Origin of the sequence: Virgisporangium aliadipatigenens (genome assembly GCF_016863615.1) — a bacterium.
Taxonomy (GTDB): domain Bacteria; phylum Actinomycetota; class Actinomycetes; order Mycobacteriales; family Micromonosporaceae; genus Virgisporangium; species Virgisporangium aliadipatigenens.
Map to the genome: position 1 here is coordinate 1 of NZ_BOPF01000060.1, position 42,440 is coordinate 42,440.

44 protein-coding genes, 1 tRNA gene and 1 pseudogene are annotated in these 42,440 nt (G+C 71.2%); 20 read left to right on the forward strand and 26 right to left on the reverse strand.

The genetic code is table 11. From position 1 onward, the window contains the following. The first annotated feature begins 44 nt into the window (after positions 1 to 44). The 4 genes from Val02_RS44195 (at position 45) to Val02_RS44210 (ending at position 1,439) form a co-directional block, all read left to right on the forward strand. The gene (locus tag Val02_RS44195; protein WP_203905369.1) at positions 45 to 770 is read left to right on the forward strand and encodes a nucleotidyltransferase domain-containing protein; all 726 of its coding nucleotides are present in this window, start codon (positions 45 to 47) and stop codon (positions 768 to 770) included. Positions 771 to 811: 41 nt separating this feature from the next. Further along, the gene (locus tag Val02_RS44200) at positions 812 to 1,003 is read left to right on the forward strand and encodes a hypothetical protein (protein ID WP_203905370.1); all 192 of its coding nucleotides are present in this window, start codon (positions 812 to 814) and stop codon (positions 1,001 to 1,003) included. After that, complete coding sequence (locus Val02_RS44205; RefSeq protein ID WP_203905371.1) at positions 1,000 to 1,299, forward strand: type II toxin-antitoxin system PemK/MazF family toxin; 300 nt, start codon at positions 1,000 to 1,002, stop codon at positions 1,297 to 1,299. The genes Val02_RS44200 and Val02_RS44205 overlap by 4 nt, the downstream gene beginning before the upstream one ends. A 51-nt stretch (positions 1,300 to 1,350) precedes the next feature. Then, positions 1,351 to 1,439: transfer RNA gene (locus tag Val02_RS44210), tRNA-Ser, on the forward strand. Between the two features lie 54 nt (positions 1,440 to 1,493). Here the strand turns inward: Val02_RS44210 and Val02_RS44215 are convergent. Continuing rightward, positions 1,494 to 2,408 carry a catechol 2,3-dioxygenase gene (locus tag Val02_RS44215; protein WP_203905372.1) on the reverse strand — a complete coding sequence of 305 codons (915 nt, stop codon included), beginning with the start codon at positions 2,406 to 2,408 and terminating at the stop codon, positions 1,494 to 1,496. Positions 2,409 to 2,410: 2 nt separating this feature from the next. Then, positions 2,411 to 2,749 (reverse strand): 2Fe-2S iron-sulfur cluster-binding protein, encoded by a 339-nt coding sequence (locus Val02_RS44220; protein WP_203905373.1) that lies wholly within the window; start codon positions 2,747 to 2,749, stop codon positions 2,411 to 2,413. Positions 2,750 to 2,866: 117 nt separating this feature from the next. Here Val02_RS44220 and Val02_RS44225 point away from each other — a divergent pair, with 117 nt between their 5' ends. Beyond that, entirely contained in the window at positions 2,867 to 3,718 is an 852-nt protein-coding gene (locus tag Val02_RS44225) for an alpha/beta fold hydrolase (RefSeq protein ID WP_203905374.1), read from the forward strand. A 66-nt stretch (positions 3,719 to 3,784) separates the two neighbouring features. Then, positions 3,785 to 4,507 carry a FadR/GntR family transcriptional regulator gene (locus tag Val02_RS44230; protein ID WP_203905375.1) on the forward strand — a complete coding sequence of 241 codons (723 nt, stop codon included), beginning with the start codon at positions 3,785 to 3,787 and terminating at the stop codon, positions 4,505 to 4,507. A 23-nt stretch (positions 4,508 to 4,530) separates the two neighbouring features. Here Val02_RS44230 and Val02_RS44235 read toward each other — a convergent pair whose 3' ends face one another. Continuing rightward, entirely contained in the window at positions 4,531 to 4,803 is a 273-nt protein-coding gene (locus tag Val02_RS44235) for a hypothetical protein (RefSeq protein WP_203905376.1), read from the reverse strand. A 242-nt stretch (positions 4,804 to 5,045) separates the two neighbouring features. On the opposite strand from Val02_RS44235, the gene Val02_RS44240 reads away from it, so the two are divergent. Continuing rightward, positions 5,046 to 5,225, forward strand: a complete 180-nt coding sequence (locus tag Val02_RS44240) for a hypothetical protein (RefSeq protein ID WP_203905377.1) — start codon at positions 5,046 to 5,048, stop codon at positions 5,223 to 5,225. Then, positions 5,222 to 5,413 (forward strand): hypothetical protein, encoded by a 192-nt coding sequence (locus tag Val02_RS44245; protein WP_203905378.1) that lies wholly within the window; start codon positions 5,222 to 5,224, stop codon positions 5,411 to 5,413. Before Val02_RS44240 ends, Val02_RS44245 begins: the two co-directional genes overlap by 4 nt. 40 nt (positions 5,414 to 5,453) lie before the next feature. Here the strand turns inward: Val02_RS44245 and Val02_RS44250 are convergent, their stop codons facing one another. The 6 genes from Val02_RS44250 to Val02_RS44275 form a co-directional block, all read right to left on the reverse strand. Next, a complete protein-coding gene (locus tag Val02_RS44250) occupies positions 5,454 to 6,095 on the reverse strand; it encodes a class I SAM-dependent methyltransferase (protein WP_203905379.1) in 642 nt (213 codons plus the stop codon). 2 nt (positions 6,096 to 6,097) lie between these two features. Continuing rightward, positions 6,098 to 6,745 carry a hypothetical protein gene (locus Val02_RS44255; RefSeq protein ID WP_203905380.1) on the reverse strand — a complete coding sequence of 216 codons (648 nt, stop codon included), beginning with the start codon at positions 6,743 to 6,745 and terminating at the stop codon, positions 6,098 to 6,100. A gap of 106 nt (positions 6,746 to 6,851) precedes the next feature. Next, positions 6,852 to 7,073 carry a DUF397 domain-containing protein gene (locus tag Val02_RS44260; protein WP_308440056.1) on the reverse strand — a complete coding sequence of 74 codons (222 nt, stop codon included), beginning with the start codon at positions 7,071 to 7,073 and terminating at the stop codon, positions 6,852 to 6,854. After that, positions 7,070 to 7,999 carry a helix-turn-helix domain-containing protein gene (locus Val02_RS44265; RefSeq protein ID WP_275415679.1) on the reverse strand — a complete coding sequence of 310 codons (930 nt, stop codon included), beginning with the start codon at positions 7,997 to 7,999 and terminating at the stop codon, positions 7,070 to 7,072. Before Val02_RS44265 ends, Val02_RS44260 begins: the two co-directional genes overlap by 4 nt. Positions 8,000 to 8,090: 91 nt before the next feature. After that, complete coding sequence (locus Val02_RS44270) at positions 8,091 to 8,363, reverse strand: DUF6232 family protein (protein ID WP_203905382.1); 273 nt, start codon at positions 8,361 to 8,363, stop codon at positions 8,091 to 8,093. 142 nt (positions 8,364 to 8,505) lie between these two features. Continuing rightward, positions 8,506 to 10,305, reverse strand: coding sequence for a DUF6311 domain-containing protein (locus tag Val02_RS44275; protein ID WP_203905383.1), 1,800 nt, complete (start codon positions 10,303 to 10,305; stop codon positions 8,506 to 8,508). Positions 10,306 to 10,450: 145 nt separating this feature from the next. On the opposite strand from Val02_RS44275, the gene Val02_RS44280 reads away from it, so the two are divergent. After that, on the forward strand, positions 10,451 to 11,164 hold the full coding sequence (locus Val02_RS44280; RefSeq protein WP_203905384.1) for a class I SAM-dependent methyltransferase: 714 nt from the start codon (positions 10,451 to 10,453) through the stop codon (positions 11,162 to 11,164). A gap of 3 nt (positions 11,165 to 11,167) precedes the next feature. Beyond that, complete coding sequence (locus Val02_RS44285) at positions 11,168 to 12,118, forward strand: NAD(P)H-quinone oxidoreductase (RefSeq protein ID WP_203905385.1); 951 nt, start codon at positions 11,168 to 11,170, stop codon at positions 12,116 to 12,118. A 43-nt stretch (positions 12,119 to 12,161) separates the two neighbouring features. Here the strand turns inward: Val02_RS44285 and Val02_RS44290 are convergent, their stop codons facing one another. The 3 genes from Val02_RS44290 to Val02_RS44300 all read right to left on the reverse strand — a co-directional run bounded on the left by Val02_RS44290 (position 12,162) and on the right by Val02_RS44300 (position 14,578). Next, entirely contained in the window at positions 12,162 to 12,869 is a 708-nt protein-coding gene (locus Val02_RS44290) for a glycosyltransferase family 2 protein (RefSeq protein ID WP_203905386.1), read from the reverse strand. A 250-nt stretch (positions 12,870 to 13,119) separates the two neighbouring features. After that, on the reverse strand, positions 13,120 to 13,329 hold the full coding sequence (locus Val02_RS44295) for a BldC family transcriptional regulator (RefSeq protein ID WP_007073996.1): 210 nt from the start codon (positions 13,327 to 13,329) through the stop codon (positions 13,120 to 13,122). Between the two features lie 409 nt (positions 13,330 to 13,738). Then, complete coding sequence (locus Val02_RS44300) at positions 13,739 to 14,578, reverse strand: DUF8083 family protein (protein ID WP_203905387.1); 840 nt, start codon at positions 14,576 to 14,578, stop codon at positions 13,739 to 13,741. Positions 14,579 to 14,754: 176 nt separating this feature from the next. On the opposite strand from Val02_RS44300, the gene Val02_RS44305 reads away from it, so the two are divergent. Together Val02_RS44305 and Val02_RS44310 are read left to right on the forward strand one after the other, a co-directional pair. Further along, complete coding sequence (locus tag Val02_RS44305; protein WP_203905388.1) at positions 14,755 to 15,825, forward strand: Leu/Phe/Val dehydrogenase; 1,071 nt, start codon at positions 14,755 to 14,757, stop codon at positions 15,823 to 15,825. A 211-nt stretch (positions 15,826 to 16,036) separates the two neighbouring features. After that, entirely contained in the window at positions 16,037 to 16,291 is a 255-nt protein-coding gene (locus tag Val02_RS44310) for a DUF3073 domain-containing protein (RefSeq protein WP_203905389.1), read from the forward strand. A gap of 201 nt (positions 16,292 to 16,492) precedes the next feature. Here Val02_RS44310 and amcA read toward each other — a convergent pair whose 3' ends face one another. The 5 genes from amcA to Val02_RS44335 all read right to left on the reverse strand — a co-directional run bounded on the left by amcA (position 16,493) and on the right by Val02_RS44335 (position 20,983). Next, a complete protein-coding gene (gene amcA / locus Val02_RS44315; protein ID WP_203905390.1) occupies positions 16,493 to 16,687 on the reverse strand; it encodes a multiple cyclophane-containing RiPP AmcA in 195 nt (64 codons plus the stop codon). After that, positions 16,671 to 17,762 carry a cyclophane-forming radical SAM peptide maturase AmcB gene (gene amcB, locus Val02_RS44320; RefSeq protein WP_203905409.1) on the reverse strand — a complete coding sequence of 364 codons (1,092 nt, stop codon included), beginning with the start codon at positions 17,760 to 17,762 and terminating at the stop codon, positions 16,671 to 16,673. The genes amcA and amcB overlap by 17 nt, the downstream gene beginning before the upstream one ends. A 30-nt stretch (positions 17,763 to 17,792) precedes the next feature. Beyond that, on the reverse strand, positions 17,793 to 18,938 hold the full coding sequence (gene purM / locus Val02_RS44325; RefSeq protein WP_203905391.1) for a phosphoribosylformylglycinamidine cyclo-ligase: 1,146 nt from the start codon (positions 18,936 to 18,938) through the stop codon (positions 17,793 to 17,795). Between the two features lie 10 nt (positions 18,939 to 18,948). Next, on the reverse strand, positions 18,949 to 20,472 hold the full coding sequence (gene purF / locus Val02_RS44330) for an amidophosphoribosyltransferase (RefSeq protein ID WP_203905392.1): 1,524 nt from the start codon (positions 20,470 to 20,472) through the stop codon (positions 18,949 to 18,951). 118 nt (positions 20,473 to 20,590) lie between these two features. Next, positions 20,591 to 20,983 (reverse strand): sterol carrier family protein, encoded by a 393-nt coding sequence (locus tag Val02_RS44335; protein WP_239153796.1) that lies wholly within the window; start codon positions 20,981 to 20,983, stop codon positions 20,591 to 20,593. 197 nt (positions 20,984 to 21,180) lie between these two features. On the opposite strand from Val02_RS44335, the gene Val02_RS44340 reads away from it, so the two are divergent. Then, entirely contained in the window at positions 21,181 to 22,776 is a 1,596-nt protein-coding gene (locus Val02_RS44340; RefSeq protein WP_203905393.1) for a carboxypeptidase regulatory-like domain-containing protein, read from the forward strand. Positions 22,777 to 22,827: 51 nt separating this feature from the next. Here the strand turns inward: Val02_RS44340 and Val02_RS44345 are convergent, their stop codons facing one another. The 6 genes and pseudogenes from Val02_RS44345 to Val02_RS44370 form a co-directional block, all read right to left on the reverse strand. Next, positions 22,828 to 23,517, reverse strand: a complete 690-nt coding sequence (locus Val02_RS44345) for a hypothetical protein (RefSeq protein ID WP_203905394.1) — start codon at positions 23,515 to 23,517, stop codon at positions 22,828 to 22,830. A 900-nt stretch (positions 23,518 to 24,417) separates the two neighbouring features. Then, positions 24,418 to 26,716, reverse strand: a pseudogene (gene purL / locus Val02_RS44350) (phosphoribosylformylglycinamidine synthase subunit PurL); the annotation flags it as partial. Next, entirely contained in the window at positions 26,713 to 27,429 is a 717-nt protein-coding gene (purQ, locus tag Val02_RS44355) for a phosphoribosylformylglycinamidine synthase subunit PurQ (RefSeq protein WP_239153797.1), read from the reverse strand. The gene purQ and the pseudogene purL, both read right to left, overlap by 4 nt. A 74-nt stretch (positions 27,430 to 27,503) precedes the next feature. Beyond that, positions 27,504 to 27,746, reverse strand: a complete 243-nt coding sequence (gene purS, locus Val02_RS44360; protein WP_203905396.1) for a phosphoribosylformylglycinamidine synthase subunit PurS — start codon at positions 27,744 to 27,746, stop codon at positions 27,504 to 27,506. A gap of 281 nt (positions 27,747 to 28,027) precedes the next feature. After that, on the reverse strand, positions 28,028 to 29,446 hold the full coding sequence (gene purB / locus Val02_RS44365) for an adenylosuccinate lyase (protein WP_203905397.1): 1,419 nt from the start codon (positions 29,444 to 29,446) through the stop codon (positions 28,028 to 28,030). 7 nt (positions 29,447 to 29,453) lie between these two features. Next, entirely contained in the window at positions 29,454 to 30,674 is a 1,221-nt protein-coding gene (locus Val02_RS44370) for an acetyl-CoA C-acetyltransferase (RefSeq protein WP_203905398.1), read from the reverse strand. Between the two features lie 21 nt (positions 30,675 to 30,695). Here Val02_RS44370 and Val02_RS44375 point away from each other — a divergent pair, with 21 nt between their 5' ends. Together Val02_RS44375 and Val02_RS44380 are read left to right on the forward strand one after the other, a co-directional pair. Next, positions 30,696 to 31,988 carry a 3-oxoacyl-ACP reductase gene (locus tag Val02_RS44375; protein ID WP_203905399.1) on the forward strand — a complete coding sequence of 431 codons (1,293 nt, stop codon included), beginning with the start codon at positions 30,696 to 30,698 and terminating at the stop codon, positions 31,986 to 31,988. A 1-nt stretch (position 31,989) separates the two neighbouring features. After that, positions 31,990 to 32,880, forward strand: a complete 891-nt coding sequence (locus tag Val02_RS44380) for a MaoC family dehydratase (RefSeq protein ID WP_203905400.1) — start codon at positions 31,990 to 31,992, stop codon at positions 32,878 to 32,880. 3 nt (positions 32,881 to 32,883) lie between these two features. On the opposite strand, the gene Val02_RS44385 is transcribed toward Val02_RS44380, so the two are convergent. Continuing rightward, positions 32,884 to 34,146: an FAD-binding oxidoreductase gene (locus Val02_RS44385; protein WP_203905401.1), complete on the reverse strand. Its 1,263-nt coding sequence runs from the start codon at positions 34,144 to 34,146 to the stop codon at positions 32,884 to 32,886. Between the two features lie 112 nt (positions 34,147 to 34,258). Between Val02_RS44385 and Val02_RS44390 the strand changes: the two genes are divergently transcribed. Both Val02_RS44390 and Val02_RS44395 read left to right on the forward strand, forming a co-directional pair. Then, on the forward strand, positions 34,259 to 34,867 hold the full coding sequence (locus Val02_RS44390) for a MerR family transcriptional regulator (RefSeq protein WP_203905402.1): 609 nt from the start codon (positions 34,259 to 34,261) through the stop codon (positions 34,865 to 34,867). Between the two features lie 11 nt (positions 34,868 to 34,878). Next, positions 34,879 to 36,957 (forward strand): S9 family peptidase, encoded by a 2,079-nt coding sequence (locus tag Val02_RS44395; RefSeq protein ID WP_203905403.1) that lies wholly within the window; start codon positions 34,879 to 34,881, stop codon positions 36,955 to 36,957. Between the two features lie 46 nt (positions 36,958 to 37,003). On the opposite strand, the gene Val02_RS44400 is transcribed toward Val02_RS44395, so the two are convergent. After that, complete coding sequence (locus Val02_RS44400; protein WP_203905404.1) at positions 37,004 to 37,948, reverse strand: threonine ammonia-lyase; 945 nt, start codon at positions 37,946 to 37,948, stop codon at positions 37,004 to 37,006. A gap of 155 nt (positions 37,949 to 38,103) precedes the next feature. Here Val02_RS44400 and Val02_RS48820 point away from each other — a divergent pair, with 155 nt between their 5' ends. The 3 genes from Val02_RS48820 to Val02_RS48500 all read left to right on the forward strand — a co-directional run bounded on the left by Val02_RS48820 (position 38,104) and on the right by Val02_RS48500 (position 41,955). Beyond that, the gene (locus Val02_RS48820) at positions 38,104 to 40,455 is read left to right on the forward strand and encodes a protein phosphatase 2C domain-containing protein (protein ID WP_203905405.1); all 2,352 of its coding nucleotides are present in this window, start codon (positions 38,104 to 38,106) and stop codon (positions 40,453 to 40,455) included. 234 nt (positions 40,456 to 40,689) lie between these two features. Further along, complete coding sequence (locus Val02_RS48975; RefSeq protein ID WP_203905406.1) at positions 40,690 to 41,754, forward strand: DedA family protein; 1,065 nt, start codon at positions 40,690 to 40,692, stop codon at positions 41,752 to 41,754. A gap of 69 nt (positions 41,755 to 41,823) precedes the next feature. Then, positions 41,824 to 41,955: a hypothetical protein gene (locus tag Val02_RS48500; protein WP_275415680.1), complete on the forward strand. Its 132-nt coding sequence runs from the start codon at positions 41,824 to 41,826 to the stop codon at positions 41,953 to 41,955. Here the strand turns inward: Val02_RS48500 and Val02_RS44415 are convergent. After that, positions 41,948 to 42,325, reverse strand: coding sequence for an ATP-binding protein (locus Val02_RS44415; RefSeq protein ID WP_203905407.1), 378 nt, complete (start codon positions 42,323 to 42,325; stop codon positions 41,948 to 41,950). The two genes, Val02_RS48500 and Val02_RS44415, sit on opposite strands and share 8 nt — an antisense overlap. Positions 42,326 to 42,440: the final 115 nt, after the last annotated feature.

A 42,440-nucleotide genomic window follows, 5' to 3' on the forward strand; every position in this document is an offset into this window, starting at 1 on the left:
CAAAGCATTTGCTCGGCTTGACGCGGGGGTCGATCCTCGATCGGGTGAGCAACACACTGCTGCTGTCCGGGATCGTCGGCTCCACGGCCTACGGCCTCGCCGGGCCGGACTCCGACGTGGACCGGCTCGGGGTGTTCGCCGCGCCCACGGAGGAGTTCCTCGGGTTGCGCCGACCCACCGAGTCGATCGTGAGCCACCATCCCGACCGGACGCTGCACGAGGTCGCGAAGTGGCTGCGCCTGGCCATCGGCGGCAACCCCACGGTCACCGAGCTGGTGTGGCTCCCCGAGGAGCTGTACGAGACGGTCACCGACCTCGGCCGCGAACTGATCGAGCTGCGCTCGGCCCTGCTCAGCGCGCAGCGGGTGCGCGACTCGTACTTCGGCTACGCGACGCAGCAGTTCACCCGCCTGGAGCGGCGGGGTGACTCCTTCTCCTCGGAGACCCGCAACCGCACGTCGAAGCACGCGCGGCACCTCGCCCGCCTGCTCGACCAGGGCCTCGGCCTGTACCGCACCGGCACCCTGACCGTGCGCCTGGAGGACCCCGAGTCGTACCACGAGTTCGGTCGGCGGGTGGCCGACGGCGACCTCGACCTGGCCCAGCAGCGGATCGCGGCCGCTTCGCACGCCTTCGACGAGGCCCGCCCGGCCCTCCCGGAACACCCCGACGAGGAACGCGCCGACGCCTGGCTCACCAGCGCGCGGCTGCGCCTGCTCCACGGAACAGCATCGATCACCGCCGGTGCCGAGGCGGTTGCAACGGATTAGCTCCTGTTTAAGGGAGTATGAAGGCCGGTATGATCCGCGTTATGACGCGGTTGACGATCGCCGTTCCCGACGAGCTGGCCGACAAGATCAAGGCAGCCGCCGGCGGCAACGTCTCCGCATGGATCGCCGACCTCGCCCGCGACGCGCTGCTCCGCCAGGAGGCCGCCGCGGTTGCCCGGTTCGAGGCCGAGCAGGCCGACCGCACGTGGGACCTCGACCGGTGGGCGGCGTGAGGCGCGGTGACGTCTTCCATCACGACGCACTCGACCGGCGCTTCGTCGTCGTCTCCACGGATCGCCTGACCGAGGCCGGCACCGCGATCGTCGCGGAGGTGCACCCGGAGATTCCCATCGGGATGCGCGGCATGCTCGCCGTCTCGCTCCGCGATGAGGACCCGATCGGCGGAGCGGTCCTCGGCTGGCGGGTGAACTACATCGCCGCCGAACGGCTCGGCAAGCACCTGGGGCGCCTCACGGACGAGACGATGGAGATCGTCGACATGGCACTGCGCACGGCCCTCGACCTCTGAGCCGGACGCTTCTGGCAGACTGGTGCGCGGCGCCGCACATGGTGCCCGCCGGGAGGGCTCGCCTAGTGGCCGATGGCGGTGGTCTTGAAAACCACTAGGGCAGGTGACTGTCCTCAAGGGTTCGAATCCCTTGCCCTCCGCCCACCCCTGGCCTGCGGTTCGGCAGACCAAGGGCGCCGTCGATCAGGGTCGGATCAGGTGACGACCGAGAGGAACTCCTGGTCGATCTCCCGGTGCGTGTAGTTCACGCCGCGGGCGGCCTGATCCATCGTCCAGGTGATCGGCCGGAAGTCGGGTCCGGTGCGGTAGCCGCCGGAGAAGACCTCGTTGCGGTTGCCCGACGGGTCGAAGAAGTAGATGGTGCCGCCGCGGGTGATCCCGTGCCGGGTCGGCCCGAAGTCGATCGGCACGTCGTCCATCGACATCACGTCGCCGGCCCGCAGCAACGCGCTCCAGTCGTCGATCTGATGCGCGAAGTGGTGCAGCTTGCCGTTCGGCCCCTTGACGAACGCGATGTCGTGCGGGTTCTCGCCGCAGAACATCCAGGAGCCGACCAGGTCGTCCGGTTCGTCGCCGCCCACCAGGCGCTCGGCCGGGCGGAAGCCCAGCGCCAGTTCGAAGAAGCGTTCCAACTGGGCCGGATCCTCGGCGGTGATGAGGGCGTGGTTGATCCGCGGCACGCCGATTCCGCGGATGCCGTCGCGGGGCCACGGATCCGGGTTGAGCTTGCCCACCTTGGTGCCGAGGTATTCGACGTCGGCGTACAGCTCGAGGGTGTGCTCCGACGGCAGGGTCACCCGCAGTCCGTCGCCGATGCCGACGTTGTCCCCCTTGCTCATCCGCACCGAGGTCGCGCCGAAGGCGGCCACCCGGTTCTCCAGGTCGGCCAGCGAGTCCGCCCCGGTCACCTTGTAGCCGAACTTGACCAGGCCGACGCCGCCCTCCTCGAGCACCACCGAGTGGTGGTCGTCCTCGTCCCAGGACTTGAGGTACACCCGGTTCGCCTCCTCCGCGACGACGTCCATGCCAAGGGTGTCGGCGTAGTGGGCGCGGGCCCGGGCGAGGTCGGTGACACGGATGTGGACGTATCCGAGCCGGATGACTGACATGGCTACTCCTCTGGGAACGGCGGGCGGGGCGGACACGGTGAGCTCGCGAGGATGGGGCGCAGGGAGTGCTCGCCCTGCGCGATGACGATGTCGTCCACCGGCACCGCCCGGCAGGGCAGGCAGAGGCCGGCGGAGCGTTCGGCGGCGGTCAGGACCGACTCGGCGAGCGGCTGCTCGTACGTGACGCGACCGCGCAGCAGCGGCGCCTTGCAGGTGCCGCAGCCCCCGCGCCGGCAGGCATAGCGGCTGCGCCATCCCGCGAGACGCAACGACTCGACGATCGTGCGCCCCGGCGGCGCGACGACCCGGACGGCGGCCGGATGCACGGTGATGATGGGCACGGCTCGATCACCCCCACCAGAAACTTACGATAGTTTCACGAGAGTATGCCCAGCACTCGGTGATGACCAGATGTTTGCGGCGTCGAAAATTCTTCAAACTTATGTAAGTATCTGGCCATGGCTTCCAGCACTCCCGAGCGCGGCCTGACGATCGACGTCGGCGGCACCGCGACCAACTACCACGACCGCGGCGACGGGCCGCCGGTGCTGCTCATCCACGGTTCCGGACCCGGCGTCTCCGCGTGGGCGAACTGGCGAACCGTGCTGCCCGCGCTGTCGAGCCGGTTCCGGGTCGTCGCTCCGGACATCGTCGGGTTCGGCTACACCCAGCGGCCGCCGGACGGCAGGTACGACCCGGAGGTGTGGGCCGCTCACCTGCTGGGCTTCCTCGACGCCCTCGACATCTCCCGCGTGTCGATCGTCGGCAACAGCTTCGGCGGCGCCCTGGCGATGCGCCTGGCCGCCGTCGCGCCGGACCGCGTCGACCGCCTGGTGCTCATGGGCAGCGTCGGAGTGCGTTTCCCGATCACCGACGGCCTGGAGGCGGTGTGGGGTTTCGAGCCTTCGCTGGAGTCGATGCGGGGACTGCTCGACGTCTTCACCTACGACACCGAACGGCTGGCGGACGGCCTGGCCGAAATGCGCCTGGCGGCGGCGATGCGCCCCGGCGTCCACGAGTCGTACGCCGCGATGTTCCCCGCACCCCGGCAACGGGTGCTCGACGCGCTGGCCGTCGCGGAGGACGACATCGCCGCGTTGCGGCACCGGACGCTGCTCGTGCACGGTCGCGACGACAACGTGATTCCGCTCGACGTCTCGTTCCGGCTGCTGCACCTCATCGAGAACTCCGAGCTGCACGTGTTCGCCCGATGCGGCCACTGGGTCCAGATCGAACGCGCCGACCGGTTCACCGCCCTGGTCACGGACTTCCTCACCGCGCCGGACCGCGAACCGACACCGGCGCGGTGACGCGCACGGCGGCGCCCGGCACCCGTGCGAAGATGCGGTGATGATGCGCGACCGAGGCTGTGTGTGATGCCGTCCGTTCCCGAACGGATCGCCTCGTCCCTGGAGGACGAGATCCTCGCGCAGAGCCTCGACCCGGGCGCCCGCTTCGCACTGCGCACCGAGCTGATCGACCGATTCGGGGTCAGCGCGAGCGCGATGAACGAGGCGCTGCGCATCCTGCGCGAACGCGGCATCGTGCACGTGCGGCAGGGCGCTCAGGGCGGCGTGTTCATCGCCGAACCGCCGCCGCAACTGCGACTCGGCGTCATCGACGTCTGGTTCCGCGGCCTGCACGTCGATCCCGTCGACCTGTTCGAGGCGCGGTCGATGCTCGAGGACAGCTTCGCCACCGTGGCGGCGGCACGTGCCACCCCCGAGGACTGCCGCGACATCGCCTGGGCCCTGGAGGAACTGCGGACCGCCCGGGACGACGCGCGCCAGTACCTGGAAGCCAACCTGCGGCTGCACACCGCGATCGCCCGCGCGGCGCGAGTCCCCGTGCTGGCCGGGATGTACGAATCGATCGTGACCCTGATCCGGGCGACCCTGGTGCGCGCCCAGTACGCCGGCGACGAGGCGGCCAAGGTCGTCGACGAGAACATCGAGGTGCACGCCCGCCTGTACCGCGCGATTCGCGAACAGGACCACGAGGCACTGGCCGTCACGCTGCGGGAGCACCGCGCCGATCTGGTGCGCGTCTCCGACCCGCGCCGATCACCCGGCAGGCCCCAAACCGCCCGCACCCCCTGACCAACCCCGCGGCCACCACGTCGTCAGCGAACCGGCGTGCGGTACACGAGTTCGTATCTGTCGCTGGGCACCACGATGTCGGCCGTCTCCACGGCCACGCCGTCCGCGTAGTACGTCCGCGCGATCACGAACATCATCGGCGACCGGGGCGGCAGCCGTAGATCCCGCACCTCATCGGGCGCCGGTCCGTCCTCCGGCCACTCGACCGAGGTGCCACCGGTGACGGCGAGCGGCTCCCGCGAGTAGGAGATCTGAATCGGCTCCCCGTCCGAGTGGAACACGTACCGCGTGACCATGACCGGCTCGCCGGGCCCGATCCCGAGCCGGCGAGCGGTGTCCGCATCGGCTTCGCCGTGTGCGCTCTCGTGTTGCCAGGTGCCGACCCGGGCGCTCGAAGCGGCATCGCGGGCGAAGGGCGACGGCGGCTCGGTGGCGATCCGCTGATCACGAAGGTGCCCGTGGCGCACCAGGCGCCGGACCGCGCGTACATAGCCGCCCAGGCACCTTCGATCATCGATTCCCTTGTAGCGTGGCGGTCATGACGACCCGCACCGACTCCACACCTACGCCTTCCGCCGTCGAGCGGCTCGCTGCGGCGATGGGCTGGGACTCGGTGCCAGAGCTGACGCCGGAGCAGAAGGCCGGGTTCGACGCGGAGCAGCGCCGGGTCGATGAGGAAACGGCCCGATTCTGGGCCCGACGCTCTCAGGTGGCGTGACCGCCCCGCGAGTCCTCGACGCCACCGCACTCACCGCTCTGTTCGCCGGTCATCCCACGATGATCGGCATGCTGACGGCTGCGGAAGCGGATGAGGCAACGCTGCTCCTCCCGACCACAGCGATCTCCGATGCCGAGGCCGCGGTCCGTACCGGCACCACCGGCTGGGAGGCGATCCTCCCGTCGTGACGAGCGTGCCGGCCGGCTACAACGATCTCGACGTGCCGGTTTACGTCATCTGATCGGCGACCGGGCGGTAAGCGAAGAGAAGGGCTCCCGGCGTCGGCGTATCGGGTTCGAGGACGGTCTCCGCCGTCATCACGAACCCCGCCGACCGCATCCACTCCCGCATCCGCGCCACCGGCCGCCGGTACACGGTCACGTTCATCGGATGCCCGCCGTATCCCTCGGTCTTGACCCGTGCCGAGTCCCCCAGGTGGAACCCGACGAGCAGCACACCGCCCGGCCGCAACACCCGCCGGAACTCCGCCAGCGCCTGGACGACGGCGGAATCCGGCAGGTGGATCAGCGACCAGCAGGAGAGAACCCCGCCGACCGAACCGTCCGCGAGCCCCAACGCCGTCATGGAGCCCACCTCGAACCGCACCGACGGATGTTCGCGACGGGCCACCTCGACCATCCCCGGCGAGAGGTCGATCCCGAACGCCTCCGCGCCCAGCGCGCGCAGGTGTGCGGTGACGTGGCCCGGCCCGCACCCGACGTCCACGATCGGGCCGTCGACCAGCTCGGCGAGCGTGGCGAACGCCGCCCGCATGTGCGGTTGCCCGTCGAGCCCGTCGCGCAGCAGGTCCGAGTAGCTCGCGGCGACGGTGTCGTAGGACGTTCGGGTGTCGGCCAGCCAGTCGCTCATCGTCAGATCATGTCGAACGCGACACCGGCCCCCGCGCGGGACACATCGCGCACCTTCGTCTGCACCGCGGTCGACGCCGCAGTCGTGGGCTGCGCCGACACCAGGACGAGCACGTAGCCGTTCGCGCCGCTGTACGTGGTGCGCACGTCGAACGCGGTGCCGCTCGCCTTCTTCAGGCACTGCACAGCAAGCGTGGCGCCGGACGGCCCGGACACCTTCTCGGCGCAGTTCTCCGCCTGCTTGGCGGCGGTCTCGCGCATCTTCTCGGGCGTGTCCGTGCCGGGCCGGGGCCGGTAGAGCTGCACGGTCATCTTCGCCTGCGGGAACGCGCTGGTGCCCGCGACGACGAACTGGCACGAGCGGCTGCCGGGCTTGTTCTGGCTGTCCGCCGTCGCCTGGGTGGCGGCGCTGTCGAGCTTCCACTGGACCTTCGTGTCCGTGACGACCTGCGTCAGAATCTCGGCGCAGCTCCGGCCGGCCGCCTGCGTGGGCGAACGGGTCGGCGAAGGATTGTTGTTGCGGTCGGTGGCCTGCGCCCCCGCGTGCGAGGTGGAACGCCCACCCCTGGACTTGCGCCCCTTGCAGCCGGCCATACCGAATGCGGACACGACCATCAGGACGGCCAACGCCGTCGCGCCTACGCGCTTCATCAATTCCCCCCGTGGCTGAATGCAGAGACGAAGGTATATGGTCCGCGCCACGCGTGCCGGCCCCGCACCCCCGACCTGGGGACACGGGGCCAGCGACGGGCAAGCCTCAGGCGAAGCGGAACTCGCCGGCGAGCACACCGGCGCGGAACGCCTCCCACTCCGTGGCGGTGAACAGCAGCACCGGGCTGTCCGGGTCCTTCGAGTCGCGCATACCGATCGCGTCGCCGATTCTGGCCACCTCCACGCAGGAGGCGTCCGCACAGTAAGAACTGCGCACCCATTCCGTTGACGAGTGCGGCTGGACCACCATTTCACCAATCCCGTTCATTTATCCAAGGAAGTTTCCTGCAGCATCATTTCGGCGCGTTCGGCGAACATCTGCGCCGTGTCCTCGGGTGAATAGGCCAGGTCCCACAGCCGTTCGAAGATCTGGCGGTGCCGGGAAACCGTCGCCGCCGTGTGACTGATCTCATCGGTCAGGTGGCTCTCCCGGTAGAGCACGGCGCCTTCCTCCTCCTCGAAGTCGAGAATGAGAAAGGGACCGAACAGTGCGATGGGAGCGGCGGCGGCAAACGGCACGATGCGGATGCGCACGTGCCCGTCCGGTCGGTTGGTGTCGTGCACCAGCGAACGGAGCTGCCGGCCCATGACCCCGCGGGAGCCGATCTCCCGGTACACCACGGATTCGTCCAGGATGACCAGGACCTCCGGCGGGTCATCACGTTCGACCACTTGGCGGCGGCGCTGCATCCGGGTCTCGGCGCGCGCGGCCATGCTCTCCGAGGAGAGGTCGAACCGATAGTTCTCCAGCACCGCCGACGCGTATTCGGCCGTCTGGAGAAAGCCCGGCACGAGGACGTTCTGGTACTGCCGCACGGCAGTGGCGTCGGCCTCGAACTGGACGTATTGGAGAAGCGGCGTGGTCAGGTTGCCGCGGATGCGCGACTCGGCCCACCACGGGCGGCCGCCGCCGGTTTTCCCGGCCGACACGGCCGCCGATTTACGCGAGGTGCGGGCGTCGTCCATGAGATGTGCGACGACTTCCCGATCGGTGATCCCGTACAGGCCGAGGAGTGCGCGCAGGTCGGTCCCGGAGATGCTGACGTCGCCGTTCTCGATGCGCATGACCTTGCTGAGGGACCACTCCATTTCCTCGGCCACCTGGCCCTGGGTCAACTCCATCGCCTCACGGGCGCGGCGTAGGGCGAGACGTACCCGTCTCCGCGCGACGACTGGGGATTCCCCGGGGCTCATGGGCGGCCTTCCGGCGAAGCGGCACGAATGTGAAGCCGTGGCTCAGTTTTCGGCGCCACCGTACCACCTGGACGATCTCCAGGGTGGACTGCTACTCATTCGCCTCGATGGCCCGCCGCAGCGCACGGCTCACCTGACCGAACACCCGCTCGTCGGGGCTGCTGTACATCTGCACGCGGTCCCGCTCGTACCAGGCCCACAGCTCGAACGCGCGGGTGGCGCGCCCCCAGGAGGATCTCCGCGTGGTCCGCACGACGTGGACGTCCCGCAGCCTCGCGACGAGGAACCGTTGCGGCTTCGGGCCGCACACCTCGAAGACCTGATCGTTGACCACGACGTCGGGGCCCCGGTAGTAGGTGCGCATCGCTACCTCCCTCCCGATGGAGAGACGCGAGCGGCACCCGGGTTGCCGGGTGCCGCTGTCGCGTTACCGCAAGTATGGAGCCACAACGCGAATGACGCTATACCTATGTGCCATGTGGCACCTTGCCATGGGGCAAATGCCGTCAACCGCCCGCCACGAACGACCGCACGTCCCACAGCCACACGTCGTCGACCCGCTGCGGCTGCCCGAACAGCTGCGTCGCGCACGACTTCACCTGCGCCGCCCGCGGGTGCGCGGCCGGCAGGATCAGCGTCGTCACGTGGTAGTCCTTCAGATCCGTGCGGGCCAGCCGGCGGTGTTCGTCGCTGACGTAGACCTCGCCGCCACCCTCGCCGACGTACCAGAGCAGGCGCATCGTGGGCGGGTAGGCGGGGCCGAAGTTCGCCCGCTTGCTCGGGTCGCCGGGCGTGGGCGCCAGGTAGTAGCCGCCGACCATGTCGAAGTCGAGGCGGGTGTCGATCTGCCACTGCATCGCGCCGAGGTAGGAGACCCAGCCGGGCGGCAACGTCATGACCACACCGTTGTCGGGCACGTGCTGGCGCCAGTTCCCACTGGTGAAGAACGCGGGCGTGGGCGGCACGTGCGGACCCGACACCGTGAGGGGTGTCGGCCCGGACGGCAGCAACGCCGCGACGACCAGCGCGATCACGGCGGGCCGGAAGCGGTCCGGGCGGAACCGGTCGATCCCCAGCGCGAGCACCAGGCCGACCATCGGGATCAGCGCCAGCCCGAGCCGGGTCGGCACCACCGAGTCGAAGAGGGGCAGCTGCGAGATCGGGTACCACGGCCCGGGGATGTCGGTCAGCTCGCCGTTGATCCGGATGTGCGGGCCGAGGGAGAAACCCCAGAAGAGCAGGAGCGTGGCGACCAGCGCCCGGCCGCCGGCGGTCCGCAGCAGCACGATCGCCGCGCCGAGCAGCGCGAGCAGGACCGGCGAGCCGAAGAAGGTGTTCTCCTCCGCGCCGCTGGAGGCCAGGCCGTACGAGGTCTCCGGTGATCCGATGATCGATTCTCGGGAGAACGCCGAAGCGGCCAACAGATCGGTCCCGAACTCCTGCACCCCGTCCGGCAGCCCGTGGTAGGCGGACGGCCCGAAGAACTGCCACGCCACCGGGAACGCCAGCAGCGCACCGGCCACCGCCGCGCACACCCCGGCCGCCTTGAACGCGCCCGTCACCATCACCCGCGCCCCACGCAGCCGCTGCACCAGGTAGAACAGTGCGAACACGATGAGCACGAGCGCGGCGAGGAACAGCACCTCCAGGTTGATGAACGCCTGGTAGACCACCAGCCCGGCGAGCGTCAGCCCGGTGCGCAACCACCGCTCGGGCGCCCGCCTCAACCGGATCACGGCCAACACCATGAACGGCACCAGGAACTGGCTGATGATGTTCGGGTGGCCGATCGCCTGCGAGATCATCCCCGGCGCGAACCCGCAGAAGACACCGCCGATGATGGCCGCCGCGCGCTGCGTGGTCAGGTGCCGCGACAGCACGAAGTACCACGCGAACGCCGTGCCGGCGAGGCCGGCGGTCGTCATGATCAGGAAGCTGATCCACGGGCCGAACAACAGCGTCACCGGAGTGAGTGGAATTGCCAGCCCCAGGACTGAGGTGTTGGCCATCAGATTCAACCCGAACGGGGCGTTCATCTGCTCGGCGAAGAACGGGTTCTCGCCATGCGTAAAGATCCGCGACGCATGGACGAACATCCACTGGAAGAAGATCGGGTCGTCCCGGTTCTCCTTGAGCACACCGTCACCGCGCCAGAGCGGAGCAGTAACGATGAACGCCATGACCACGTACAACGCGAGCGCGAACGCGTCGGCGAGGCGGTTGGGACGGGGCTCCGGACGCTCCGGTTCACTCGACGGAGCGGGCTCGGGAGGGGGTGCGTCCAGCGTCGTCAGCGAGCTGCTCAAGCCCCCACCTGCCCCTGTTCATAACGAGCCGGAATCACTCGGCGCAGTGTACGGCGCCCGAGATGCTCCCGAAATCTCGCTTGGGTAGGCTACGCGGGTTCTGCCGAAGAGATCAGATCAGCCGGACGACGGGAATTGACAACGGATGGCCGAAATCCTGGGCGACCAGAAGGTCCAGTCCGAGGTCCTTGAGGGCCTGGCGATGTGCAAGAACCACCGCAAGTGGTTCGTGAACTTCGCCGTACCTTACCTCGGAGACCACCCGGTCGAGGTGAGCGCCGGTACGGGCGATTACGCGGAGGAGTGGCGCGCCCACGTTCCGCGGATGACGGTGACGGAAGCCGAGCCCGACCGTATCGTCGCGCTCAAGGAGCGCTTCTCCGACGACGCCAACATGGACGTCAAGGAGCTGCTGCTGCCCGCGACGGAGCCCGGCGACTACAGCGCCGCGGTCTCCTACAACGTTCTCGAGCACATCGACGAGGACGTCGACGCCCTGCGCAGCATGGGCGAGCTGGTCCGCCCCGGCGGCCACGTGATCATCGTGGTGCCGGCGTTCCAGTGGGCAATGAGCCCGGCCGACATTGCCACCGGCCACGTGCGCCGGTACACGAAGAAGTCCATGCGGGCTGCCATGGAGGCGGCCGGCCTGGAGATCGTCAAGCTGCACTACGCCAACACCCTCGGGCTGTTCGGCTACGTATTCACCACCAAGATCCTGCGGCTGATGCCCGGACCCGGCAAGCTGGTGCTTGTCTACGACCGGTTCGTGGCGCCGCTGACCCGGCTCGCCGAGCGCATCGTGACCCCGCCGTTCGGGCAGTCCGTGGTCGCGATCGCCCGGGTGCCGCAGCGCTGATCCGTGCACGCGGTTGTCATCTCCGAGCCCGGCGGGCCGGAGGTGTTGCGTTGGACCGAGGTCGACGACCCGGTGGCGGGACCTGACGAGGTACTGGTCGATGTGGTGGCGAGCGCGGTCAATCGCGCCGACCTGCTGCAGCGCCAGGGCCGCTATGACCCGCCGCCGGGCGCGCCGCCCTACCCCGGCCTGGAGTGCTCCGGCCGGATAACCGCCCTCGGTTCGTCCGTCACCGGCTGGTCGGTGGGCGACGAGGTGTGTGCCCTCCTTCCCGGTGGAGGTTATGCGGAACGGGTTGCCGTGCACGCGGGCTCCCTGTTGCCGATACCCGCCGGGGTTTCCCTGGAGGAGGCGGCGGCGCTGCCCGAGGTGGCCTGCACCGTGTGGTCCAACGTGGTGGATGTCGCCCGGCTGCGCGCCGGCGAGACGCTGCTGGTGCACGGCGGGGCGAGCGGGATCGGCACGTTCGCGATCCAGTACGCGACGGCGCTCGGCGCGACCGTGTACGCCACCGCGCGGGCGTCGAAGCATGAGGGGATCGCCGCGCTGGGTGCGACCCCGATCGACTACGAGAACGCCGACTTCGCGGCCGAGGTCCGGGCCGACGTCATCCTCGACATCATGGGCGCGTCGTACCTGGCCCGAAACCTCAAGGCGTTGCGCACCGGCGGCCGGCTCGTGATCATCGGGCTGCAGGGCGGCACCAAGGCCGAGATCAACCTGGGGCAGCTGCTCGCCAAGCGGGCCACGGTCGCCGGGACGACCCTGCGCGCCCGGCCGATCGAGGACAAGGCGCGGATCGTCGCGGGCGTGCGGCAGCAGGTGTGGCCGCTGATCGAGGCGGGGCTGATCCGCCCGATCGTCGACCGGCGCTTCCCCATGCGCGACGCCGCCGAGGCACACCGCGTGGTGGCCGACAGCGGCCACATCGGAAAGGTCCTGCTGACCACCTGAATCGGGCGGCCGGCAGGACCTTCGTCAGCGTGCTACCTGCGGGTCAGGACTCGACCTTGATGCGCCCCTTGCGGCGGGTGCGCTCGCGACCCAGGATCCACAGCGCCTCGACGCCGTCCTTCCAGGTGATCTTCTTGCCCTCTTCACGGGTGCGGGCCCGGTAGCTGATCGGCACCTCGAACGGCCGCACGCCGGCACGCAGCAGCTTGCCGGTCACCTCGGCCTCCATGCCGAACCCGCGCGACTTGATCGCCAGCTCGCGGTACAGCTCCAACGGCATGAGCTTGAAGCACGTTTCCAGGTCGCCGATGTAGCAGTTGTACATCATGTTGGCGGCGGTGGTGACGGCCTTGTTGCCCATGACGTACCAGAACGAGAAGGAACTGTGCGAGCCGAACGAGCGGTTGCCGTAGACGACCTTGGCACGGCCGTCGAGCACCGGCTCCAGCAGGCGCGGGATGTCCTGCGGGTCGTACTCCAGGTCGGCGTCGAGGATCACCATGAAGTCGCCGGTGGCGGACTGCGCGGCGGTCTTGATCGCAGCACCCTTGCCCTGATTGCGCGGGTGGATCACGACCGAGATCCGCGGATCGTCGAAGCCGTTGAGGATCTCGGCGGTCGCGTCACGGCTGCCGTCATCGACGACCACCAACTCGATCTCGCACGGGTACTTGACGTCGAGCGCCTGCTTGACAGCGTTGGCGACTCGGGCCTCCTCGTTGAAGACCGGCATCAGGATCGACAGCTTCACTACAACATCTCCGCACTGAGCCGGGCGTCTTCGACGCCGGTTGAGGACACTGCTCGCGTACTCTACCGGCCATGTCCAGTCCCTCGGATCTACCCACACGGAACCGCGAGGAACTGGACGTAACGCGGCAAGTAGGGTAAAAAGGACTAGTCACACTAGCCCGAAAAAAGCCCCACCCCTAAAAACGACACAGGGGCGGAGCCGGCCCTGGCTCACGCCCCTGAGGGGTAAAGAAGACGGGGGTAGGTGTTCAGTCGCCCTGACGCTGCTGCGGGATCTGCCCCTGCAGCAACGCGCGTACCTCCGACTCGCGGTAGCGCCGGTGCCCGCCCAGCGTGCGGATCGCACTGAGCTTGCCGGCCTTGGCCCACCGCGTGACGGTCTTCGGGTCGACGCGGAACATCGACGCAACCTCTGCCGGTGTAAGCAGCGGCTCCGGTTCATGCGTGCGCGATGCCATCGGTTCTCCTCCACATTGCTCAGGAGCGACGACCGGGGTCCCGCCGGCCGAACGCGCTTCTTATAGTCCGGCTGGTCCCCGATGTCCGACATTACCCGAACGGATGAAGGTGACTGTATGGATGGATGAACAATCTGACATTTTTTCCGTTTTTCGCATGGCGAAAGCGGATTAATCCATCTCGCGATCACGTTCCGTGCCCGACCGATACGAACGTACTTCATCTAAGCAACGCCCAGGATCGGCCAAATTACGCCGGTAAAACCGTCCAAACAGCCAGCTCACATGTCCGACCGGCGCCATCAAACCGCCAGGGGTACCACTCATTGGTCATCCTTGCCGCACTGCACCAAAGGGCACAGTTAGCCAGGCACCACCCGCACGGTCAGATTTCGGTCTTACGGCGTGATCAATTGCAGCGTTCCAGGAGCTGAATCGCGCGCCAGCGCTCGACGAGGCGTTCGTAGGCGTCGGTGGCCGTCTCGCCGCGGCCGGCCTCCACCGCGGACAGGCCGCTCGACACCAGCGCCGGCGAGTCGTCCGCCGAGAGCTGCTCGTCCGAGAGCAGGTCCACCAGGCCGCCGTAGTCCAGCTCCACGGTCGAGTTGTCGTGGAACTCCTCCAGCCAGCGCGCCGTCTCCGCCACGGCCATCGTGATCGGGGCCTGCCCCAGCGCCCGGTCGAGCACGGTGTACGCCCGCTGCGCGCGCTGCCGCGCCCGGAACATCTCCGTGCGGTAGCGCAGCACCCGACGGGACGGCCCCAGCGTCAGTTCCCGCTCCGAGAGCTGCACGAACACGAACCACCGCAGCGGCACGCCCCACGTCGAGACCTGCTCGTGCAGCCGGGGCAGCCCGCGCTCCAACACCCGCGCCCCGGAACGCCAGTCGTCCACCACCGAGCGGGCCTGACCCGCCAGGGCCGGCGGCACGAACGCGTCCGCGATCACCGCCGGCACGCCGTCCCGCGCGGTCAGCGCCGCCTCGGCCACCCGGACCTTGAGGTTCCACGGGCAGACCAGCAGGGTGTCGTCGCCCTCCAGGATGTACGCCTCGTCGGGCAGGTCCGGCAGCCGCGTCCAACTGGCGCCGAGCGCCTCCAGCACGGCCGTGCGCTGGCGGCCGGGCCCCTCCAGCGGGGCGACCGCGCGTCCCTCCTGCACATAGCGCCGCCAGAACAGCTGCCGACTCCGGTCAAAGGCGGCCAGCGGTTCGTAGACCCGGAGGTAAGACGCGAACAGGGACGGCACCTCGCGATACTCGCACGGAATGCCGTTCGGCGAGTGCCGCGACGCGAGCCTTCTGCCGAAGCGCCTACCGGGGCCTACGCTCATGTTCAAGCCGGCAACACCCAGCGCCGGCCGTCGCCCTGATCGCCGCCGGGCAGTCCCACAAGGACGGTTCGGCCCCGCCCTAAGGAGCCAGCATGAGCGTTTTCACCGCGGACACCGGCCACGAACAGGTGGTGTTCTGCCAGGACAAGTCGACCGGGCTGCGCGCCATCGTCGCCATCTACTCCACCGCCCTGGGCCCCGCGCTCGGCGGCACCCGGTTCTACCCCTACGCGAGCGAGGCCGAGGCGGTCCACGACGCGCTGGAGCTGTCCCGCGGCATGGCCTACAAGAACGCCCTCGCCGGCCTCGATCACGGCGGCGGCAAGGCCGTCATCTGGGGCGACCCGACCCGGGACAAGAGCGAGGCGCTCCTGCGCGCCTACGGACGGTTCGTCGAGTCGCTGGGCGGTCGTTACTACACGGCCTGTGATGTGGGCACGTATGTGCAGGACATGGACGTGGTGGCGCGGGAGTGCCGGTTCGTGACCGGGCGCTCCGAGGCCGACGGCGGCGCCGGTGACTCGTCGGTCCTTACCGCGTACGGCGTCTTCCAGGGCATGCGCGCCGCCGCCGAACATCGCTGGGGCACGCCGACCCTGGCGGGCCGCACCGTGGGCATCGCCGGGCTGGGCAAGGTCGGCAAGCACCTCACCAAGCACCTGCTCGACGACGGTGCGCAGGTGGTGGCCACCGACGTGTCGGAGTCGGCGCTGGAGTGGGCGCGTACGACGTTTCCCCAGGTATCGCTGGTGGCGGACGCGGACGCCCTGATCCGCTCGGACATCGACGTGTACGCGCCCTGCGCCCTCGGGGGCGCCCTCGACGACGACACCGTGCCGGCGCTGCGGGCCACGATCGTCGCCGGGGCGGCCAACAACCAGCTGGCCCACCCCGGGATCGAGAAGCTGCTCGACGAGCGCGGCGTTCTGTACACGCCCGACTACGTGGTGAACTCCGGCGGCGTCATCCAGGTCGCCGACGAGATCCACGGCTTCAACTTCGAACGGGCGCGCCAGCGGGCCAGCCGGATTTTTGACACCACGCGGCAGATCCTGCAGCTCGCCGCGGACGAGGGCGTGCCCCCGGCCGTGGCGGCCGACCGGCTCGCCGAACGCCGGATGACCGAGGTCGGACGGCTGCGGAGCATCCTTCTGCCCCGCTGACCGGGACACGCGTGTAAGGCGTGACGACCGGTACCGGAGACGGGGCTTACCGGGCGTCCGCCGACCGGGTGTGGAACGCCACCGGTTAAGTCAGGGAGGGCGAGATGCCGAATGGTGCCCGCGACATGTACCGTATGAGCCACGAGAGATGCCTGACGTGTGGGGCGTGCCGGTAATGGCTGCCCCTAATTCTGTGCGAGGGGGTCGAGCCATGGGGCGCGGCCGTGCTAAGGCCAAGCAGACTAGGGTGGCCCGGGAGTTGAAATACCACTCCCCGAACACCGACCTCGCCGCGTTGCAGCGTGAGCTTGCCGCGAGCCGTGGGTCCGCCGACCCGGTCGAGTCCGAGTACTCCGACGAGTACGCGGACGCCGACGAGGACGACGAAGACCTCGACGAGGACGACGGTCCCGAGGCCAACGGTGGCGGGGGTAGCAGGGGCGGCTCCGGTTGGGGCTCTCGGTGACGCCGGGTTCGCCCGGATCCTGAGGAATTAGGCCTGCACAGGCACGCGGGATTCCGCGTGCCTGTGTCATGCCCGCATCCTGCGCGGACCATCCAGCGATGACGTGTGATGTCCCGGCGACTCCATGAGCCGCCGGGACCTTGTGCGTCGGTGGTGCATGCGGCCGGCTCACGCCGAGCCGTTCTCCGACGCGTGCGCGCTTCAGCGTGGCCGGTTGTTCCAGTTGTAGAACGTCGGGATGTTCTCGAAGTGGTTCCACGCGCACACCGCGCTGTCGCCGTCCCCACCGGTCTCGGCGCGGGCGGCACGCGCCTCCTCCGCCTCGGCCAGGAGCGCGTTCAACCCCTCCGCGTTGGCGCGTAGGCGGGCCTCCACGGGATCACCGGTTGGCGGCATGGTCGAGCACTCCCTCCAGTAGGCGGATCTTGCTGTTGCGGCAGTGGTCCGTCTCCGTGACGTCGAACCGGCCGTGCTCGAAATACCGGTTGGCCGCGTGCGCACCGCCGCAGAAGCCGAAGTACGGGCAGGTGGCGCGGCAGCCCTCGACGCCGTCGAGGAACTCGCGCAGCCACGGGGTGCGTTCGACCGCGCCCGCCAGGATCTCGGCGAGCGGCGTGTCGCGCACGGTGCCGGAGGAGAAGTCGCCGTAGCGCCGGTCGGTGAAGCCGGCCAGCTCGGGGGAGAGTACGAAGACGCGGCCGTCCGCGGCGACCGTCGGGATCGGGTCCAACCGTCGGGGCAGCACGCCGTCCGCGGTGCCGGCGAGGACCGCACCGGCGTACCGGAGCGTGTACTCGATCTCGCGCAGGTGGATGCGCGGATCCCGGCGCCAGGCCTCGACCAGGGCGGCCCAGAATCCCCGCACGTCCGACTCGGCGTGGGCGTTGGCGCGGGCGTTGACGCCCTCCTGCTCCTCGATGTTGATCCCGAGAACGTCGCAGCCCAGGTCGAGGAAGTAGGCGTACAGCTCCGCGGCGAGCTCCGGCCGGGGATCACTCACCACGCACAGCGCCGAGAACGGCAGCTCGTGCCGGCGCAGCGCGTCCACCCCGCGCACGATCCGCTCGTACGCCGGCGCGCCGCCCCGTGTGACCCGCTGACCGTTACGGACAGCCGGGCCGTCAACGCTCACACTGACTCGGACGCGGTGGGCAGCGAAAAAGTTGCACCACCGGTCGTCGATCAGCGTCGCGTTGGTTTGCACATGGTGCTCGACGCCCTCGAACGGCGCCATCAACGCCGCCAGGTGATCACGGCCCGCCGCCAGCGGCTCACCGCCGTGCCACACCACCGAGAAGCGTTCGTTGTCGGCGGCCCAGCGGTTGACGTCCGCCGCCACCGCCCGGGCCACCTCGACCGGCATGCGCCGATCGAGGGCCCGATGAGGGAGATAGCAGTAGGTGCAGTCCAGATTGCACAGGGTGGTCGGCTGGAGGACGACATACTCGGGAACGGCGGCCACGCCGCTCATCCCGGTCCATGCCATCACCGGCCCCGGCGGTCAGCCGCTGGTGTACGAGCCGACCATCTGCACCTCGCCGGTGCCCTCGACGACCTCACCGACCTGCCACGACTCGATCCCGCGCCCGGCGAGGAACGCCAGCGCGCGATCGGCGTCGGCCGGCGCCACCACGGCCATCATGCCCACGCCCATGTTGAACGTGGCCTCCATCTCCATCTCCTCGATGCGCCCCTTGGCGCGCACCAGGTCGAAGATCGGCTGCGGCCGCCACGTCGAACGGTCCACCACCGCGTCGGCCGTCTCCGGCAGCACCCGCACCAGGTTGCCGGGCACGCCGCCGCCGGTGATGTGGGCCAGCGCCCGCACCTCGCACTCCTTCATGAGGTCGAGGCAGTCCCTGGCGTAGATCTTGGTCGGGGTCAGCAGCTCCTCGCCGAGCGTGCGCTGGCTGCCGAACTCGTCGATCACCGTCTCCAACCGCATCCGGCCCTGGCCGAGCAGCACGTGCCGGACCAGCGAGTAGCCGTTGGAGTGCAGACCCGACGAACGCATCGCGATGACCGCGTCGCCGACCTCCACCCGGTGCTTGCCCAGGATCGCGTCGTGCTCCACCACGCCGACCCCGGTACCGGAGATGTCGTACTCGTCGGGGCGCATCACGCCGGGGTGCTCCGCCGTCTCGCCGCCCAGCAGGGCGCAACCGGCGTACCGGCAGCCGTCGGCGATGCCCGCGCCGATCTCCGCCACCCGGTCCGGCACGACCTCGCCGCACGCGATGTAGTCGAGCAGGAACAGCGGCTCCGCCCCGCACGCCACCAGGTCGTCCACGACCATCGCGACCAGGTCGATGCCGACCGTGTCGTGGATCTGCAGGGTCTGCGCGATCACCAGCTTGGTGCCGACGCCGTCCGTCGAGGAGGCGAGCACCGGCTCCCGGTACTTCGACATGTCCAGCTTGAACAGGCCGGCGAAGCCGCCGAGGTCGCCCATGACCTCCGGCCGGTGGGCCCGCTTCACCTTGCCCTTGAGCAACTCCACGGCACGCTCACCGGCGTGGATGGAAACGCCGGCGTCGGCGTAGGTGACGGTGCGCCGGCGTCCGGCCCGGCCGCTGCCGGCCGTCCAGAGCTGCTTGTCGGGGCTGTTACCGGAACCACCGGATGCGCGCTCGTCCACGTGCGTCACGTTCTTCCCCTTAGGGCTGGCTGAGAAGGGCAGGATGGTCAGCGCTGTCGAGCGCAGCGTTGGCGGGCGGCTGCGCCGCCGCTCGGACCAGGCCCTCCAGTACGTGTTTGCCGATCACGTTGTCGGCGGGAAGCTCGATCGGGTACTCGCCGTCGAAGCAGGCCCGGCAGAGCCGGCTCGTCGGCTGCTCGGTCGCCGCGATGAGACCGGGCAGGGAGACATACCCCAGGGAGTCGGCGCCGATCGCGCGCCGGATCCCCTCGTTGTCGAGACCGTTGGCCAGCAGCTCCGCGCGGGTCGCGAAGTCGATGCCGTAGAAGCAGGGCCACTTGACCGGGGGCGAGGAGATCCGCACGTGCACCTCGATCGCCCCGGCCTCGCGCAACATGCGCACGATGGCGCGCTGCGTGTTGCCCCGCACGATCGAGTCGTCGACCACCACCAGCCGCTTGCCCCGCACGTTGTCGCGCAGCGGGTTGAGCTTGAGGCGGACCCCGAGCTGGCGGATGGTCTGCGACGGCTGGATGAAGGTGCGGCCCACGTAGGCGTTCTTCAGCAGGCCGGCGCCGTAGGGGATGCCGGACTCCGCGGCGTAGCCGATCGCCGCCGGGGTGCCCGACTCCGGTACCGGGATGACCATGTCGGCCTCGACCGGGTGCTCGCGGGCCAGGGTGCGCCCGATCGCGACCCGCGCGGAGTGGACGTTGCGGCCGGAGATCGTCGTGTCGGGGCGCGCCAGGTAGACGTACTCGAACAGGCAGCCCTTGGGATCCGGCGCGGCGAAGCGGCTGGAACGCAGGCCGTGCTCGTCGATCGCGAGCAGTTCGCCCGGCTCGATCTCGCGCACGACGCTGGCGCCGACGATGTCCAGCGCCGCCGTCTCGCTGGCGACCACCCAGCCGCGCTCAAGGCGGCCGAGCACCAGCGGGCGGACGCCGTTGGCGTCGCGCGCGGCGTACAGAGTGTCGTCGTCCATGAACACGAAGCTGAAGGCCCCGCGCAGCGTCGGCAGCACCTCCAGGGCCGCGGCCTCCACGGACAGGTCCGGCCGGGCCGCCAGCAACGCCGTCACCAGCGCGGTGTCGGAGGTGGCACCCACGTCGCCGACGCCCAGCTCGGCCGCGCGGCGGGCCAACTCGGCCGTGTTGACCAGGTTGCCGTTGTGCGCCAGCGCGATCGTCGTACCACCGTCGGTGGCGCGCAGCGTCGGCTGCGCGTTTTCCCACGTCGAGCCGCCGGTGGTGGAGTAACGCGTGTGGCCGATCGCGATGTGCCCCCGGAGGGAGGACAGGGTGGGCTCGTCGAACACCTGCGCCACCAGGCCGAGGTCCTTGTAGACCATCACACCCGTGCCGTCGGAGACCGCGATGCCCGCCGCCTCCTGGCCCCGGTGCTGGAGCGCGTACATACCGAAATAGCTGAGCTTTGCCACTTCTTCGCCGGGGGCCCACACACCGAACACGCCGCATTCGTCCTGAGGACCGGGCTGCTGCGGGTCGATGTCGTGGCTGAGCCGGCCGTCGCCTCGGGGCACTGCCGCTCCTGTTCTGCGGGAGTCTGGGGGTCGTGTGGCGCTGCCGAGGGCGATTGATCCTGCAAGGTCGCCGTCGCCGAGATGACAGTGTACGTGAGTCAGCCGGAATCGAGCAGCGTCACGCCTCTCCAGCGGCCCCTGCTGTGGGCGTTCTCCCAGCTAACGGAAGGTACGGGGTGAGGTCGGCCCGGTTGCCGCTCGCGCGCACGCGCCCGGAGTTCACCGCGTCGGCCCAGGAACTACGCCCCGTGGCCAGATCTATCCACGTGCGGGGGTCGGTCTCTATCACGTTCGGCGGGGTGCCACGGGTGTGACGCGGCCCGGCCACACACTGGATTGCACCGTACGGCGGAACCCGCACCTCCACCGATCGGCCAGGGGCAAGGTCCGCCAACGCCCCGAGCAGGACTCTTACGGCATCCCGCACTGTCGTCCGATCCGGCTCTTCACCGCGTTCCAGGGTTTCGAGAACGGCATCAACCGGGCCTAAATCACGGTATTTAGCGGACACAGCGGGACGATATGACCAGCCGCCGCCGGACCGCAACATGTGCCGGGTTTCGCGCTGCGCCGTCAACAAGGCATAGTTTGCTGCGGTGCTTCAGGCGACGTGAATGTTACGCGCAAACATGTGGCTACGGAGCGTCAATTTCGGCCGGCGGGCGGCCGGCGACGAGACAGGTGGGCCGACACCGGAGGGTTGAGAACGTGACTACGCACAGACGAGGGTTTCTGCGCCGACTCGGCGTGGCGACCACCATCGCACTCGGCGTAGTGCTTCTACCGGCGCTACCCGCACAGGCCGCTGCGACCGTTTCTGCCGCGCCGGGCAGTATCGAGCTGGGGCCCAACGACAACCGCAGCATCACGATCCAGGTGGCCGCCGACGCCCAGGGCTCGATCCCGGGCCAGGTGGACGTCAACTTCGGCGGCCAGGTCGCCGGCGCGTTGAAGATCTCGGCCAACGGCGGCTGCGAGGTGAGCGGCACCAACGTCACCTGCAACGTCGGCCGGCTGGACCCCAACGAGGACAAGTCCTTCTCGATCGGCGTCTCGGCCAACGCTTCGGCGGTGCAGCCCGGCCAGACGCTGACGGGCCAGGCGACGGTCAAGGGCGAGCTCGGGGTCAACGGCTCCAAGACGATCCCGATCACCCTCAAGGGCCCGCAGGCGCAGCAGTCGCAGTCGCCCACGGTCACCGAGGTCTCCGGCACCGTCAGCGACATCACCACCTCGACGCCGATCGGCAGCGCCTCCGTCCTGTTGAAGGCCGGGGACAAGGAAAAGCGCATCAGCACCGACAACAACGGCAAGTTCAAGTTCGTGGGCACGGCCGCCGATCCGATCCCGCCGGGGTCGATCACGGTCGAGGCGACGAAGTCCGGCTTCAAGACCGCCACCGCCACGCGCAACGGCAACGCCAACTCCGCCGTCACCGGGCTGGCGCTGAAGCTGGAGACCGGCAGCGCGGCCGCGAGCCCACCGCCGACGGTCGAGGAATCCGGCAACACCGACCCGAACGCCTCGGACTCGGGCGCTCCCGACCTGGCCAACACCGCGCCGGCAGCCAACGAGGACGGCACGAGCATGCTCTCCTGGGTGCTGATCGGCATGGGCGTCCTGCTCGTTCTGCTCGGTGTCGGTGCCATCGTCGTGCTGCTGCGCCGCAACAAGGACGACCGCGAGCCGGAGGACGACTTCGACGACGGCGGTCCGCACGACGACCGCACCCGCGTCGGTGCCGTTCCGGGCAGCCGGGGCGCTTACCACGGCGGTGCGACCGACGCGACCCGCGTGGCCCGTGGCGGCATCAGCGACGCGCCCACCGAGATCGTCCGGCCGCAGGCGCCGCTCGACGAGTTCCCCGACCCGTACGCGGCACCCGCTCCGACGCAGGTCGGTGGCTACCCGCCCCAGGGCGGCGGGTACGGCAACGGCGGCTACAACAACGGTGGATACGACGACGGCTACGGCAACCGGGGTGGCGGCGGCGGCCAGTACGGCGACGCGACCCGGGTCGGCGGTGGCGGTGGCGGTGGTGGCTACGGCGGCGAGACCCGCGTCGGCGGCTACCCCACGGACCGCGGCGACGGCGGCTACCCGCAGGCCGGCGGCAACAACTACCCGCCGCAGGGCGGCCAGTACGGCGGCGGTGACTACGGCCGCGGCGGCGACCGCTCGTACGAGGGCGGGTACCCGCCCCAGGGCGGCGGCTACGAGCCGCCCCGCGCCGGTGGCTACGACCGCGGCAACTACGAGCGCCCCCCGCAGCGCGGCCGCCAGGTGAACTGGATGGACGACTAGAAAATCGCAGAAAGAGCCGGCCCCTTCGGGCCGGCTTTTTCGTTGCGCGGTTCAGGCCTGGGTGAAGGCGCCCGCGCGGTAGAGCGGGACGGCGGGCGAGACGTTCAGGGCGGTGGCGCGGGCTACCGTGTCGGGGTCCAGCGCGCGGGCCGTCACGGTGCCCTGCACCGCCGCCGCCACGTCCGGGATGGCGCCGTAGGCCGCCAGTGCAACGGCCGCCTCGACGCTCAGCAGCGCGTCGCCCGTGGACAGGGCGTCCACGACGGCCGCGGCACCCAGCAGGTCGGCCGCACAGGGACGCAGCCCGCCGTCGGGCCAGCGCTTGCCGGCCGCCACGACGCCGACCGGGCGTTCGGGGGTGCCGAAGCCCTCGGCGGTCAGCCAGGCGCCGGCCGCGTGGGCGTTCCGCAGGCCGGCGGCCAGCACGGGACGGCCGGTCGAAGCAGCCGCGGCCACGACCGCGGCTCCCAGCGGCGCGGGCAGGACCAGATCGGCGACGCCGTCGCGAGCGGGCGCGACGCTCCCGGCGATCCGGCGGGCGAACTCCGCCGCCTGATCCGGCCAGGGGAACGGGTGCACCCGGCTACCCACCGCCACCGCCGTCTCGACGTCGGTCGTGAACGTGAGCACCTCGACGACCACGAGAGCCGCGCAGGTGCGGGCGAACTCCGCCGCACCCGCGAGGCCCCACTCGAAGCGCACACCGGTGCCGGGCTGGCTGAGTACCGGCTCCCCGGTCACCGGCGTGCGTCGTTACCGCTCAACCGGCCGAAGCGGAACCCGACGCGGGCTTCGCGTCGCCGTCCTCGTCCTCGGCCGTCGCGGCGGCGTCGCTCGGATCGGCATCGGCCGGCTCCGCGTCGGCGGGCTCGTCGCTCCGGTCGGTCGACCCGCCCTCGGCGGTCGTCGACACGGCGGCGTCCGAAGGAGCACCCGCGTCGGCCGTCGCCTGCGCGGCGGTACCGGACGCGAGGGTGCCCGAGGCGGCTCCCGCGTCGTCGCTGCCGGAGGCGGCTTCCGCGTCGGCGGCCGATGCGGCGGTGCCGGACGTGGCCGCCGTAGCCGACCCCGAAGCGTCGGCAGCGGTTTCCGAAGCGTCATCCGCGCCGGCGCTCCCCGGCGTGAGGCCGGCGTCAGATGCGGCACCGGCGCCCGAAGCCGCTCCGGCGTCCGAGGCGGGCCCGGCGTCCGAGACGGATCGCCCGGCGGCGCCCCCCTTGGCGCCGGCAGCCCGCACACCGGCACGCTTTCCGCCAGCACCCTTGGCGCCGACGACACCCTCAGCGCCCTCAGCATCGACGTCAGCGCCGGCGTCGGTGTCAGCGGCGGAGCCGGCATCCGAGCCGGACGTGGCGGATCCGGCAGCCGCGCCGTCGGAGCCGGCAGCGGCCGACTCCGCGATCGCGCCGCCCGCATCCGATTCGGCAGATCCCGATCCGGCCGCAGCGGACCCGACCGAGGCCGGATCGGACCCGGGGTCGGATCCCGCGAGCAGGCCTCCGGAGACGGTAGCCTCGGCGGGCGACACCTCGTCGTCCGGCACGTCCACATCGGCCAACGCCACCTCGGGCGCCACGATCACCGCGGACGCGGTGTCCACGGCGGCGATGTCCGGCACGACCTCCTCGGTGACGTTCGTGGCGTAGCCGCCGAACAGCGCGGGAAGCGTCCCCGTCCAGGCGGCCCGCAGCTCGTCGAGCGGGATCCGGAACTGGCCCCGCACGTCCAGCGCACCGCTGCGCTTGTCGACCATGCCCAGCGGCGTGTACGGGATATCGCGTTCGGCACACATCGCCGTGAACGCCTTCTCGTGCCCGCGCGGCACGGTGACCAGCACCCGCGCCGTCGACTCCGAGAAGAGCAGCGTGAACGGGTCGGCGTCCTCCGGCAGCAGCAGCGAGGCGCCCAGCCCGTACCGGAGCGTGCTCTCCACCAGCACCTGCGCCAGCCCGCCGTCGGAGAGGTCGTGCGCGGCACCGAGGTGCCCCCGGACGGCCGCGTCGTGCAGCAGCGTGCCGAGGCGCGCCTCGGCGGCGAGGTCCACCTTCGGCGGGGTGCCGCCCAGGTGACCGTGCTGCACCCAGGCCCACTCACCGCCGGAGAACTCCGCCTTCGTCTCGCCGAGCAGGATGATGATGTCGCCGTCGGCCGAGAACCCCATCGGCGTGCGGTAGCCGACGTCCTCGAGCACACCCAGGACCCCCACGACGGGCGTGGGGTGGATGGCCGTGTTGCCGGTCTGGTTGTAGAAGCTGACGTTGCCGCCGGTGACCGGGATGCCCAGTTCGAGGCAGCCGTCGGCGAGCCCACGCACGGCCTCGGCGAACTCCCACATGACGTGCGGGTCCTCGGGCGAGCCGAAGTTGAGGCAGTTCGTGACGGCGACCGGGACCGCGCCGGTGGCGGCGACGTTGCGGTACGCCTCGGCGAGCGCGAGCTTGGCGCCGGTGTACGGGTCGAGCTTGGCGAACCGCCCGTTGCCGTCCAACGAGATCGCGACGCCCAGCCCGGACTCCTCGTCGATCCGGATCACACCGGCGTCCTCGGGCTGCGCGAGTACGGTGTTGCCGAGCACGTACCGGTCGTACTGCTCGGTGACCCACGACTTGTCGCAAAGGTTGGGGCTGGCGGCGAGGGTGAGCAGGGTCTCGCGGAGTTCGTCGCCGGTGCGGGGCCGGGTGAGGGTCTCCGCGCGGTCGGCCTGGACGAGGATGCGGTCGCTCGGCTCGCGCATCGGCCGGGCGTACACCGGCCCGTCGTCCACGAGCGATCCCGGGGGAACGTCCACCACGGTCTGCCCGCGCCACGTGATCGCCAGGCGGGTGTCGTCGGTGGTGACCTCGCCGATCGCCGTGGCGAGCAGGCCCCACTTCTTCGCCACGCCGAGCACCTGGCCGAGCCGGGCCGGGTCGACGATGAGGAGCATGCGCTCCTGGGACTCGCTGGCCAGGATCTCGTGCGGCTCCATGGAGGCCTCACGCAGCGGCACCTTGTCGAGCGTGACCCGCATGCCGGTGCCGGCCGCCGCGGCGGTCTCGGTCAGCGCGCAGGTGAGACCGGCGCCGCCTAGGTCCTGGATGCCGACCACGATGCCGGCGTCGTACAGCTCCAGGCAGGCCTCGATGAGGAGCTTCTCCAGGAACGGGTCACCGACCTGCACGCTCGGGCGGCGTTCGTCGCTGCCCTCGTCGAACGTGGCGCTGGCCAGCACCGACACGCCGCCGATGCCGTCGCGGCCGGTCTTGGCGCCGAGCAGGACGACGACGTTGCCCGCGCCCGTCGCTTCCTTCTTCTGCAGGCGGCTGGCCGGCAGGACCCCGATGCTCAGCGCGTTGACCAGCGGGTTGCCCTGGTAGCAGGGGTCGAAGACGACCTCGCCGCCGATGTTGGGCAGGCCCAGGCAGTTCCCGTAACCGCCGATGCCGGCGACCACGCCGGGGAGCACGCGGCGGGTGTCGGGGTGATCGGCCGCGCCGAAGCGCAGCGGGTCCATGACGGCGACGGGGCGCGCGCCCATGGCGAGGATGTCCCGGACGATGCCGCCTACGCCGGTGGCGGCACCCTGGTGCGGCTCGACGAAGCTCGGGTGGTTGTGCGACTCGACCTTGAACGTGACGGCGAGGTCGTCGGAGATGCGCACGACGCCCGCGTTCTCACCGATGCCGGCGAGCATGCGGTCGTTCTTCGGCGCCTTCTCCACGAACTGGCGCAGGTGCACCTTGCTCGACTTGTACGAGCAGTGCTCGCTCCACATGATCGAGTACATGGCGAGCTCGGACTGCGTGGGCCGGCGGCCCAGGATCTGGCGGATCCGCTCGTACTCGTCCGGCTGGAGGCCCAGCTCGGCGAAGGGCTGCTCCTCGTCGGGCGTGTCGGCGGCGCGCGCCACCGTGTCCAGCCCTTCGATCGCCTCGACAGGTGTGCTGACCTCGGCCGTCATGCGTTAGCTCCCGTGGTGGCGGCGACCTCCCGAGGGTGGGCGAGGTGCCGCAGTACGCCGCTGAAGAAGCCGAGCCCGTCGATGGACGGCCCGGTCAGGGCCTCGATCGCGTGCTCGGGGTGAGGCATGATGCCGACGACGTTGCCGGCCTCGTTGCGGATCGCCGCGATGTCGCGCTGCGAGCCGTTGGGGTTGTGGCCGTCGAGGTAGCCGGTGGGGCCGCTGACGTAGCGCGCCACGATCCGGCCCTCGGCCTCGAGCTCGTCGAGGGTGCGTTCGTCGGCGACGTAGCAGCCCTCGCCGTTCTTGACCGGGATGAGGATCTCCTGGCCGTCGGTGAAGCCGCCGGTCCACGCGGTCGTGGTCGACTCGACCCGCAGCCACTGGTCGCGGTTGCGGAAGTGCAGGTGGCTGTTGCGGGCGAGGGCGCCGGGCAGCAGGTGGGCCTCGCACAGGATCTGGAACCCGTTGCAGATGCCGAGCACCGGCAGACCCTCACCGGCGGCCTTGACGATCGACTCCATGACCGCGGAGAACCGGGCGATGGCGCCGGTGCGCAGGTAGTCGCCGTAGGAGAAGCCGCCGGGGAGCACAACCGCTTCGACGCCGTGCAGGTCGGCGTCGGCGTGCCAGAGGTTGACCGGCTCACCGCCGGCCAGGCGCACCGCGCGCAGGGCGTCCCGGTCGTCGAGCGACCCGGGAAATGTCACCACTCCGACCTTGCGGCGGCTGCCGTCCCCCTCGACGTCGGCCGACTCACTCGAATGCGAAGCATCGCGATGTGCGCTCATGAAGGATCTTCCACGCGGAGGGTGAAGGACTCGATGACGGGATTCGCGAGCAGCTTGTCGGCGATCTCGCGGGCGCGGTCGAGGTCGGGTTCGCCGTCGAACTCCAACTCGATGCGCTTGCCGATCCGGACCGAGCTCACCTCGGACACGCCCAGGCGGGGCAGCGCGTTCGCGACTGCCTGGCCCTGGGGATCGAGGATCTCGGGCTTGAGCATGACGTCGACGACGACGCGGGCCACTGTGCACTCCTGAGACATCAACTCAACACGAAAGGGGCGGCTCGAAGCCTACCTGTCGACTCATCGTGACCGATCACGACCTGCGTGTTCGCCACCGACCCCGGACGGGTGATCACAGCGGGTGCGCGTGAGGTCCCCGTGAGAACGCCGTCTCACGTTTTCGTCGGGTCGGTTTCAGCGGCCTGTATCGGTATATGACTCAGTGACCAGTTCCCACACACTGGTGCGCGGCGCGGGTAAGCCTCACCACCCGCGCCGCGTTCATCCGCGAATGCCCGGTATCAGAGGATCGGCGGCGGGGCATACCCCGCGGCGGCGGGATGCGCAGTGACGATCGTCTCGATCCGGCCCACCACCGACGCCACCTGAGCGCCGGCCGCGCCGACGAACGCCGCCCGGTCGGCGACCAACCGGTCGATCTCGTCCCGACTCAGGGAGAGTCGTTCATCGGCGGCCAACCGGTCGAACAGCTCGTTGTCCGCGGCGGCCTTCTCGCGCATGGCCAGGGCGACGGCCACCGCGTGTTCCTTGATGACCTCGTGGGCGACCTCGCGGCCGACGCCCTTGCGCACGGCTCCCACCAGCAGCTTCGTCGTCGCGAGGAACGGCAGGTACCGGTCCAGCTCGCGCGCCACGACGGCCGGGTAAGCGCCGAACTCCGCAAGCACCGTCAGGAACGTCAGGTACAGCCCGTCGAGGGCGAAGAACGCGTCCGGCAGCGCCACCCGCCGCACGACCGAGCAGGAGACGTCCCCCTCGTTCCACTGGTCGCCGGCCAGTTCACCGACCATGGAGAGGTACCCGCGCACGATCACGGCGAGCCCGTTGATCCGTTCGCAGGAGCGGGTGTTCATCTTGTGCGGCATGGCGGACGAGCCCACCTGCCCGGCCTTGAACCCCTCCGTGGCCAGTTCCTGACCGGCCATCAGCCGGATCGTGGTGGCCAGCGAGGAGGGCGCCGCGGCGGCCTGCGCCAGCGCCGAGAGCACGTCGAAGTCGAGCGAACGCGGGTAGACCTGGCCGACGCTGTCCAGCACCCGGGAGAAGCCCAGGTGGGCCGCCACCTTCGTCTCCAGGGCCGCGGCCTTCTCAAAGGAGCCGTCGAAGAGATCCAGCTGATCCGCCGCCGTCCCGACCGGGCCCTTGATGCCGCGCAGGGGATAGCGGCGGATCAGGTCGTCGAGGCGTTCGTAGGCGATGAGCAGTTCCTCGGCCGCCGAGGCGAACCGCTTGCCGAGCGTCGTCGCCTGCGCCGGAACGTTGTGCGAGCGGCCCACCATCACCAGGTCGGCGTGTGCGGTGGCGAGCCGGGCCAGGCGCGCCAGCGCCGCCACCACGCGGTCGCGGATCAGCAGGAGCGACGCGCGGATCTGCAGCTGTTCGACGTTCTCGGTGAGATCGCGCGAGGTCATGCCCTTGTGGATGTGCTCGTGGCCGGCGAGGGCGCTGAACTCCTCGATGCGGGCCTTCACGTCGTGCCGGGTGACCCGCTCCCGCTCCGCGATCGAGGAAAGATCCACATCGTCGACGACGGCCTCGTACGCCGCGATGACGCCGGACGGCACGGTGACGCCCAGCTCGCTCTGCGCCCGGAGGACGGCGATCCAGAGCCGGCGCTCCGCTTTCACCTTCTCCGCGGGGGACCAGATGGAGACGAGGTCGGGCGAGGCATAACGAGCTGCGAGAACGTCAGGAATCACGGGCCAATTATGGGCGCTCCAGAATCGCCGTCACCGCCTGGCCACCCGCGGCGCAGATCGAGATGAGGCCCTTACCCGAACCGCGTTCGGCGAGCAGCTTGGCGAGCGTGGCGGTGATGCGCGCCCCGGTGGCCGCGAACGGGTGGCCGGTCGCCAGCGACGAGCCGACGACGTTGAGGCGTTCCCGGTCGAGGGGGCCGTGCGCCGGCTCCCATGCCTTGAGGGTGGCCAGCACCTGGGACGCGAACGCCTCGTGGATCTCGTAGTAGTCCAGTTCCCCCAAGGAAACGCCGGCCCGGGCGAGCAGCCGGGGGACCGTGGACACCGGGGCGGTCAGCAGGCCCTCTCCCCCGTGCACGAAGTCGACGGCTCCGGTCTCGGCGTCGCGCAGGTAGGCGAGCACGGGCAGGTGGCGCTCGGCGGCCCACTCCTCGCTGCCGAGCAGCACCAGGGCGGCGCCGTCGGTGAGCGGCGAGGAGTTGCCGGCGGTCATCGTGTCGCCGAAGACCGGCTTGAGCGCGGCGAGCTTCTCGATGCTCGTGTCGCGGAGGTTCTCGTCCCGGGTCAGGCCGAGGTACGGGGTGAGCAGGTCGTCGAAGAAGCCCTTCTCGAACGCCGCCGCGAGCCGCTGGTGCGAGGCGAGGGCCAGTTCGTCCTGCTCCTCGCGGGTGATGCCCCATTCGGCGGCGGTGCGGGCGGCGTGCTCCCCCATGGACAGGCCGGTGCGCGGCTCGGCGTTGCGCGGGACGTCGGGGCGCAGCTGGGTGGGGCGCAGCCGGCCGACGGTGCGCAGCTTGCGCCCCCAGGTGCGGGAGTAGCGGGCGTCGAGCAGCACGCGGCGCAGGTCGTCGTTGACGGCGAGCGGCGCGTCGGAGGTGGTGTCGACGCCGCCGGCGATCCCCGACTCGATCTGCCCCACGGCGATCTTGTTGGCGACCGTGATGACCGCTTCGAGGCCGGTGCCGCACGCCTGTTGCAGGTCGAACGCGGGCGTCGACGGGTCCAGCCGGGAGCCGAGCACACACTCCCGGGTGAGGTTGAAGTCGCGGCTGTGCTTGAGGACGGCCCCGGCGACGACCTCGCCGATCCGTTCGCCCGCCAGAGCGAACCGGGCAAGAAGCCCGTCCAGCGCCGCCGTCAACATGTCCTGGTTGGACGCCTGGGCATACCGGCCGCCGGACCGGGCGAACGGAATCCGGTTGCCGCCGAGGATCGCAACTCGCCGCATGGGCGATTACGTTACGGGGCGATGGACCGGTATTCGAGCTTCGCGAATTCACGGGCCGGGCGGCTGGTCGTCCGGGGCGTCGGCCTGCCCCGGCCTCCCGTGCTGCGCCGGTACACCCAGGGTGAGCCCGATCCGGAGGGGCCGTTCCTCATCGGCGGGTCGGGGCGGCTGGCGTTCCGGGTGATCCCGCTGCTGGCCGGCACGCAGAAGGAGGGCGAGCGGCCGCGTGCCGTCGTCTGCGACGCCACCGGGGTCACCGATCCGGCCGGGCTGGCGGCGGTGTACTCGTTCGTGCAGCCGGCGGTGCGGGATCTGCTGCCCAACGGGCGGGTGCTGGTGCTCGGCACGCCGCCGGCGCGCTGCGGTTCGCCCGCCGAGGCGGCCGCCCAGCAGGCCCTCGAGGGCTTCGTGCGGTCGGTGGGCAAGGAGATCGGGCGGCGCGGTGGCACGGCCAACCTGGCCTACGTCGCCCCGGGCGCGGAAAACGCGGCGGAGTCGACCGTCCGGTTCCTGTTGTCGACCCGCTCGGCGTTCGTCTCCGGTCAGGTCGTTGCGGTCGAACCGGCACCGGCGGAGCCGGCGCACGGGGGTCCGGTGGCGGTCGTGACCGGTGCGGCGCGCGGCATCGGGTTGGCGATCGTCGGCGTGCTGGCCCGGGCCGGCGCACGGGTCGTCGCCGTCGACCTCCCGTCGGCCGGTGCCGAGCTGGCCGCCGTCGCCAACGACGTGCGCGGGGCGTCGCTGCAGCTGGACCTGACCGCCGAACGCGCACCGCAGCGCCTCGTCCGCTACCTCACCGACCGGTACGGCCGGCTCGACGTTCTGGTGCACAACGCCGGCATCACCCGGGACCGCACGCTCGCGAAGATGAGTCCGCAGGAGTGGGACGCCGTCCTGCGGGTGAACCTCGCCGCGCCGGCCGCCGTCACGGAGGCGGTGCTGGCCGGGCCGCTGATGCCGGCGGGCGGGCGGATCGTCTGCGTCTCCTCCGTTTCGGGCATCGCCGGCAACCGCGGCCAGGCCAACTACGCGGCGTCCAAGGCGGGGCTGATCGGCCTGGTCCGTTCGCTCGCGCCCACGCTGGCCAACCGCGGGGTGACGGCGAACGCGGTCGCGCCCGGGTTCATCGAGACGGACATGACGGCCCGGATGCCGATGACGATCCGGGAGGCGGGGCGGCGGCTCAACAGCGTGACCCAGGGCGGCCGTCCGATCGACGTGGCGGAGACGGTGGGCTGGTTGGCGGAGCCGGGGTCGGGCGGGGTGACCGGCAACGTCGTGCGGGTCTGCGGCCAGAGCCTGTTGGGGGCGTGAGATGACCGAGGTGGAAGAGGCGGCGGTCGGCGATCTTCGCGCGATGCCCCGGCTCGGCCCGTTGTATCGCTCCGCCGCGTGGCAGACGGTGCGCCGGCCGTCCCGGAAGGAAGAGCTCGAGGATCGCGAGCTGGTGATCCGCGACGTTACCGTCGACCTCGACCACCTGGCCGCGTACAACCGGGTGTGCGGTTTCCGGCTCACCGACGCGCTGCCGGCGACGTATCCGCACGTGATGGCGTTCCCGTTGAGCCTGGCGCTGCTGGCGGAGCCGTCGTTCCCGCTGCCGCTGGCCGGGGTGGTGCACATCGCCAACCGGATCGAGGTGCTCGGGCCGGTGCGCGTGTCGGACACGTTCAGCCTGCGGGTGCGGGCCCAGCGGCTGCGCCCCCACGAACGCGGCCGCCAGGTCGACGTGGTCGCCGAGGCGTTCGCGGACGGGTCGTGCGTGTGGCGGGGGCGTTCGACGTATCTGCACAAGAACGGCCGCGGCAGCGGCGGCCCGCCGCCCGAGCGCGCGAAGCTCGCCGGTCAGGCCGTGTGGCGGGTGGATCCGGGTACGGCGCGGCGGTACCGCAACGCCTCCGGGGACCGCAATCCGATCCACACCTCGCGGGTGGCGGCGCGGCTGGCCGGGTTCCGGCGGCGGATCGCGCACGGCATGTGGACGAAGGCCCGCTGCCTGGCCGCGCTGGAGGGGCGCCTGCCCGGGACGTTCACGGTCGACGTGCGCTTCCTGCGGCCGATCCCGCTGCCCGGTGCGGTCGCCTTCGCCGCCGAGCGGGCCGGCGAGGATTGGGACCTGGCCGTCTGGAACGCCACCGACAGCACCCCGCACCTGCGCGGCACCGTCACCGGCCCGGCGACCGAGTACGACATCGCGGCCGTCTAGGCCCTAGCTCGACTCCGCGTCGCTCAGGGGAAGCCGGCCTGGGGCCAGCCGGCCCGACGGGTCGTAGCGCTCCTTGAGCCGCGCCGCGTCGGCGATGCCCCGGTCGGTGGCCCGTGCCGCGGCGTGTACCAGGGGCGAGGCCCGCAGCACGGTGCACAGCCCGCCGCGCGCGAGCAGCGTGTGCCGGACGGTCTCCACGACCCCGACCACCCGCTCGTCCGCAAATCCCTCCGGCAGCGCCACCAGAACCACACCGGTCGCGGCGGAGCCACGCACCGCGGCGACCCCGCCGGTCACGTCCCGCAGCACCAGGTTGACCGCGCCGAGCGCACTGACCGGCACGTCCAGCCGCAGCAGGGTGTGCCCCGCCGGCACGCGGCCCCACCAGCCGGGCGGCTCCGCGCGGGCCTCGGCGTCGCCGCCGATCAGCGTGACGGCGGTGCGCGACAGCTGCAGCGCCGCGCGCGCGGTGCCCTCGATGCGCACGGCGACGGTGGCGGCCCGTCCGGGCTCGGTCGTGCGCTGCCTCGGCACCCGGGCGCTCACCGGGTCCAGCGGCGGCCAGTCGGCCTCGATCGCCGCGATCCCCAGCGGAATGGTGTCGAGCAGCGCCATCAGCTCGATCAGCTCGGCGGGGCTGCGCACCGACCGGAGCACGTAGCGCGCCTCCGGCGGCCGCGGCGCCAGCGCGAACGTCACCGCGGTCAGCACCCCGAGCGCGCCGAGGGAGCCGCACAGGTCGGCGGCGTCGTCCCCGACCAGCCGCTGCGGCGAACCGTCGACGGTCAGGTACTCCACGCCGCGCACGAGGGCCGGCAGCGGTCCGCCGCGCAGCCGGAGCGGTCCGGTGGCGCCGGTCGCGAGCACCCCGCCGGCGGTGGCCCCGTCGGCCAGGTACGGCGGGTCGAGGGTGAGCCGCTGGCCGGTGGCGGCGAGCCGGGCGGTCAGGTCGCGCAGCGGCGTGCCGGCGCCCACGGTCACCTCGAGCCCGCCCGGGTCGTGGGCGCGCACGCCGGCCAGCCGCCGCAGGTCCACGACGATGTCCACATCGGACGGTGGCGGCCCCCAGTCGAGCGTGGTGCCGGCCCCGCGCGGCAGGACGGTCCAGCCGTCCCGGTAGGCCAGCCGGAGCACCGCCGCGAGCTGCCCGGGGTCGGCCGGTGCCACGTGCGCGGCCGCCGCTGTGAGCCCGGGCGCGTCGGCCGGGAGCGCGGCGCGCACGTGTGCCGGCCCGCACATGTCGACCAGGTCGGCGAGCAGTCCCACCCGTCCTCCTCGCCGTCGCATCACGCTCCCACTTCCCGGTCGTCATCGTACACATGTTCGAACGCCTCGGAGCCTTGCTCCTGACCCGGCGTCAGGTCATAGCGTCGTCCACATGACGACCTGGCGTATCGGCGAACTGGCGACGGCCACCGGCGTGACCGTTCGCACGCTGCACCACTACGACGGGCTGGGCCTGCTGAGCCCGTCGGAGCGCACCTCGGTCGGGCACCGCCGGTACACCGCCGCCGACGTCCGCCGGCTGCACCGGATCATCGCGCTGCGCGACTTCGGCCTCTCGCTGGCCGAGATCGCGCGGGTCCTCGACGGGCCCGACGCCGACCCGCGCGAACTGCTGCGCGCGCAGCTCGCCCGGGTCGAGGAGCGGCTGACCGCCGGCGAGCGGTTGCGCCGCACCCTGATCGACCTGATCGCTTCACTCGATCAGGTCTCACTTGATCGCGCGGTGGAGCCCGACGTCCATCACCTGATCGCACTCATCGAAGGGACCACCCGGATGAACCGCCCGCTCACCGAGGAAGAACTCGCCGAGATGACCGAAACCCGACAAGCCCTCATGGCCACGCTGACACCGGAGCAGATCGCCGAGATGAACGAGACCCGCCGCAGGTGGCGGGAGAGCCTGACGGAGGAGGAGTTGACGGCGGCCCGCACGGCTCGCGCGGCGCTGCTCCCGCCGTCGTGGCAGCCCCGGGACGGGTAACGTTCTCGGCTGTGACGACGCAGCAGCCGCCCGTGGCCAAGACCGTTCCCGCTGAGCGCACGCATCACGGCGACACGGTCGTCGACGAGTACGCCTGGCTCACGGACAAGGAAGATCCGGACACCATCGCCTACCTCAAGGCGGAGAACGAGTTCACCGAGTCCGCGACGGCCCACCTTGCGGCGCTGCGCGACACCCTGTTCAACGAGATCAAGAACCGCACCCAGGAGACCGACCTGTCGGTCCCCACCCGCAAGGGCGCGCACTGGTACTACACGCGCACCGAGGAGGGCAAGCAGTACGGCATCCAGTGCCGGCGCGCGGTCGCCCCCGGGGAGACCGCGCCGCCGGCCACCGGCGAGGGCGCCCCGCTCGCCGGCGAGGAGGTGCTGCTCGACGGCAACGTGCTCGCCGGCGACAGCGAGTTCTTCGCGCTCGGCACGTTCGACGTGAGCCCGGACGGCACCCGCCTCGCCTACTCGACCGACTTCGCCGGCGACGAGCGGTTCACGCTGCGGGTCAAGCGGCTGGACACCGGCGAGGTGCTCGCCGACGAGATCCCCGGGGTCTTCTACGGCTCGGCCTGGTCGACCGACGGGTCCACGCTCTTCTACCTGACCGTCGACGACGCCTGGCGCCCGCACAAGGTGTGGCGGCACACCGTGGGCACGCCGTCGTCCGAGGACGTCGTCGTCTACGAGGAGACCGACGAACGCTTCTGGGTCGGCGTCGACCTCACCCGCTCGGAGAAGTTCATCCTCATCGAGGCCGGGAGCAAGATCACCAGCGAGGTGCGGTTCATCCCGGCGGACGACCCGACCGCCGAGCCGGTGCTCATCGCGCCCCGCCGGCACGGGGTGGAGTACTCCGTCGAGCACCACGGCCACCGGTTCCTGATCCTGCACAACGACGGGGCCGAGGACTTCGCCCTCGCGTACACCTCCTGCGACGCGCCGGGCGGCTGGACGCCGCTGATCGAGCACACCCCGGGCATCCGGCTCACCCAGGTGGACGCGTTCAGCCGGCACCTGGTGGTGGCGCTGCGCCGGGACGGGCTGACCGGCCTGCGCGTGGTGCCGCTCGACGGCGGGCGCGACTACGACATCTCGTTCCCCGAGCCGATCTACACGGTCGGGCCGGACCACAACCCGGAGTACGACACGGCGACGTTCCGGCTCGGGTACACGTCGCTGGTGCAGCCGGACTCCATCTACGACTGCGAACTCGACACGGGCAACCTGGTGCTGCGCAAGCAGCGGCCGGTGCTCGGCGGCTACGACCCCGCGCAGTACGAGCAGCACCGCGAGTGGGCGCTCGCCGACGACGGCACCCGCGTGCCGATCTCCCTGATCTGCCGCAAGGGCACGCCGCGCGACGGCTCGGCGCCGTGCGTCATCTACGGGTACGGCTCCTACGAGGCCTCGATGGACCCGTGGTTCTCCATCGCGCGACTGTCCCTTGTGGACCGTGGCGTCACCTTCGCCGTGGCGCACATCCGCGGCGGCGGCGAGATGGGCCGCGCCTGGTACGAGAACGGCAAGATGCTGGCCAAGCGCAACACGTTCACCGACTTCGTGGCGTGTGCCGAGCACCTGACGAAGTCGGGTTGGACCAGCGCCGACCGGCTCATCGCGCGGGGCGGCTCCGCCGGCGGGCTGCTGATGGGCGCGGTGGCAAACCTGGCGCCGCAGGCGTTCGCGGGCATCGTGGCGCAGGTGCCGTTCGTCGACGCGCTCAACACGATCCTCGACCCGTCGCTGCCGCTGACCGTGATCGAGTGGGAGGAGTGGGGCAACCCGCTGGAGAGCGCCGACGTGTACCGGTACATGAAGTCGTACAGCCCGTACGAGAACGTGACCGATGTGCGGTATCCGGCGATCCTCGCCATGACCAGCCTCAACGACACGCGCGTGCTCTACCACGAGCCGGCGAAGTGGGTCGCGAAGCTGCGCAAGGTGTCGCCGGAGTCGGACGTTCTGCTCAAGACGGAGATGGGCGCCGGGCACGGCGGGCCGAGCGGCCGCTACGACTCCTGGAAGGAAGAGGCCTTCATGGCGGCGTGGATTCTCGACCGCCTCGGAAAGGCGTAGTCACGGGCGGCGCGCGGGATCTCCCTCCCGCGCGCCGCATCGCTGTCTAGACGAAGACGTCGGCCAGCAGTTTGGGGTCGGCGTTGCCGCCGCTGACCACGGCCGCCGTGCGGCCCTGGGGTAGCTCCGCGCGGTGGTGGAGGTAGGCGGCCGTCGCGACGGCGCCGCTGGGCTCCACCAGGACACGGGAGCCGCGCACCATCCGGGTCATCGCGTCGAGGATCTCGTCCTCGCTGACGGTCACCATCCCGTCGAGGCGTTCGGACAGGTGGGCGAAGGTCAACTCGGACAGGTTGGTGCGCAGGCCGTCGGCGATCGTGCGGTAGGTCTGCTCGGTGGGCCACTTACGCAGTTCGCCCGAGGACAGGCTGTCGGCGGCGTCCGCCGCGAGGGCCGGCTCCACGCCGATCACGGCGGCGGCCGGGCGCAGTGCCTTGATCGCGCTGGCGACGCCGGAGGCGAGCCCGCCACCACCCACCGGGACCAGCACGACGTCGACGTCCGGCAGGTCGGCGACGATCTCCAGCCCGATGGTGCCCTGCCCCGCGATCACGTCCGGGTGGTCGAACGGCGGCACCCGGTTGAGCCCGCGCTCCTGCGCGATCTTCGCCATGACGTCGTCCCGCTCGGGCGGCGGGACCAGGATGACCTCGGCCCCGAGCGCCCGGGTCGCCTCGACCTTCATCGGGACGGCCACGTTCGGCATCACCACGACGCACGGCACCCCGAACGCCCGCGCGGAATACGCGGCCGCCTGGGCGTGGTTGCCCGACGAGTGCGCGATGATCCCGGCCCGGCGCTTCTCCTCGGGCAGGGACGCGACCGTGTTGTAAGCCCCTCGCAGCTTGAACGACCCGATCGGCTGAAGGCCCTCGGGTTTGAGCCACAGGTCGGTACCCGCCCACCAGGCCGGCAGCAGGGGCGTGCGCACCGCCACCCCGGCGATGTGGTCGGCGGCGGTCCGGATGTCAGCGAGGGTCACCAGCTCCATTCGCCGAGCCTACGATCGATCTTGAACCTTGCCCGCGTCCAAAGCAGAATGCGTGGACCGGCCGTCTCGCGTCGATCTGCCGGGCCTCGGTCGCCGGGCAACCCGGGAGTCAGTAGGCTCTCCCCCACCGGCGGGAGCGGTATGGAGACCAGGGCATGTCATTGAGGTTGCGGTATGCGGTGCGCACCGATCCGGGGTTGGTCCGGCAGACCAACCAGGACTCGGTGTACGCCGGTCCGCGCCTGCTCGCCGTAGCCGACGGCATGGGCGGGATGGCGGCGGGCGATCTGGCCAGCAGTGTCGTCATCACGAGACTGGCCGAGCTGGACCACGACGTGCCGGCTCCCGAGATGATCGCCGCGATGGACGACACCGTGGCGGCAGCCAACCAGGAGCTGCACGCCGGCGTCACCGCCAACCCCGAGCTGCGCGGCATGGGCACCACGCTCACCGCCCTGCTCATCTCCGGGCGCACCGTCGCCATGGTGCACATCGGCGACTCCCGGGCGTACCTGCTGCGCGACGGGCACATGCGTCAGGTCACCAAGGACCACACGTACGTGCAGATGCTGGTGGACGAGGGTGCGATCACCGCCGAGGAGGCGAGCAACCACCCGCATCGTTCACTCGTGACGCAGGTGCTCCAGGGCGAGCCGATCGAGCCGGCGTACTCGGTGCGCCAGGCCGTCGCGGGCGACCGCTACCTGCTGTGCAGCGACGGTCTCTCCAACGTCGTGACCATGGAGACCATGGCCGACATGCTCCGGGAGTACGAGGACCCGGAGGCCTGCGCCGAACGCCTCATCGACCTCGCCCTGCGCGCCGGCGGCCCGGACAACATCACGGCGATCGTCGCCGACATCCTGGAGGCGCCCGATCCGGGGCCCGCCGGGAGCCACGACGCCGACCAGACGCACCTGCTGCCGGCCGTTCCGGCCGAGGATCCGCCGCACGCCGACCAGCCCGGCACGCCGCGGCTGTACCTTTCAGAGGCCGCCGTGGCGGCGCAGCACCAGCCGGCCGCGGTCGTCGAGGAGTACCCGGCGCACGTGGACCCCACGTGGCAGGCGACGGAGGGCTACGCGGACGTCGCCGCTCTGGTGCATCCGACGGCGCAGCCGTTCCCGGCAGCGGCGGCACCGGCGGTCGAGGGCTATCCGGTCGAGGCCTTCCCCGCCGACGAACTTCCGACGGAGAGCGATCTCCGGACGACGCCGTCCATGGAGCGGCCGCCGGTGGATCGCGACCATCCGGCCGCCCAGTTCTTCCCGCCGGCGGATCCGTCCGGCCCTCCGCCGCGCCGGCCCAGCCCGCGGCCGCGCCGGACGCCGGTCGACGAGGGGCAGGCGTACGCGCCCTCGCCTTCGGGGCTGCCGGAGCCGCAGCAGCAGCATCAGGGCTTCGCCGGGGAGCCGACGCAGGTCCTCCCGGACGGCGCGATCGGTCAGCGCAGCGGGCTTGCGATGCCGGGCAGCCCGATCCTGCCCGGCGGCCCGGCCCCCCACGGCGGCGCCGTTCCGCCCGGCGGCCCGGTCCCGTCCGGCGACCCGGCCGCGCACGGCGGCTTCGCTGCCCACGGCGACCCGGCCGCGCACGGCGGTCCCGCGCCGGTGGGAGGCCCGGCCGTGCCGGCCGCCCGGCCGCACGTCGCGCCGCTCCCCAACGGCGCCGCACCGCAGGCGGCGCCGCCGCACGGTGCCGCACCGCACGCCGCCCCCGGGCACGCGGCCCCGCCGCCCCGGCGGCCCCTCACCTCGGACCGCCCGGATCAGCGCGATCACCTTGAGCACCGGGACCCGGCGCACCCCGAGCCGCTGCAGCCGGTCGAGCGCTCCGAGGGGCGCCGCGCGCACCCCGACGCCGCGCTCCGCCCGGACCAGCCGATCCGGACCCCCGGCCCGGGCCTGCAGCCGCCGGTGCTCCGGGAGCCGGCGCTCCGCGATGAGGCGCCAGCACCGCGGGAGTGGGCCCCCGAGCCCCCCGCCCGGGCCGATTGGGCGGACGGCCCCACGGCATCGGTACCGACCGTGGCCAACGAGCCGACCGTCCGCAACGACCCGGCTCCGCATGCCGACCTCGCCGCACGCACCGAGCCGACGCTGCGCAACGACCCGGCCGTGCGGGTCGACCCGACCGCCGGCAGCGACTGGGTCGAGCCGCCCACCGAGATCGAGGACTGGTCGGACGCCCCGACCAACACCATCCCGGCGGTCGTCGACGAGTGGTCCGGTCATCCGGAGGCGGCCTGGTCCGCCGACCAGCCGGCCGAGCAGCACTCCACCCAGGGGTGGACCGGACCGTCCGCCGCCGCCCGCACGACCGGCACGGTGACCGCCGAACCGGACGTCGAGGACCCGGTGGCGAGCATCTTCGGCCCGGACGACGACCGCGATCCGCCGTCGGGGCGCCGTTCGAGCCGGCGGGTGCAGGCGACGATCCTGGCGACCCTGGTAATCCTCCTAGTGGCCGCGAGCGCCGTCGCCACCTGGCTTTTCCTCACCGCATAGGCCCGGGGCAGCGCCGGTACTGACCGGTAGCCGACAGGTATCAGGTAGATCACTAGTTCGCTCAGCCGCAGCTCAGCGATTTCTCAGCCGCGCGCGGCATGCTGAATCTTGTCGGAAGCCACTTAGGGCCGTCTCTCCGGGGAAACCCGGGGTGTGATGCCTCCCTTGGACGGATGTCCGGCGCCTTCCGGATCAATAACGTGCCGGATAGGACCCAGCGGGGGGAGGTGCGGCATGCAGGAACTGTTCGGCGGAGTGGGCGAGCTGTCCACGCTGCTGCTCGGGTTCGTGTTGGGCGGGGTGTTGATGCTCGACACCATTCCGCTGGTGGGCGTTCTGGTGCCGGCCGATGTCGCGGTGCTCGCGGCGGTCGGCTCCCGGGGTCCCTGGGAAGCGGTCACCGTGCTGCTCGCCATCGTCGCCGGCACACTCGCCGGGTGGACGCTGACGTTCGCCGTCGGCCGGTTCCTGTCCGGGCCGCTGCGCCGTAGCTGGCTCGGCCGCCGGATCGGGGAGGCCCGCTGGGTGGGCGCCGAACGCCTGCTCGCCGGCAACGGCGGCAAGATGGTGCTCGCGGCGCCGTTCCTGCCGGTGTTCAACACGATCGTGCCGATCGCGGCCGGCAGCCTGCGCATGTCGTACCCGCGCTTCCTGGCGTACGGGCTGAGCGGGGCGACGCTGTGGGGCGCCGGCTACGTGGGCCTGGGTATGGCCGCGAAGCAGCTGGGCGGTGCGCTGTTCGGGTCGTCGAGCACGCTGACGACGGTCATCATCGGCATCCCCGGACTGGCCATCGGCTGGGTGATCCTGGCTCAGGTCCGCCGCCGCATGGCGGTCGAGGAGGCGGCGACGAGCCAGGAGAGCGCGGCGACGACGGCGGCGCGTTCGAGCACGCCGCTGGTCCAGCCCCGCCCGAGGAACAGCATCGCGATCGCCACCGCCACCAGCAGCGGCACCGTGCTGATCGCCCCGGTGGCGCTGGCCAACCGCAACCGCCTCCCGCTCTCCGGCGCCAGCCAGAACATGATCATCGCCAGGCCGGCGAAGAACAGCGCCCCGATGCTGGCCGCCCCGTGCACCAGGTCGCCCGGGGTGGCCGCCTCGTACGGCGGCAAGGGACAGCCCGGCGAGCAGGTGACCGCGCCCGAGGCCGCCCCGAACGGCGCGGCGACGATGAGGCACAGCACGGCGAGGCGCCACGCGTTGCGTTCGAGGTTCGCCATGCCCTGCCCGGCCCAGGCGATCCGGGCCGTCAGGGAGCGAAAGAGGCGCGAGGACCCGGGCTCCGTCTCGGTCTGACGCACGGCGGCGGCGAGCAGCACCAGCGCGGCCGCGATGAGCAGGATGCCGCTGCGGTAGACGGCCGGCATGGGGGCGTTCGGGGCGCCGGCCTCGCTGACGTATCCGTGCAGCGGCGAGGTGCGCACGACGGCGACCGCCAGCGCCGAACCGCCGGCCAGTGCGCAGATCAGGGCCGGCAACGCGAAGCGGGTCACGTGAGCGGCAGGGAGAACCGCGCCACGGTGCCGTCCGCGCCGGTCGTCACGTCGAACCGCGTGGCGAGGCGCGCCACGATCCACAGCCCGCGCCCACCGGTGGCGCCCAGCGGCGGGTAGACCCGCATGTCGTCGGGCTCGAACGCGAACCCGTCCCCGCTGTCGGCCACCTCGCAGACCAGTTCGCCGTCCTCGACCCACATCCGCAGCCGGCCGGCGCCGCCGCCGTGGCGCACGGCGTTGGTGGCCAGTTCGTGGGCGGCGAGCACGAGGTCGGTGAGCCGGTCCGCGCGCAGCCCCATCCCGTCGGCGTGGGCCGCCACGGTCGCGCGCAGCGCCACCAGGCTGTCCCGGTCGAACGGCTGGGAAAGCACGCGGGCCCCTTGTTCAGCCTCCATCGCGCTCCACCAGCCGCAGGGCCGGCACGCGGGCGGCTCCGAGGGCGCGCAGCACCTTGCCGACGGACTGGCGGGCGACGGCGGTCATCCG

Coding starts and splice junctions, on each gene's coding strand:
- Val02_RS44200 (WP_203905370.1), top strand. CDS start 812: ATGACGCGGTTGACGATCGCCGTTCCCGACGAGCTGGCCGACAAGATC.
- Val02_RS44215 (WP_203905372.1), bottom strand. CDS start 2,408: ATGTCAGTCATCCGGCTCGGATACGTCCACATCCGTGTCACCGACCTC.
- Val02_RS44225 (WP_203905374.1), top strand. CDS start 2,867: ATGGCTTCCAGCACTCCCGAGCGCGGCCTGACGATCGACGTCGGCGGC.
- Val02_RS44230 (WP_203905375.1), top strand. CDS start 3,785: ATGCCGTCCGTTCCCGAACGGATCGCCTCGTCCCTGGAGGACGAGATC.
- Val02_RS44235 (WP_203905376.1), bottom strand. CDS start 4,803: ATGGTCACGCGGTACGTGTTCCACTCGGACGGGGAGCCGATTCAGATC.
- Val02_RS44240 (WP_203905377.1), top strand. CDS start 5,046: ATGACGACCCGCACCGACTCCACACCTACGCCTTCCGCCGTCGAGCGG.
- Val02_RS44250 (WP_203905379.1), bottom strand. CDS start 6,095: ATGAGCGACTGGCTGGCCGACACCCGAACGTCCTACGACACCGTCGCC.
- Val02_RS44255 (WP_203905380.1), bottom strand. CDS start 6,745: ATGAAGCGCGTAGGCGCGACGGCGTTGGCCGTCCTGATGGTCGTGTCC.
- Val02_RS44260 (WP_308440056.1), bottom strand. CDS start 7,073: ATGAACGGGATTGGTGAAATGGTGGTCCAGCCGCACTCGTCAACGGAA.
- Val02_RS44265 (WP_275415679.1), bottom strand. CDS start 7,999: ATGAGCCCCGGGGAATCCCCAGTCGTCGCGCGGAGACGGGTACGTCTC.
- Val02_RS44270 (WP_203905382.1), bottom strand. CDS start 8,363: ATGCGCACCTACTACCGGGGCCCCGACGTCGTGGTCAACGATCAGGTC.
- Val02_RS44280 (WP_203905384.1), top strand. CDS start 10,451: ATGGCCGAAATCCTGGGCGACCAGAAGGTCCAGTCCGAGGTCCTTGAG.
- Val02_RS44295 (WP_007073996.1), bottom strand. CDS start 13,329: ATGGCATCGCGCACGCATGAACCGGAGCCGCTGCTTACACCGGCAGAG.
- Val02_RS44305 (WP_203905388.1), top strand. CDS start 14,755: ATGAGCGTTTTCACCGCGGACACCGGCCACGAACAGGTGGTGTTCTGC.
- Val02_RS44310 (WP_203905389.1), top strand. CDS start 16,037: ATGGGGCGCGGCCGTGCTAAGGCCAAGCAGACTAGGGTGGCCCGGGAG.
- amcA (WP_203905390.1), bottom strand. CDS start 16,687: ATGCCGCCAACCGGTGATCCCGTGGAGGCCCGCCTACGCGCCAACGCG.
- amcB (WP_203905409.1), bottom strand. CDS start 17,762: ATGAGCGGCGTGGCCGCCGTTCCCGAGTATGTCGTCCTCCAGCCGACC.
- Val02_RS44370 (WP_203905398.1), bottom strand. CDS start 30,674: ATGCGGCGAGTTGCGATCCTCGGCGGCAACCGGATTCCGTTCGCCCGG.
- Val02_RS44375 (WP_203905399.1), top strand. CDS start 30,696: ATGGACCGGTATTCGAGCTTCGCGAATTCACGGGCCGGGCGGCTGGTC.
- Val02_RS44380 (WP_203905400.1), top strand. CDS start 31,990: ATGACCGAGGTGGAAGAGGCGGCGGTCGGCGATCTTCGCGCGATGCCC.
- Val02_RS44390 (WP_203905402.1), top strand. CDS start 34,259: ATGACGACCTGGCGTATCGGCGAACTGGCGACGGCCACCGGCGTGACC.
- Val02_RS44400 (WP_203905404.1), bottom strand. CDS start 37,948: ATGGAGCTGGTGACCCTCGCTGACATCCGGACCGCCGCCGACCACATC.
- Val02_RS48820 (WP_203905405.1), top strand. CDS start 38,104: ATGTCATTGAGGTTGCGGTATGCGGTGCGCACCGATCCGGGGTTGGTC.
- Val02_RS48975 (WP_203905406.1), top strand. CDS start 40,690: ATGCAGGAACTGTTCGGCGGAGTGGGCGAGCTGTCCACGCTGCTGCTC.
- Val02_RS48500 (WP_275415680.1), top strand. CDS start 41,824: ATGGGGGCGTTCGGGGCGCCGGCCTCGCTGACGTATCCGTGCAGCGGC.